The organism is Stutzerimonas stutzeri, assembly GCF_024448955.1.
GTDB classification, from domain to species: Bacteria; Pseudomonadota; Gammaproteobacteria; order Pseudomonadales; family Pseudomonadaceae; genus Stutzerimonas; species Stutzerimonas stutzeri_AQ.
The window spans coordinates 1-57,671 of record NZ_JAMOIH010000008.1 but is presented as its reverse complement, the minus strand read 5'-3'; the positions used below and the strand labels follow the sequence as shown (position 1 = coordinate 57,671).

Below are 57,671 nucleotides of genomic sequence, written 5' to 3'. Positions count from 1 at the left end.
CGTCTGGGCGATTGATGCTTTTCATTTGCCGTAGCGCTGCGAAGTGCAACTTTTCAGCATCCCGACCGGTCCATGTAACGAGTGCAACGCTGGCTCTGATTGTTTTTCAGCCAATCTGGCTAGCATATGCCGTGAAAGAATGAGCTTGCAGAAAAATTGTGGTAGCCGCTGCTTGCCTCAGTTTACTTAGCGCAACTAATCGGTAGTATGTGCGCGCCAACTTTCCATAACGGAAGTTGCCATGGATTTCATCCTTAAGGGGAACACGATGAACAACGTTCTGAAATTTTCTGCTCTGGCTTTCGCCGCAGTTCTGGCTACTGGGTGCAGCAACAGCATGACTCAGGAAGGCGAAGCCCGTCTGACCGCGACCGAAGACGCCGCTGCTCGTGCCCAGGCTCGTGCTGACGAAGCGTACAGCAAGGCCGACGAGGCTCTGCAGGCTGCTCAGAAGGCTCAGCAAACTGCTGATGAAGCCAATGAGCGTGCACTGCGTATGCTGGAACGCGCCAGCCGCAAGTAAGCTTCAGGCGATAAAAAAAGCCGACCTGCTCCAGGTCGGCTTTTTTATGGGGGACCGATTACCTCTCGGTTCGGTGGCCGCTGTCAGAAGATCGGGTCGTCCTGGCTGGCCAGCGCCTGCCCCTGCTCGGCAATCTGAATCGGCAGGCCGTCTTCACCTGCAATGATCTCCCGCACCATTTCCCAGTCCAACTGCAGCACACCGGCCGCCTCATCACGCTTAAGCAATGTATTGACCACTACGGCGTGCTTATCCATGAGCGTCATGTGCTTGTCTTCGTCCTGTAGCGGCGTATGCGCCTCCAGATAGATCTTGCCTTGGCTCACGCCGAACTTGTAGGGCTCGTCGATGATCCGCACCGCCGTACCGACCTTGACCCGTCCGGCCAGCTCCAGCACGTTGTGATTGAGCATTCGGAAGCAACCGTGGCTAACACGCATGCCGATACCGAACTTCTTGTTCGAACCGTGGATAAGGTAGCCAGGCATGGCCAACGTCATCTTGTACGGGCCAAGCGGGTTGTCCGGCCCCGGCGGCACGACCTTCGGCAGCGGATCGCCCTCGGCGGCGTGCTCGTCTCGAATCGACTGCGGCGGATACCAGGCAGGATTACTGGTCATCGCTGAAATGCGGGTATTGCCTACAGGCGAGCCCCACCCCTCCCGCCCGATTCCGAGGGGAAAGGTGTGTACGACGTTTTCGCCCTTCGGGTAGTAATACAGCCGATACTCAGCCAGGTTGATCACGATGCCTTCGCGCGGACCGGGCGGCAGAATGAAGCGCGTCGGCAGGATGATGTCGGTACCTTCACCCGGTAGCCATGGATCGACGCCCGGATTAGCCGCAACCAGCTCCAGATAGCCCAGATCATGCGTCTCGCCCAGCGCCGCGAAGGTGTCCTCATATTTGGCCTTGATGACCTGGATCTGCCCAACCACGTCCTCGCCTTCCGGGGGCAACGGCAACTCCAGCGCAGCGGAGCGGCCGGCCAACAGCAAAGCAGCGAAGGACAAACAGGAGGCGACTACAGACGCACGCGAGAGCATCAGGGGTTCCTTGGAAAAATTGATCGTGTTGCCGGCGATTGTACTCGAAGCGATGGCGGCAGCCGAGCTACCAGGCACTAACAGCAGACGGGAGGCCTTTGCGCTGTGCGCTCAGCGCGTCGCGGCATGCCGGACAGAGCTGGCGACTCTTGAGAGCAGAGCGCTCGAGATCCTGCCAGTGCGGTCGCGCAGGCAGAAAACCGCCACAGAGCGTACGGTCACCCCGGCCACTCAATTCGAGCTGACGCAACGCCAGATGCAGACGATTCTCGCGACAGGCGAAAAGGTCGAACTGCTCGTCCGGGACGATGAGGCGATAGGCAAATAGGGTCCAGGCTGGGCGCGGCATCTGAGGCTCCAATCGAGGGCCGCGACAGTAGCCGCGCGCGCACCTCAAAGCAAGGGTTCGAGCACTGGCCAAACGTTATCCAGCAACCGTTGCTGCGCACCTGCGGTAGGGTGGATGCGATCGGACTGCATCATGCCTTCGACCCCGCCCACGCCCTCAAGAAGGAATGGCACGTAAGGCAGCTCTTTTTCCTCAGCAAGCGAGTCAAATGCCTGAGCGAACGCCGTCGTGTATCGTTGGCCGAGATTGGGTGGCATCCTCATGCCCAACAGCAGCACGCTGGCTCCCGCTTGCTGCGACATCTCGGTCATCGCCGCAAGATTCTGTTTCAATTGCACCGGAGATTGACCACGCAGCCCATCGTTGCCACCGAGCTCCAGAATCACCACTTCCGGCTCATGCTCATCGAGCAATGCCGGCAGCCTGGAAAGCCCGCCAGCGCTGGTGTCGCCACTGATCGAGGCGTTCACCACCTGATGTTCCAGCGCCTCCGAGTCAAGGCGTTGCTGAAGTAAATGGACCCATCCCTGGTTGGTTTCCAGCCCGAAAGCGGCGCTGATACTATCCCCGACCACCAGCACCGTTCCCGCCACGGCTCCCTGAGCCCAGCACAACAACACCAAAACTCCACATTTCAGCCAATTTCGCATCGGAATCTCCATGAGCGCCAGCATTCTCTACGCCCGGAACCTTAGCAAAGCGGTACCCAGCGCGGAAGGCGAGCTGGTGATACTCGATGATGTCTCCCTGAATCTGAACAAGGGCGACAGCCTGGCCATTGTTGGCACGTCAGGCTCCGGCAAGTCGACCCTGCTCGGTCTGCTTGCCGGCCTGGATCTCCCCAGTTCGGGCGAGGTACGGCTGGTTGATCATTCGCTCGCCGAATTGGACGAAGATCAGCGCGCCAGGGTGCGTGCTGAACATGTCGGCTTCGTTTTTCAGTCGTTCCAGCTGCTCGATAGCCTCAATGCACTGGAAAACGTCATGCTCCCGCTGGAGTTGCATGGCCGCCGCGATGCCCTGACGCAGGCAACCGAGTTGCTCGAACGAGTCGGTTTGGGCGCTCGTTTGCATCACTATCCCAGGCAGTTGTCTGGTGGCGAACAGCAACGTGTCGCGGTCGCCCGCGCCTTCGCCGCGGAACCCAAAATACTGTTTGCCGACGAGCCGACCGGTAATCTGGATAGTCATACCGGCGCGAACATCACCGAGTTGCTTTTCGAACTGAATAGAGAGCGCGGTACGACGCTGGTGCTGGTCACCCATGACGAACGGTTGGCACAGCGCTGCCAGCACCTGCTCCGCCTGGAAGGCGGTCGCGAACTTCGCGACGAGCAGACCCGATGAAGCGCGTGCCCGCCAGCCGACTGGCTGCCCTGGCGCTGCGCCAACTGTTACGGGACGCTCGCGCTGGAGAGCTGCGCGTGTTGTTTTTCGCGCTATTGATTGCAGTCGCGGCCAGCACCGCCATCGGCTATTTCGGCGCACGCCTGAACGATGCGATGCTGCTGCGCGCCACTGAGTTTCTGGGTGCCGATCTGGTCTTGCGAGGCAGCGAACCCGCCGAGCCAGCCCAGGTTGAGGCGGGCCTCCGCCTTCAGCTCGACCATTCTGGTGTGGTGGAGTTTTCCAGCGTTGTCGCGACCGATGACAACCTGCAACTGACTAGCGTCAAGGCCGCCGACAGTAATTACCCACTGCGCGGCGAACTGCGCAGCGCAGCCGCGCCTTATCAACCGGAACAAGCCGGCCCCGGCCCGCAGCCGGGCGAAGCCTGGGCCGAAGCGCGCCTGTTCGCCGCACTCGACCTGCAGATCGGCGACTACATCGAAGTCGGCAACAAGCCATTGCAGCTGACTCGGGTGCTGACTTACGAACCGGACCGAGTCGGAGATTTCTACAGCCTGACCCCTCGCGTCTTGATGCACCTCGACGATCTGAATGCAACCGGCGTCGTGCAGCCTGGTAGCCGCGTACGTTATCGCGAACTCTGGCGCGGCTCGGCGACTCAGCTCAAAGCCTATGAAGAGGCGATTAAACCTGAGCTGCAAGCGCATCAACGCATCGAGACAGCCAAGGACGGCAATCGCCAGATCGGTGGCGCCTTGGGGCGCGCCGAGCGCTACCTGAACCTGGCCAGCTTGGCCGCAGTGCTGCTTGCCGGTGTCGCGGTAGCCTTGTCGGCTGCTCGTTTCGCTGCTCGCCGCTTCGACGCCAGCGCCCTGCTGCGCTGCCTTGGGCTGTCCCGGCGCGAGGCGCTGATGCTCTACACATTGCAGTTGGGTTATCTAGGCCTGGTTGCCAGCGTAGCTGGCGCATTGTTGGGGTGGGCGGCTCAACATGGTCTGTTTTTCCTACTTCGCGATCTTGTAGTCAGCGAAGTGCCGCCGGCCACGCTCTGGCCAGCTCTGGCGGGGATCGCCACCGGCTTGGTCGCCCTGGCTGGTTTCGCCTTGCCGCCGCTGGCTGCGTTAGGCCGCGTGCCGCCACTGCGGGTGCTGCGCCGTGACATGTTGCCGGTCCCGCCTAGTTCCTGGCTGGTGTATGGAGCCGCAGTGTTAGCTCTCGGGCTGATCATGTGGCGCCTGAGCCTGGACTTGCAGATCACCCTGGCATTACTGGGTGGCGGCCTGCTGGCCACTCTCGTACTCGGCGGACTGCTGTTACTGGCGCTGCGCGGATTGCGCCGCACCCTTTCGGGCGCCTCGCTGCGATGGCGTCTGGGTCTTGGACAGCTGCTTCGCCATCCGCTTGCCGCAGCCGGCCAATCACTGGCCTTTGGGCTGATCCTGCTGGCCATGGCGCTGATTGCACTGCTGCGCGGCGAATTGCTCGATACCTGGCAAGACCAGCTACCGGACGACGCACCCAACCACTTCGTGCTTAACATCCTGCCGGCTGACCGCGATGCGTTCGCCGAACGTATCGAGAGCCTGTCGGATCACAGCGCACCCTTGTATCCAGTGGTGCCTGGTCGCCTGGTCGCGATCAACGGTGAACCGGTGCGCCAGCTGGTCAGCAAGGAAAGCCAGGGTGAGCGAGCGATTCGCCGGGACCTGAGCCTGACCTGGGCGGCTGAGCTCCCATCCGACAATCATCTGACCGCAGGCCACTGGTGGGACGGCAAACGCAGCGAGCTGCCGGGCGTCTCTGTCGAAGCCGAGTTGGCCGAAAGTCTGCAAGTGAAGCTAGGCGACCGACTCAGCTTCACGGTCGGCGGGCTGACCCGAGACGTCAGCGTGACCAGCCTGCGCGAGGTCAACTGGGACAGCTTCCAGCCTAACTTCTACATGATCTTCGAACCAGACACCTTGCAGGACGTGCCCGCAACCTACATGACCAGCTTTCATCTGCCCGAAGGCAAGGACCGTGAACTGGTGCAGCTGGCACGAGATTTCCCGTCGGCGACGATATTGCAAGTCGAGGCCTTGCTCAGTCAGCTGCGCAGCATCCTGGCGCAGGTTTCGCTCGCGGTGGAATACGTGCTGATGTTCGTTCTGGCGGCAGGCCTGGCGGTACTGTTCGCTGGGCTGCAGGCGACCCTGGACGAGCGCATCCGCCAAGGGGCCCTTTTGCGCGCACTGGGAGCAGAACGCAAATTGTTGCTCAAAGCCAGGCGTGCTGAGTTCGGCGTGCTCGGCGCCGCCAGCGGCCTGCTTGCGGCATTGGGCTGCGAATTGGTCAGCGCCCTGCTCTACCACTTCGTTTTCGACTTGCGCTGGGAACCCCATCCCTGGCTCTTGTTGCTGCCATTGATCGGCGCGCTGCTGGTCGGTTCGGCTGGCGTAATAGGCACGCGCCGAGCATTGAACGCCAGCCCGCTAAGTGTGCTTCGCGAAAGCTAAGCCAGCGAAGCACAAGTGCTTTTAGAATGTGCCTTTCTTGCCTTACCGGATAACCCATGAGCCGCTATCGTCCTCCCCGCCCCGCCGGCACACCACTGATCACGCCCGAGGGGGAGGCACGGTTGCGTGCCGAGCTGCACGAGCTTTGGCATGTCAGACGCCCGCAGGTCACCCAGGCGGTTAGCGAAGCGGCGGCACAGGGCGACCGCTCCGAAAATGCCGAATATACCTACGGCAAGAAAATGCTGAGGGAGATAGACAGCCGAGTGCGCTTTCTCACCAAACGACTGGAAAAACTCAAGGTCGTCAGCCAGAAGCCGAGCGACCCGGACAAAGTGTACTTTGGCGCCTGGGTGACCATAGAAGATGAAGAGGGTGAACAAGCCCGCTATCGCATCGTCGGACCGGACGAACTGGACCTGCGCCAAGGCTTGATCAGCATTGATTCTCCGTTGGCCCGCGCATTGGTTGGCAAAGCACTGGATGCCGAGGTGCAGGTGCAAACGCCAACCGGCCCGAAGCTTTGGTACATCATCGCCGTCGCCTATCCATGACCAAGCAGTTCATACGTGACTAATGAGTCGCGATCTCTCAAGAACTGCGTCGATATTGCCTTTAACTTTCCAAACCATCACCTTCTTACTCACATCAGCGTTCCGTCCGGTAACAGGCGAATCGGTGCATCGCGATAGCTAAACGACATCAGCGACGCTAGGTGCGCCACGCCAGAGCGGACGCTCTCGATCATTGCGGAACTGGCACGATTGCTGCGCTTGTTCGGCGGCAGTACGCGCAGCGCGCGGTGAATGGCGAGGGACTGCTCAATGCCCGATTCACCTACTGATTGAGTGCATCCATGAATAACAAGAAGACGCTGATCGCTCTATGTCTCGGTGCCGTCATGGCCAGCAGCCAAGTGCATGCAGGCCTGTTCGGCTCGAGCGGCTACACCCAGACGCGTTACCCGATCGTCCTTTCCCACGGCATGCTCGGCTTCGACAGCATTCTGGGGATCGATTATTGGTATGGCATTCCACATGCGCTTCGGCGTGACGGCGCGCAGGTCTATGTGACTGAAGTCAGCCAGCTCAACACCTCGGAACTTCGCGGCGAAGAGTTGCTGGATCAGGTCGAGGAGATCGTCGCGATCAGCGGCAAATCCAAGGTGAACCTGATCGGCCATAGTCACGGCGGACCGACCGTGCGCTACGTCGCCGCCGTACGCCCCGATCTGGTTGCGTCGATCACTACCGTCGGCGCACCTCATAAAGGTTCGGATGTGGCCGATCTGATTCGCAAAATTCCAGAGGGCTCTGGTGGCGAAGCCATTGTGGCCGGCCTGGTCAATACCATGGGCAGCTTGATTCATTTCCTTTCCGGCAGCCCAAGCACCCACCCACAAAACTCGCTCGGAACACTCGAATCGCTTCATAGCGAGGGCGCCGCGCGTTTCAACGCGAAATATCCGCAGGGTATTCCAACCAGTAAATGCGGCGAGGGCGCACACAAAGTCAACGGTGTTCGCTACTACTCCTGGAGCGGCACCAGCCCGGTGACCAACCCACTGGATATTAGCGACGCGATGATGGGCGCCGGTTCGCTCGCGTTCGATGGTCCCAATGACGGCCTGGTCGGACGCTGCAGCTCTCACCTCGGCATGGTGATCCGCGACAACTATCGGATGAACCACCTGGATGAGGTCAATCAGGTTCTCGGGCTGACCAGTTTGTTCGAAACCGATCCGTTGACCGTCTACCGTCAGCATGCCAACCGCCTCAAGAACGCGGGTCTCTGAGCTGCGGCCGGGGCCATCGGCCCCGGCTCCGATACAAGGCATCTCGATGAAAAAACTTGCGATCTTGTTTCTGCTCACCGTGGCCATCGGCGTCCTGATCGACTGGCGAGATCCGGATAATCCGGCCTCCACCCAAGAAACGTCCGAGCCACCGCCTTTCACACCATCCACATCTGCTCAAATAGGTAGCCGCCCACCCGCTGTACCGCCGGTGCCGACCCAGGCAACCCGCCGTCTACCAGCCTCCTTCGCCGGTACAGCGGTGGACGGCCAACTTCGAACCGATGCCATGGGCAAGCTGATCATCGACGGTGATATTCGTCGTGTATTCGACTATTTCCTGGCATCGATTGGCGAGGAGCCGATAGACGCCAGCGTTTCTCGCCTGCGTCGTTATGTCGAAGAGCAGCTCCCGCAACCTGCCGAGGGCCAGGCGCTGCGGTTGCTAGGCCAGTATCTCGACTACAAGCGGCAACTGCTGATACTCGAGCAGGACCATACGCAACTGGCCGATCTGAATGCCATGCGAGAACGGCTGAATGCGGTTCGGCAGCTGCGCGCCGGGATATTCGACAGCGAGGCCCATCAGGCTTTCTTTGGGCTGGACGAAGCCCTCGATAGTTTTACGCTGGAACGGCTGGCGATTCGTCATGACCCAGCGCTCGATGCCGCAGCGAAGGGAGCCGCCATCGATCGCCTGCGAGACGGCTTACCAGCCGATCTGCTGGTTACGCTCGTGCCGCAGCTACAGACGGAGCTACGCGAACAGACACAAGCCTTGCAAGCCAGTGGCGCCACCGCAAGGGAGCTGCGTCGGCTGCGCCAGCAGGTGGTGGGCAATGCCGCAACCGAGCGCCTGGAAAAGCTCGATCTCAAAAGAAATCAATGGCAAGAACGAGTGGCAGCCTATCGCGAAGACAAAGCTCGCATAGAAAACAGCCGCGGCCTTGGCGAAGCGGAAAAGCGCACCGCGATCGCACGCATGGCAGCGGAGCGCTTCGATGAAAACGAGCGTCAGCGGCTGCAGGTCGTTGAACGGTTGCTTGTACAGCGAAGTGACTAGCGGTCAGTTGGCCGCGGCGCTTTGCGGTCCACCTTCGAGCAGATAGCGTTCGCGTGTGTAAGCCAGGTAATACTTGTTCACCGCGTTGACATAGCTGACGACGCCCATTCCCATGGTTTCCATGGCAATCCGTTCGACCTGAAAAAACCATTGGTCCGGGTTCAGCCCGCGGCGGCGGGCCTCGGCCCGCATGCTTTGCACCCGCTGAGGCCCCATGTTGTAGGCAGCCAGGATGAACGCCATGCGTTCGCGCTCGTTGAGCTTGGGACTGGCGAAAAATTCGCGTCGTATGTTGGCCAGATACTTCGCGCTGGCCAGTACATTGTTGTCCAGCTTGCCGATATCGCTGACGCCCATGCTGCGGGCAGTGGCCGGGGTTACCTGCATGAGTCCGGTGGCACCCGAAGCGCCACGGGCCGCCGGGTTGAGAGTCGACTCCTTGAACGCGAGTGCAGCCAGATTGAGCCAATCCATATCCTGCTGCTGAGCATGCCGCTGCAACGTCGGACGCACCTTCTCCAGGCGCTGTCGCCCGACGCGATCAAGTGGATACTGCACCCGATAAAGGCGTCGATAGACCCGAACGAAAGCGGCGTCCTGATTATCCGGCGCACTGTAGCCCTTGAGAAAGCGGTCGACGTTCGCGCGCAACGTGCTCGCCTCCTTTCGCATGAACCAGTGCATGTCGGAGCGCTTGCCCAGCACCAGCTGCGATTCGATACGCAGTTTCGGCAGCACCTTCGCCCAGCGTTCGGCGATGGTCTGTTCGACCACGGTCGCTGGATAAACGCCCGCCTGCACCATCTCCAGCACATCTTCCACGGCAAGCGTTGGGTCGACCCACTCGACCGCAATCGGCGCGCGCCCGGCCTGCATCAACGTCTGGTTGATACTTTCCAGCGCAGCGCTTGCAGCGCTGCCCGCCGGCAATGCCAAACTCCGCCCCGACAACTGCTCGAAGCTTTTATAGCGATGGCCGCCTTGTCGACCTACCAGCACCATCGGAACCTCGTCGACAACAGCCCGACTGCGACTTACCCTGCGCAGCGCGCCAAGATCGAGGAGCTCTCCGGGTGCGACTAGATCACCCTCGCCTCTTTGCAGAGCGCCAAGCAATTGGTCTTTGGCTTTCGGAATGATTTCCAGGGTGATCGACGAGCCCTTCGAACCGCGATTGAGAAACTGCTCGAATGCACGCAGACGCACATATTCGACACCGATGGCTTCGCCCTTGACCTCGCCCGAGCTGTTGCGGCTCTGATTGACCAGCACCCGCAACGTCCCGCTGCGGCGAATCTCGGCCAGATCGCGTACCGTCTCCGTCGGTTGCCATGCCTGCGGGCCAACCACGCGCGCAGCGGCTGGCCAGGATGCAAGCATCAGCAGACACAGCAGGGACAATAGACGGATCATTTAGGCTTATGCGCTCGAACGGAACTAAAGCAGGGATGGGCCACCCCCTGCTGAGAGGTGGCGAAGGTTCTCACAGGCGTTGCTGAGCCGCCAGCGATAGCTTTCAACTAGCATTAGATAACGAATCTAATCTATTGATACGTAACGTTATATTTTCATCTTATAAGCGAGACAGTTTCATGCAACTTGTCGACATCGGTGTCAACCTGACCCACCCGAGCCTATCCCGTGACCCACGCGCCATCCTGGATCGCGCCTACGCGGCCGGCGTCGCACAGCTGATACTGACGGGCACCAGCATCGAAGAGAGCGAAGCGGCTTTGGCACTCTGCCGCGAGCTGGATGAAAGCCGACAACGCTTGTTTTGCACGGCGGGCATTCATCCTCATGATGCGAACCAGTGGACCGCGGAAACCGCCAACCAACTGAAAGGTTTACTCGCCGAGCCGGAGGTTCGGGCAGTCGGTGAGTGCGGTCTGGATTTCAACCGCGACTTCTCCCCTCGCGCTCAACAGGAGCGGGTTTTGGAAGAGCATCTGCAGCTGGCGGTGGAGACCGGGCTGCCGGTGTTTCTTCATGAGCGCGACGCCGATCAGCGCCTGGTAGAGATCCTGCGACCTTTTCGCGATCAGCTCAGCGCCGCGGTCGTGCATTGCTTCACCGGGGAGAAACGTGCCCTTTATGCCTATCTGGATCTCGACCTGCACATCGGCATCACCGGCTGGATCTGCGACGAGCGTCGCGGCACCCACTTGCATCCACTGGTTCGCGAGGTTCCTGCAGCACGACTGATGCTCGAAAGCGATGCGCCCTACCTGCTGCCCCGTACGCTGCGCCCCAAACCCAAGGGTGGTCAGAATGAACCCGCCTTTCTGCCGGAGGTTTTGCGTGAGGTCGCCCGCCATCGCCGCGTAAGCGAAGAGGAACTGGCTGCCTCCAGTACCGCGTGCGCCCAGACGTTTTTTGGTATTTCGCGTCTGGCTGAGGCTATACAGCCCTAAAGCCAGACGTTGTCCTGCCGTTATAAGAACTGGTTCTCAACGTTCTGCAAACACCTCCTGCCACTACATATGAAGCGCGCTCATGGTTCTTTGGATTCGCGATCTTTCCCTGAAGTACAAATTCTGGGCCCTGAATATGGTGACCTTCGTCACCACCCTGCTGCTGGTGCTGTTCGCGTTACAGCTCGAGCAGGGGGCACGCAGCCAGGATGCGCAGACCAGCGCCCAAGAAATGGCCAGCGTGCTGCAGAGTTGGCCGCAGGAAGGCGCGCTTGCGCGGCACCCCGATGTGTTGGTGTTTGCGGCAGGTCAGCCGGTAGTCATCGAAGGCCAAAGCTCCGCACCGCGCCAGGGCTGGATGGACATCGATCACGACCGCTTTTTCGCGACCACCCCGGTCATTGGCGCGCAGCTGATTGCCAGGCCAGGCGGCGAAAACCTTGCGGTTCTGGCTCGCACACCCAGCGTCTTGCAGCTGCTGAAGGAGCACTTCTTCAGCTACGCGCTGGCGGTCGCTGTGCTGATGTTGGCGTTGCTGGCGGCTTCGCAGGTGATGATTCGCTTCCTCCTCAGCCATCTCAACACCTTGAAAGACGTCATGCTGCATGTGGAGCGCAGCGGTGATCTTGCCGTGCGAGTACCGCTGGATAGCCGCGATGAAGTCGGACAGATGGCCGCCGCGTTCAATGCCATGCAGGCCGGCTACCAGCGCATCGTCGGTACCGTGACCCAGGCTGCGACACGTTTGGACGAAGGGGCCAGTCGCCTGGCTTCTAGCATGAGCGATGTTCGCCAAGGCATGCTTGGCCAGAAGAGCGAAACCGATCAGGCGGCTACCGCGATCAACGAAATGACCGCGACCGTCCACCACATCGCCGATCACGCGCGGGAAACACGGGACCAATCCCAGCATGCCGACCGCCTCGCAGGCGACGGGCACAGTGTCGTGACCCGCGTCGAACGCTCCATTTCCAGCCTGTCCCAAGGCGTGCAGCAGACGGCCGAGACGATTGGCCAGCTTGCCGCCGACAGTCAGAAGATCAACGGTGTCGTCAGCGTCATTCACAGCATCGCCGAGCAGACCAACCTGCTCGCGCTGAATGCCGCCATCGAAGCGGCTCGTGCCGGCGAGATGGGCCGCGGCTTCGCGGTGGTCGCCGATGAAGTGCGCAATCTGGCCAAACGCGTACAAGTCTCGACTGACGAAATCACCCAGATGATTGCCGGGCTGCAGGCCATGACCCGCGATGCGGTGGAATTCATGCAGGAAAGCTCGTTGAAGGCCGATGATTGCGTGGCCGAAGCCCGTGAGGCGGGACTGGCGCTGGAAGCGATCACCGCAGCAGTGGCGCAGATGCGTGAGAGCAACACGCAGATCGCGGACGCGGCCGAACAGCAGAGCGAGGTGGCAGAAGAGCTCAATCGTTCGGTGACCGGCATTCGTGACGTCACCGAACAGACCGTCACACAGACCGCCGCGTCGGCTACTACCAGTTCAGAGCTGGCGGCTCTCTCCGGAGAGCTGAGCAAGGCGATTCAGCAATTCAAGCTGTGATAAATCCTCGCCGGCGCAAGATCAGCTCGACCTTGCGCCGGTAATGGGCCGCCAGCTGACAGCTCTCAATAACGCCCTAGACGGCTCGAGCCTGACCGCCTAGAAGCGTGTCAGCCAAATACCGTTACCGTCTGGCGACTTAGCGCCACCAGTTCACCCTCGGCTGTCCAGAGTGCCGCGGCACAATGACCGTAACCATCCTGGGCATGCTCGATCACCGCGCGATAGCGACACCATTCGTGGGTGTCGAACTGCGGTACCGGCTGGATGAACTCGATGGTCCAGGTCAGCGAACTGCCAGGTGCGAAGCGCTTCAAATGCGACAGTGGCGCTGGCGGCCAGGCGTCCACCAATGCCAGCAGTTGCGCGACGGTTACAGGTTCGCGTTCGACCTCACCGCGCAGCCGCACCCAGCCGCCCATCTCGCGTGAAGGATTGCCACTGAACGGCAACCCGCCGATGCCCCAGCGCATCGCCAGATAACGGGTGAACTCCGGTGCCACACCCGGAACGAAAGGCAGCTCCACACACTCATCCACCGGCGGCATCGCTGGAGCCGGTTCCGCCGGGACATGGATGGCCGATGCCCGCGCCGCACCGAAACTCCCCTGGATGATGGTCACTACCTGGCCGTCCTGCACAGCCCGCCCAAGAACCTGACTGACAGCCTTACCCTCGCGCAGCACTTCAGCCTCGAAGCTCACCGGGGCATCGACCATCAACGGGCCGACGAAGGTGATGGCCAGCGAGCGTACCGGCCGGCCTTCCGGCACCTGCGCCTGCATAGCCTCATAGACCAGCGCTGCAACCAGCCCGCCAAAGCCCGCACGACCCTGCCCCCATGTGGCGGGTACGATGATGTTGTTCGGGTTTTCACGCACGGCTTGTATCAATTCGGAAAGGGTCATGCCCACCTCGGCTTGTTCTTATCAGTCGGTCATCTTATCGCCGACACGCGAGTAACGGCATGGCATTCGGTGATAACGCACCATCGCGCATCACTATCGTTCGGGCGAGGCTGTTCTTCTGTTTCTGCCGATACCGGAGCGCCACGGGAGCTGACGTCTCACCTTTGCAAGGGCCGCTTTCATCGCGCCTCTGTCAGCCGGACGGCCGGCATAACGAGCCATCTCATAGAGCCGAGAAAAATCGAGGATCGAATCGGCGGCTACCGGAAGCTGACTTGCCGCACGCTCGGCGAAATCCCGCGCCCCCTCGCCCGCCTGCCGCTCGACGCCCTGACGAGCCAGCAGCCGTTCGAAGCGGCGGAACAGGCGCAGCTGCGGGTCGCGCTCACGCCGCCAGGGTTTCAGCAGCATCAAGGCCAGGATGATCATCAACACAGCGGTAGTGATGACCGACAGCAGCCCGAGCTTGCGTTCGTCGAGTTTGCCGAACAGACCTTTCAGAACGTCTAGCTGGCGCTCGCCCTGATAGCCGAGCACCCAACGCTGCCAGCCATAGTTGAGGCTGTCCCAGCCGAATCGCAGCTGGTTCAGCCAGCCGATGTCACGATAGCGCCGCAGCGCCAGCGGGGAATCATCGAGAAGCGCGTCTTCCTCGGAGAGCGCTTGCTCCAGCCCCAGCTCGATGCGCTCGGGCGCTACCTGGAACGTCGGATCGACCGCAATCCAGCCACGATCCGCACTCCAGTATTCGACCCAGGCGTGGGCGTCGAGCTGACGAACCGACAGGTAATTGCCCGACGGGTTGATTTCGCCGCCCTGATAACCCGCCACGACCCGGGCCGGTATGCCAGCGGCGCGCAGGACGAAGGTCATCGCGCCGGCATAGTGAATGCAAAAGCCATTCAGCGTATCGAACAGAAAGCCGTCGACGATATCGGCGCCGACCGATGAAGGCTGCAACGTGTAATGGTAAGGCTGTCGATTGAAATGCTGAAGGAGCGCCTGCACGACGGCTTCGGGGTCCGAATGCTCACGGCGCAACGCCGCGGCCCAAGCACGACTGCGCGGATTGCCTTGCGCGGGAAGCTGTAAGGCGCGCTCCAGCGTGGCGGGCTCGGCGGCGGGTTCGCGCAACGACTCGGGCCATGAGGTCGCCTGATAAAGCAAAGCCTGATGGATCGGGCGCGGGCGCTGCAGGTGGAAATCGGCCATCAGTTGAACGTTGCCAGCATCGACCTGGGCCACGTCCAGCGCGTAGAGCCATGATCGGCCACTGGGCTGCATGACGACGGTGTAACTCACCGCAGTGCCGTCGGGCGTCCACTCAGGCGCCGGCGAAAACTGCGACGCGAGCGACTGGGACCAGCGCCGGCCATCGAAGCGCTCGAAGGTGACGGCCCGCCAGTACAGCTGGTCCCGCTCTGGAATCGGACCTTCGAAGCTGGCCCGGAATGCCAGCTCGGCGGACCGGCTCAGCTCGGCAATATCACCTGGCGACATGCTGTCGGAAAGCCCGGTCACACCACGATCATTGGGCTGCGGCAACGACCAAAGCGGCCCCATGCGTGGGAACAGCACGAACAGCACAAGCATCAGCGGTACGGCTTGCAACAGCAGCGACCCTGCCAGACGCAGCGTCGGCCAGGGGTGAGTATCGGTACTGCTCTGCTGCAGGCCGATCATCGCAGCCAGCAGCGCGGTGACCGGCAGCAGGCTGTAGAGCCCGGCCGGCAGGCTGTCGTTGAACAGGTAACTCGTGGTCACGGCAAAGAACCCGAGGAAGATCAGCACCCAGGCATCGCGCCGGCTGCGCATTTCTAACAGCTTGAGTATGAACGCGGCGATCAGCAGCACGACGCCAGCGTCGAGCCCGATCAGGCCGCCGCGAGAAAGGTACACACCGCCGCCCACGCCGATCATCATCAGCGCTTTTATCCAGCCTCGCGGGTAACGAGCGCGCATACGGAATATTTGCACTCGCCAACTGGCGCAGGCCAGCCAGAGGCCGATGATCCACAACGGCAGATGACCGAGATGCGGCAGGATCACCAGCACCTGAGCGACCAGCAGCCAGATCAGCCCGTTTCGTGGAATCGTCTGGAGCCTGCTCATCGGCGGCCCTCCCGCTCCAGGCCGAACAGCGCCAGCTCGCGCAGGCAATGGTTGCGGTGATCGACGCCGGCGTCCGGGCCGATGGTTGTCGCAGCGATGCGCAAGGCGAAGGGTTGCTGACGTGCCGACAACTCGACGACCCAATGGCAGAGCAGCGACAGCCGTGCCTCGATATCACCGTCGAGCGCATCCAGATCGAGTAACGGCTCCTCCCCGAGCAAGGCAGTGAAATCCTTGACTAGCAAGCCCTGCCCGCGAGAGTAGGCCTTCCAGTTGAGACGTCGCCGCGAGTCGCCCGGCTGCCAGGGTTTGAGCCCTTGGTAGTCGTCGATACCGGGGCCCGATGCGCGGACGCCCTCGCGCTCCTCTTCGGCCGCCCCGCCAGTTTCCGGCAATTTGCCTGCAGCAGGGCGCGGATACACCAGCGCGGCCAGCTGCAGATCGACCCAGCTCCATGCCACCAGGATGCCCAGTGGAAAGCGACTCTCGACACGCAGGCGCCCGGGACGCAGCCAGCCACGGCGTTCGGTCGTCAGGTTCAAGTCGACCTCGCAAGTTCCGCCCGCCGGCACGTCGACCACTTGCAGACCGCTTTTCGGCCATCCCAGCGCGACCGCCTGATAGAGACGCCCACGACTTTCCAGCCTGACCTGCAGGCGCGCCTGTTCACCGAGAAAAACGGCCTGCGAGCCGCCAGCATGCAGCGTGAGCCCGGCCAGATTGCGCCAGGTATGCAGGATCGCGACCATGTAGACCGAGCCGAGCAGGAACGTCAGCGCATAGGCGAGGCTGTTCTGATAATTGATCGCCGCTACCAGCATCAGCAGCAACGCAATCAGAAAGGTTATCCCCACCGGCGTCGGCATGATGAATATTCGCCGCTGGTCGAGGCGCATGCTCGGGCCCGGCGGAATGCGCTTCAACAGCCAGCGATCACGTAGCCGCGGTAGTAGTCGCATGTTGATCCTTTGCGCAATTGCTGCGATTGCCCATCAGAGCGCCGGCACTTCGCGCAACAGCCACTGCACCAGCGCGCCGCCGCCGTGGCCGGTGGCATCGGCGCGCTCACGCAGACGATGGCCGACGACGGACGGCAGCACGGCTTGCACATCTTCAGGTATGGCGTAGTCGCGACCATCGAGAAAGGCCCAGGCGCGTGCCGCGGCCAGCATCGCGAGACTGCCGCGCGGCGACAAGCCCCAGGCGAACTGTGGCTGCGTACGGGTGGCCTCGACCAATCGCAGAACGTAATCGACCAATGCATCGCTGACCCGAACCTGCGCCACTGCACTCTGAATCTCCACCAACGCAGTGCGGTCGAGCAGAGGCTCCAGCCGAACGAGCAGATCGCGGCGCGAATCGCCCAATAACAATGCCTTTTCTGCGGCTTTAGCCGGATAACCCAGCGACAACCGCATGAGGAAGCGATCCAGCTGCGATTCGGGCAAAGAGAACGTACCGCCAGAACTGACCGGGTTCTGCGTAGCGACGACGAAGAAAGGATCGGGCAAAGGCCGCGTGGCGCCCTCGATAGTTACCTGCCCTTCTTCCATGGCTTCGAGCAATGCGCTCTGGCTTTTTGGAGTGGCCCGGTTGATTTCGTCCGCCAGGATCAGCTCGGAGAAGATCGGCCCCGGATGAAACGCAAATTGGCCGCTGTCCTTGTCGAATACTGAGGTGCCGAGGATGTCGCCTGGTAGCAGGTCCGAGGTGAACTGAATCCGCTGGAACTCCAGCCCCATTACCTTGGCGAGAGCGTGGCTGAGGGTCGTCTTGCCCATGCCTGGCAGATCCTCAATCAGCAGATGCCCTCTCGCCAGCAGACAGGCCATGGCCAACCGCACCTGTGATTGCTTGCCGAGCAGTACCTCATTCACCGCTCGCAGACAGACGTCCAATCTCGTGCGCATGCCGCTCTCCTTCAGTTCGTCCAGCGATGCTACTGACACCGGGAGCCTCAGGCAAAGGCGCAGGAAACCTGTTGTGACGAGGTTCCAGGTTGTGATCGAAGGCCGGCGTTAACGAAGATGGATCGAACGGACCACTCGGCTCCGAAGCATAAGCTTCCTCGTAGGGCCGAACACGTTCGGCCCTACGACTTTCTTCCAGCGAGACGGTAACGGCACTAACGTCCCGCGCGCGACTCACGCAAGTAGAAACGAGCCTTCTTGGCCTTTTCAACGCAGCCCTGGAACGCCTCGAATTGCTGCTGGGTCTTGGCGCCAGTCAGCAGCGCCATTGCTTTGGAATAGCTCACGGTGCCGGCGAAACCTTCCGCTTCCGCTAGGCTCTGCTCTTCCCAGGCAGCGTTCAGCTGAGAGGCACAGTTATCTCGATAGGCGGTTTTCGCGGCGCAGCCTGTCAGGGCCAGCGCCAGTACGGTCAAACAGATCAGATTTTTCATCGTTGCATCTCTCCATTGTGCTTATCTGCGGCGCGTTCGCGCAGGAACTCGACCACGGCGTCCTGCTCGCCCGCAAACTCGATTCGGGAAGCCTTGCTCTCGCGCTGGTAGGCATACATGGGATCGTAATATTGCGTTAGCAATGCCTCGATCCAGCCGCGATGCAAATCGACCGAGCCGGTAGCGGCCTGCTCGGCAAGCGCCTGCGCCATAATCTCAGCCAGTTGCTTGTAGCTCTCGCCCCCGAGCCGCTTACTGATATTGACCAGACTTTGCCGTAAACGCTCGGCGAATGCTGTGAAGCCTTCCTCGCCTTCCTCAGCGATGAATTCGGCGCAGAGATCGATCACGTAGTCCTTGAGGATTCGCTCGACCCGCCCCTCGATACTGTCTTCCAGCCACACCAGAGGATAACGCTGCATGCCTTGGAACAGCGGCAAGGGGATCGAGCAGCGCCCTACCAGCCGCGCCTCGTCTTCGAGTACGAACTGCCTGACACCGGCGTGCTGCAGCTTCAGCAAGCGAATCGCCAAGGCGTTCTCGAAATCGATCTGCGCCGGTTGCGGCGTGGCGCGCTTGCCGAAACTCGAGCCTCGGTGATTGGCGATGTTTTCCAGGTCGACGCTGTGTTCCAGGCGTGCCAGCACTTCGGTCTTGCCGGTGCCGGTCATGCCACCCACCAGCACGAAGTCGTCGTGCGCCGCCGCGTGCTCAAGCGTATCGAGCAGAAAGTGGCGCATCGCCTTGTAGCCGCCGGTCACACGCGGATAGTCGATTCCCGCCTCGGTCTTGAGCCATTGCTGGACCAATTGCGAACGCAGCCCGCCACGGAAACAGTAGATGTAGCCCTGCGGATTGTTACGTGCGAAGTCGGCCCACGCCTGGATGCGCTCGGCCTTGATCGTCCCACTGACCAGGCGGTGACCGAGTTCGAGCGCCGCCTGCTGGCCGTGTTGCTTGTAGCAGGTGCCGACCTTCTGCCGCTCGACGTCGTCCATCAGCGGCAAATTGACCACGCCCGGGAAAGCACCCTTGGCAAACTCCACGGGCGCACGGGCATCCATCATCGGAACATCGTTGAGAAACAGTTCACGAAAGTTGTTGGTATCGCTGCGCATCAACAAACCTCGACCGCAAAGGCGCCGGCATCGACCAACTCGCCGATCGGTTCCAATGCCAGACCGAGCTCGGCCGCCACCGTGAGAAATTCCGCCTCGCCTTCGGGCGCCACCGCCACTAGCAGCCCACCACTGGTTTGAGGGTCGCAGAGCAGTTGCTTGTGCGCTTCATCGAGCGTGGCGATGCGGTCGCCATAACTTTCGAAGTTGCGCCCGGTGCCACCGGGAACGCAGCCCTGCTCCAGATAATACTCGACGCCCTCCAGACGCGGTACGCGGGCGTAATCGATGCGTGCGGTGACGCCGCTACCATCGGCCATTTCCACCAGATGCCCTAGCAGGCCGAAACCGGTGACGTCAGTCATGGCGCGAACGCCCGCGAGCTTGCCGAAGCGGCTGCCTGGCCTGTTGAGCGTGCACATCAGGTCACGCGCCCTGCCGACGTCTTCATCGCGCAGCTTGGCCTTCTTTTCCGCAGTGGTGAAGATGCCGATGCCCAGCGGCTTGGTCAGATAAAGCTTGCACCCGACCGACGCCGTATCGTTGCGCTTCATCTGGGTTTTGTTCACCAGACCGGTAACCGCCAGGCCGAAGATCGGCTCGGGCGCGTCGATCGAATGGCCGCCAGCCAGCGGAATTCCGGCCGCATCACAGACTGCTCGCCCTCCGGCGATCACTTCGCGGGCCACTTCCGGCGGAAGCAGGTTGACCGGCCAGCCGAGAATCGCAATGGCCATCAAGGGATCACCACCCATGGCATAGATGTCGCTGATGGCATTGGTGGCGGCAATGCGGCCGAAGTCGAACGGATCATCGACGATGGGCATGAAAAAATCGGTGGTCGACACCACACCGCGCTCTTCGTCGATGCCGTACACCGCGGCATCATCACGCGAGGCATTGCCCACCCACAGGCGCGGATCGAGATTCTGCGCGCCACTGCCGGCAAGGATCACATCCAGCACCTTGGGCGAAATCTTGCAGCCGCAGCCGGCACCATGGCTGTACTGAGTAAGGCGGATGGGTTCGCTCATCTGGAAAGTCCCTCATGACGCTGGCAAAACGGGCGCCGATTGTAGCAAAGGCCGGAGCCGCCTTCGCTGCGCCGCGATGGTGATGTTTTCGTTGCCACGCTTGGCTTTAACTTGAAGCTTGCGGCTCGAAGCTTGAAGCTATCGCCCCTGCCATAGGGAGAATTGCATGGGCAACAAGGTCGCACTGGTATTGGGGTCGGGTGGCGCGCGCGGTTATGCGCACATTGGCGTCATCGAGGAGCTCACCGCTCGGGGCTACGAAATCAGCTGTATCGCCGGCTGCTCGATGGGCGCGGTGGTTGGCGGGATCTACGCAGCGGGCAAGCTGGACGAGTACCGCAGCTGGGTCGAAAGCCTGGATTACCTGGACATGCTGCGCCTGGTCGATCCAAGTTTCAGTCTCGGGGCGATACGAGGTGAAAAGATCTTCGGACGTATTCGCGACATGCTGGGCTCGATCAACATCGAGGATCTGCCGATCCCCTTCACAGCCGTCGCCGCCGACCTGACCAACCAGCAGGAAATTTGGTTTCAGGAAGGCAACCTGGAGCAGGCGATGCGCGCCTCGGCAGCAATCCCGAGCCTGTTCACGCCGGTCATGCAGGGCAACCGGATGCTGGTCGACGGTGGCATCCTCAATCCGTTGCCGATCGTGCCGGTCGTTTCCGCCCACTGCGACATCATCATCGCGGTCAACCTCAACGCCAACAACCATCGGCAATACCCACTGCCGGAGGTAATCCGTCCGGGTCGCTTCGATGCGATGGTCAACTCTATCAGCTCGCACATTCCGTTCTGGCGCAGCAAGGGACTGGAAGAGCAACTTGCCGATCTTCAGGCTGCGGAAGAAGGCGATGGCACTCAGCCGCCGGCAGCGCCCGCCGGGCAGAGCGCACCGAAATCGGCAGAAGGATCGATGGTCGTGGATGTGGGTAGCCCAGCGTCCTTGCTGGAGCTTATCAACCAGAGCTTCGAGGTCATGCAATCCTCGTTGACGCAGTACAAGATCGCTGGTTATCCGCCGAACGTGCTGGTCAACATTCCCAAGCGCGCGTGCCGTTTCTATGAGTTCTACAAGGCGCCGGAGCTGATCAAGCTGGGCCAGATCGTCGCGCGAGACACGCTCGACAAGTACGAGGAGGAACAGCTTTAGTCGCCGCTGATCGTCCTTTCAGCGAGAGTGCGTCTGATCGAACCCACTGCCCGGCAGCTTTTCAGGGCTAGCGGCTTCCGGCACTTCCTTGATCAGCCAGTCACCCAACAGGCTGTAGGCAACCGCCAGCAGCGTCGGGCCTAGGAACAGGCCCATGAAACCGAACGCCAGTACGCCGCCAAACACTCCAAGCAGCACGACTACCAACGGCAGATTACCGCCCCGGCTGATCAGATAGGGCTTCAGCACGTTGTCTACGCCGCTGATGATGAACATGCCCCAGACACCGAGAAACACTGCCATACCGTACTGACCCTGCCAGATCAGCCAGGCCACCGCTGGCCCCCATACCAGTGGCGGGACCATCAGAAAGCTGAACGCGAACGTCAGCAGGCCGAGAATCAACGCGCCCGGTATGCCGGCAATGCTGAACCCCACATAAGCGAGAATCGCCTGGGCAGCGGCCGTACCGATCACACCGTTGACGACACGCTGTACCGTACCGGCTACCAACTCTAGGTAATGATCGGCACGGTCGCCAATCAACCGATGCAGCAGGCTGTGAATGAATGCCGCGAGTTTCGGTCCGTCGCGATAGAAGAAAAACACCAGCACCAGGCTGAGCGCCAGTTCCAGCATCCCACCGCCAATGCGTGCACTGCGCACCAGCAGCCAGTTGCCGACCTGGCCGATGTAGGGGCGAATGGTGGCAAAAAAGGCTGTGCCCTGTTCATCCAGGGTGTTCCATAGCCCTAACAAACGATCGCCTATCAGTGGGAATTCACCGAGCCATTCGGGTGGCGGTGGCAGGCCTTGCACCTGAAGGTTATGCACCAGAACGTTGGCCTCTCGAATGTGGTCGGCGATGTTAAAGCCCAACCACACCAGCGGCACCGCTACCAACACCATCCAGCCAAACGTCAGCAGCGTTGCGGCGAGAGTGGAGTTGCCCTTCAACCAGCGCGTCAGTACGCGCATGACTGGCCAACTCGCGAACGCCAGTACCGCAGCCCAGAACAGCGCGGAAGCAAACGGAGCCAGCACCCACACACAGGCACCGAGCAGTACCAGGAGCAGAATCTGCACCAGCAGACGATCGTTATTGAGCATCGGGTTACCTATCGAAAAAACGTGGCGCGAGCAAAGCGCACCGGGCAGTGCGCCATTGCAGTCTGAAACGCCCTTCAGCGCAACAGTTTGATTCGCAAGCCACTCTCTTCGGACACTTCGGCCTCCAGGCGTCGCGCCCGGATTCGCTCCTGCGTCAAGGCTTCATGCCACGCTGCCGCTCCCTCGCCTTCCAGTGCCACTCGCACGGTGCTGTCGAGCCGTAGCACATTGGCCAGCAGGGCGCCCCACTCCGCCGTGGGTTCTTGCGGCAACCGCGGCAGCCAGAGCTCGCCGTTACTCTTCAGTTGGCGCAACAACGTCGCCGGATTCGGCAGAATGACGGCAAGCGTCTCATCGGGACTGAACTGCTCCACTTGCAGATAAGGGCGGCCATTGCCACGGGTGATGCCATAAAGCGCCATGAAGCGATCGGAATCGCCAGGCAGGCGCGCCAGCAGATAGGCCTGTCGGGCATCAGGACCATAGAGCGTCGAGCGCTCGAATATCTCATTGGCCCATAGACTGCTCGATCCACACTCGCGCCCTTCGCACCAGAAGAGCAATTCGGCACCGCTCTCCAAAAGGCTATTGCGCGCCCGCTCGAATGCTTCGATACCGGTATGGACCGCCGGTAACAGGTACGTCACCGCCGTCAGATGGCCACTCGCCATAACCTGCTCACTCATCCGCAGGCGACCGCTGATGCGCCGAATCGAATCCAACGGGTAGGTCCGCTCCAGCACCGGCTGTTCCTTGAACGCCACGATCTGCGCCTGCGGATAGCGTGGCAGCGAATCGAAATCCCGGCTGCCAGGAAGGTCGGCAGCGCTCACCACACCGGCAAAAGCTCCCAACGTGAAAATCCATGCAGCTCGCATACCGGCCCTCAACGGATCGCACCGCCGGCTTCTAGACATTCGGGCGCGCTTCCGACAGCTGCGTGCAAAAAGACAGGCCGAGTTCATCGAGCACAACGGATACCGTGTGGCCTTGGGCTTGGTGTGTATGGAAGGCAATCATGGGTGGTCCCTGCTGAGGCGATTGCCCAGCCTCACCAGTTGGCAAAAGCAAGTCAAGCAAGGCTTTGCGACAGATTCTTGCGTAACTGCGCTACCGTCTGAGTCAAGACGCAAAGAAGGGATTGAAAACAGCCGAAACCGCTTCCGCACCGCCCTGATCATCCAGGTGCAGATGGTGCCCGCCCGGCAATCGATGCAGCGTGAACGGCAAGGATTCGCACAACTCAAGCGTTTCGGGCCGGGTCATCAGCCCCTGCTCCGCCAGGATCAGGCTGGCGGGACAGGTCACCCGCTGAGCGAATGCCAGCGCGTGCGCACGCGTCAGGCGCATTGGGGATGGCAACATGAGTCGGGCATCGGTGCGCCAGGTATAGCCACCCGGAACCGGCATCAACCCCCGCTGGGCAAGGCGCTCGGCCGCCTCCCGGCTGACCGCTCCGACACCTTTCATGCGTGCCGCGACAGCCTGTTCGAAAGTGGCATAGACCGGTTTGCGTTTCTCATTGACGGCGAGCAGCGCCTGCAACGATTCGCCGAGCTTCTGCGGCGCGGTGTCGGCCTCGCCGGTATAGGGAATCACCCCATCGATCAATGCCAGACGCTCGATTCGATCAGGCATGGCGCCAGCTAATAGCACCGACACGATCGCCCCCATCGAATGGCCCAGCAGGGAGAACTGCTGCCAGCCGAATTGCTCGGCAGTCTGCAGCACGTCGTGAGCGTAATCCCAGATGTTGTAGGCGGCGCCGACCGGACGATGATCGGAATGACCATGTCCCGGTAGGTCCAACGCGACGATACGGACGCCGTTCAGCAACGGCGCCAGACGGGAAAAGGTGGCGGCGTTGTCCAGCCAGCCGTGCAATGCAATGACGGGCCGGCCATCCTCTGGACCGTAGAGATGCGCCGCAACTTCGGTATGCGGCAGGCTCAGGCGAATCTCTTCGAACACAACAGTCATGCGGCACCTCTTCTATCCAGATCGCTCCAGCGGCTGAACAATTGTTTGAGTAAAGCGGCCGTGGCGCGAGGGTGCTCGAGCGGAAACATGTGTCCACCGGGCAGAGTATGCGACTCGCCGTGTGCAACCAGCCGAAGCAGATACGCATGATGCGGCAGCACCACCCGGCTTTGGCTGCCGCGCACCACGGCAAGCGGAATCTTCAGAGCATGCGGCCAGCCGGGCGTAACATGCGGCACGCTGCGGTAGATACGGATTTCCGTTTCGGGATCGAAGCGCAAACGCAACCCCTCGGCGGTTGGCTCCAGTCCATGTTCGACGTAGGCGTCCAGGCACTCGGGATCGAATGCACGAAACAACGTCTTGCTGGCGAAATATTCCCGCGCCTCATTCACGCAACTGAACGCCTCGCGGCGACCGACGGTACGACCCGCTGGAGTGAGCCGATCGATGAAGCCGAAACGCTTCGCCACCCAGATCAGGGTCTGATCGAACCAGGTCGTCATCGGCGAATCGAGCATGACAACCCCGCGGTAAAGCTCGGGACGTTGCAAGGCAGCGTGATAATGCAACATGCCTCCCAGCGAATGGCCGACACCCCAGACCGGCTCGTTCAGAGCTGTGAGCTGTTCGATGAGTTCCTGCACCAGGTTTTGCCAATTGTCATCCACCGGAAAGCGCGGATCATGGCCGTGCTGGTCAAGATGAGTAACGGTGTACTCCGGCGCCAAGGCGCCGAACAGCTTGCGATAGGTGCCCGAAGGAAAACCGTTGGCGTGCGCGAAGAAGATGCGTTGCGTCATGGGCTCGCTGCAATAAGTGAAAGACAGCTATTTTCTGGTCACCTTCCCCTTACGGCAAACGGCCTGAGCGGCAGAACCCAAGGCGGTCCTGCCAAACAAGGCATTTATGACGCTTCTGAGGGCCGAGGGCTCTTCTCACCCACCGGCACGACAGCTACGGTCAGCCGGGAAATGCAGCTGAGCTTGCCGTCATCGCCACTCAGACGGATATCCCAGACGTGGCTGGAGCGCCCCAGGTGAACAGGACGGCAGACCGCCGTGACGCGACCGCTGCGCAGCGCGCGGATGTGGTTGGCATTGACTTCGAGCCCAACGCAATAGAATCGGCTCGGATCGATACACTGGAAGCTGGCCATGGAGCCCACGGTTTCGGCGAGTACTACCGAGGCGCCGCCATGCAGCAAACCAAAGGGCTGATGGGTTCGTGAATCGACCACCATGCTCGCGGTAAGGGACTGGTCATCGACCGCTTCGAAACGAATGTCGAGCAGTTCGACGATGGTGTTCTGGCGGTTTGCATTGAATTGATCGAGGTCCGGGGGACGATGCCAAATGCTCAAGTGACGCTCTCCGTGGTTTTTATTCGAGGTATTCAGGGGTGACGTAGCGTGTAAACGCCTTGGTTCATTCGGGATGCCGCAGCCCGGCAAGGCGCATCGAGCCCGTCGCAAGATGATCACCTTCCAACTCGGCCAGACTGGCCGTGGCCATGGACAGCGGCGCATCGCGATGGCCACTGACCAGCCAACCGCCCAACACACCGACGAAGGGTTGGTGAGTCACGAGCAATAAATGCTGCTCGATGCGACGGTCGAGATAGAGCATGGCATCCTTCGGGTCGGACTCCGGCGTCAGCCAGGGCACCGTCTCGACCGCTCCGGTAAAGCCAAGCGTCTGACGGACGATCTCGGCGGTTTGCTGAGCTCGCTGGTACGGACTGACGAGGATGGCCTGAAGAGGTTGTCCCTGCAAATGACTGGCAGCATGCTCCACTTCAAGTTGGCCGGCCGCCGTCAGGTTGCGCTCCGCATCGGTACGGGCTCTGGGCTCGGCCTCGCCGTGGCGCAGTAGCCACAGCTTCATGGCTGCGGCTCCTGCTTCGGAGCCTCGGGCGCGACAGGCGATGCCGTTTCAATGTCAGCGGGACGCGGCTTGGGCCAATCCGACATCGGCCACGGCTTGCGATCGGTGTTGAACGTGCCGAAGCGACCTATTTGCGCCACGTACTGGCTGAGGCTGTCACCCAGCTCTTGCAGGCTCACGTTGACCTTACCGTTCAGCGCCCGCAGGACCATCTGCGCCACCACGACGACCAGCAGCACCAGCTCGGCCACTTGCCAGACAAAAAAGAAAAGCAGCATCCAGATTGCGCGCAAGATCAGCGACTCACGTTCCGCGCTACGTTGTGATGTGTTCATCCATACCTCCGGTGTCGTTCAGAAGCCATCGGTGGAGATGAAATCCACGTCTGTCTTCGGCTCGCCGCGCATCAGCAGCTCGATTACCTGTTCCAGCGTACGCCCCTCGAACAGAATGGCATGTAGCCCCGTGACCAGCGGCATATAGACCTGCAGCTCTTCGGCCTTGGTTTTCAATACCTTGATGGTGTTGACGCCCTCGGCAACCTCACCCAGGCGTGACACGGCCTGTTCGAGGCTCAGGCCCTCGCCAAGCGCATGGCCCACCTGAAAATTGCGGCTTTTCGACGAAGTGCAGGTGACGATCAGATCTCCGACGCCCGCCAGTCCAAGAAACGTCATGGGATTGGCTCCCAGCCGGACGGCAAAGCGCGTCATCTCGGCGAGCGCACGCGTGATCAGCATGCTACGTGTGTTTTCACCCATGCCGAGCGCGGCGGCCATACCGGCCATGATCGCGTAAACGTTCTTCAGCGCACCCCCGAGCTCCACCCCGAACCGATCGGCACTGGCATAGACGCGGAAGGTCCGCCCGTGCAAAGCCTGCTGCACGCATCGGCAGAGTTCCTCGTCGTGGCTGGCCACCACGGTCGCGGTCAGCGCATGCTCGGCCACTTCGCGAGCGAGATTCGGACCCGAGATCACACCGATTCGAGCCTGCGGTGAGATTTCCTCCAAGATCTGGCTCATCAGCATGAAGCCATTCGTCTCGATGCCCTTGGTCGTGCTGACCAGCATCTTGCCCGACAGCTGAGCGGCGAACGGCGTTAGCGCCTGGCGTAGCGCGCTGGACGGGAGCGCCACGAAGACCAGCGAGCAGTCCGCCAGCGTCTGTCCCAGATCAGTGACCGGACAGACCTGAGGAAGGATCGTCACGCCCTTGAGGTATCGAGGGTTCTGGCGCTGCGTGCGAATGCACTCGGCCTGTTCGGCATCGCGCATCCACAGGCGCACGCCGTGACCATTCTCGGCCAATAGATTCGCAATGGCGGTACCGAAGCTACCGCCGCCAAGCACCGCAATGGGTTGCTGTTCAGTCATGGGGTATCCGTTCTGAGCCACTCGGTGGCAGTGTCGGCATTATACGTAGCCGTCAGTGCGCAGCCAGTGCAAAGCCCAACGTCATTGGAATCATCAGGTTACAGTTTCCAGCGCTATATTGACCCGGCAAAAGCCGCCTTCTTCGGCCAGCCGAGACTATCGTCACGGCACATTGTTCATTGTCCAATCACGGACAGGACGTCACATGGTCGTTGTCATAGATCAGGAGTGTTAAAGTATCGGCCCGTTTCTACCATGGTCGTCTCATGAGTTGGTCGAAACGAGCGGTATCCTTGAGCTGTGACTTTCAGCGCAGGGTGACAGTCTATGACTAGTCTTTATGATCGGACTCTTCAATCTTGGGTCAGATAAAAAGCAGCAAGCCCTCCATAAAGGGACCATTGAGGAATACGCATGACCAAACAACAGGCCTTTACTCGGGAAGATTTGCTTCGTTGCAGCCGCGGCGAGCTTTTCGGGCCCGGTAATGCGCAACTGCCCGCGCCGAACATGCTGATGGTCGATCGCATCGTTCATATCAGCGAAGTGGGCGGCAAGTACGGCAAGGGCGAGTTGGTCGCCGAACTGGATATCAACCCTGAGCTCTGGTTCTTTGCCTGTCATTTCGAAGGCGATCCGGTCATGCCCGGCTGCCTGGGCCTTGACGCCATGTGGCAATTGGTCGGTTTTTACCTTGGATGGCAGGGCAACCCCGGCCGTGGTCGTGCGCTAGGTTCCGGCGAAGTGAAGTTCTTCGGCCAGGTCCTGCCGACCGCCAAGAAGGTCACCTATAACATTCATATCAAGCGCACCATCAGTCGCTCGTTGATCCTCGGCATCGCCGACGGCACCGTCAGCGTCGATGGCCGCGAGATCTACAGTGCCGAAGGTTTGCGCGTCGGCCTGTTTACCTCTACCGATAGCTTTTGAAGGACTTCCGCATGCGTCGCGTCGTGATCACCGGCCTGGGTATCGTTTCCTGCCTCGGCAATGACAAAGACACCGTTTCCGCCAACCTGCGCGCCAGCCGCCCTGGCATTCGATTCAACCAGGCCTATGCGGACATGGGTCTGCGCAGCCAGGTCTCGGGCTCAGTCGATCTGAACCTCGAAGAGCTGATCGACCGCAAGGTCCTGCGCTTCATGGGTGATGCGGCGGCTTATGCCTATCTGGCCATGCAGCAGGCATTGGAAGATTCTGGCCTCAGCGCCGATGACATTTCCAATCCGCGCATTGGCCTGATCGCCGGTTCCGGTGGCGCTTCGACCATCAACCAGATGGAAGCCATCGACATCCTGCGCGACAAGGGCGTCAAGCGCATCGGCCCATACCGCGTGCCGCGCACCATGAGCAGCACCGTGTCGGCCTGTCTGGCCACACCGTTCCGCATCAAGGGCATCAACTACTCCATCGCTTCGGCCTGCGCCACCAGCGCGCATTGCATCGGCGCGGCGATGGAACAGATCCAGATGGGCAAGCAGGACGTGATCTTCGCCGGCGGCGGTGAAGAAGAACACTACAGCCAGAGCTGCCTGTTCGACGCCATGGGCGCCCTCTCCAGCCAGTACAACGCCACACCGGAAAAAGCCTCGCGCGCCTACGACTCCAAGCGTGACGGCTTCGTGATCGCTGGCGGTGGCGGCATGGTGGTGGTCGAAGAACTGGAGCATGCGCTCAAGCGCGGCGCCAAGATCTACGCGGAAATCGTCGGTTACGGCGCCACGTCCGACGGCTATGACATGGTCGCCCCGAGCGGCGAAGGCGCGCTGCGCTGCATGCAGCAGGCGATGGCCACCGTCGAAGGCCCGATCGACTACCTCAACACCCATGGCACTTCCACGCCGGTGGGCGACGTGGCCGAGGCCAAGGCCGTGCGCAACATGTTCGGTGACAAGCTCCCGGCCATCAGCTCGACCAAGAGCCTGTCCGGCCACTCGCTGGGCGCCGCCGGCGTTCACGAAGCGATCTACTGCATGCTGATGATGCAGGGCAACTTCATCGCCGGCTCGGCGAATATCGACGAGCTGGACCCGGAAGTCGCCGATTTGCCGATCGTTCGCGAAACCCGCGAGAACGCACAGTTCGACACCGTGATGAGCAACAGCTTCGGCTTCGGCGGCACCAACGCCACCCTGGTGCTCAAGCGCTGGAAAGGCTGATCGTCCGAACAGCCGCAGTAACGAAAACGCCCCGATCAGCGAGCTGATCGGGGCGTTTTCGTTTGAGCTTCAAAGCTTCAAGCTGAGGTAAATCGCAGGAAGTCGGTTTAGCTCAAGCCTTCGTCCGTCACTGCGACTGTATCGCCATGAGCCATACAGGACGCCGCTGTAAACAGCACATCAGTGGATGAATTCAGCGCGGTTTCAGCCGAGTCCTGCACCACACCGATGATGAATCCAACCGCAACCACCTGCATGGCCATATCGTTGGATATTCCGAACAGACTGCAAGCTAGCGGAATCAACAACAGCGAGCCGCCAGCCACGCCGGAAGCACCGCAAGCGCAGATGGAGGCGAGCAGACTGAGCAGAATGGCGGTAGGAATATCTACAACGACACCCAGTGTATTGACTGCGGCGAGGGTCAGCACCGTGATGGTGATGGCTGCCCCGCCCATGTTGATGGTCGCGCCCAGCGGAATCGACACCGAGTAGGTGTCCTTATGCAACCCGAGACGCTCGCACAGCTGCATGTTGACTGGGATGTTCGCCGCAGAACTGCGCGTGAAGAACGCAGTGATGCCACTTTCACGCAGACAGGTGAAGACCAGCGGATAGGGATTCTTGCGAATCTGCCAGAATACGATCAACGGATTCACTACCAGCGCCATGAACAGCATGCTGCCAACGAGAACCAGTAGCAGTTTCAGGTAGCCAGTCAGCGTCGAGAACCCGGACTCGGCAAGCGTTCCGGCTACCAGACCGAAGATGCCCAACGGCGCAAAGCGGATCACCACCTTGACGATCAGCGTCACACCTTCCGATATATCGGTTATCAGGTCACGCGTGCTGTCACGCGCATGGCGGAAGGCAAATCCGAGACCTATGGCCCATGCCAGAATGCCGATGAAGTTCCCTTCGATAAGTGCCCGTACCGGGTTGTCCACTACGTTGAACATCAGCGTTTGCAGCACCGCGCCAACGCCCGAGGGCGGCACCACATCGTTCGCCTGGCTGGTCAATATCAGAGTCGTTGGAAACAATGCACTGGCTGTCACCGCTACCACAGCGGCGCTCAAGGTACCCAAGGCATAGAGAATCAGAATCGGCCGAATATGCGTCGGCTGACCGCGTTTATGGTTGGCCAGCGATGCTGTCACCAGCACAAACACCAAGATCGGGGCGACAGCCTTCAACCCAGACACGAACAGATCACCCAGCAAGCTGACCGACTTTGCCGCTTGCGGAAACAACCAGGCCAGCAGACAACCGGCGATAAGCCCGACAACGATCTGCGTCACCAGACTGACGCGGTTATAAGCTCTGAAAAGGCGGGTTGATAGGTTGGACATCACAGAGTCTCGGCGTAAGAGGCTGGAGCGAACCCAAGGCTTTCCCGGCAATGGAGCAGGCGAAGGTTCGAATAAAAACGCCGAATAGTACGCATCCTACGCCCATATGCCCAGCATTGAGACGAACCGAGGGCTGCCACGGAAGCGGCTGCGATACAGCGACGCCCCGGCGGACCGGGGCGTCGCAACTCCGTCAAATCCGGAAACGCGCAACCATCTCGTTCAATCGGATAGCCAGCTGCGACAGCTCCTGGCTCGCTGCGCTGGTCTGATTGGCGCCCGCCGAGGACTGCAATGACAGGTCACGGATGTTGATCAGATTGCGGTCGACCTCACGCGCCACCTGGGCCTGTTCCTCCGAAGCGCTGGCGATGACTAGATTGCGCTCGCTGATCTGGCTGATGGCCCTGGTGATGTCCTCAAGCGCCTCACCTGCAGTGCGAGCGACGTCGAGCGTGCTGCGTGCCCGTTCGTTACTGGCCTGCATGGCTTGAACGGCCTTATCGGTGCCCTGATGCACGTCACCGATCATTTGCTCGATCTCTTGAGTGGACTGCTGAGTACGATGCGCCAGCGCCCTCACTTCATCCGCAACGACGGCAAACCCGCGCCCGGCCTCGCCAGCGCGCGCCGCTTCGATGGCTGCGTTGAGCGCCAGCAAATTGGTCTGCTCGGCGATCGAACGGATCACATCCAGCACCTTGCTGATGTCTCGAACCTGGCCTGCCAGTTGCTCGACCTGGCTGGCCGTGGTGGTGACATCAGCCGCCAGCAAACCGATGGATTCAACTGTTTTGATCACCTGTCCACGGCCATGCTGCGCAGTCTTGTCCGACTCATGCGAAGCTTCTGACGTTGCCACCGCATTGCGGGCGACCTCGTCCACTGCCGCAGTCATTTCATTCACAGCAGTAGCGGCCTGCTCGATCTCGTGATTCTGCTGATGCAGACCGCGAGTTGAGTCTTCGGTCACGGTGTTGAGCTCTTCCGCCGCTGAAGCGAGCTGATTGGACGAATCGGAAATGCCCTGAATGGTGTTACGCAAGCTTGCCTGCATCGCCTTGAGTGCAGCCAGCAGGCGCGCCGGCTCGTCGTTGCCCTCGATAAGGAAATCTCGAGTGAGATCACCCGAGGCGACGGCTTCAGCCACCTCGACAGCTTGCCTCAAAGGCCGAACGATACTTCGGGTAAACAGAACAGCCAGCGCCACGGTGACCAGCGCAGCCATGACAATGGTGATGATCACCCAGTTGAAGGCCGTTTCGTACGCAGCAAGCGCGCGGCCTGCAGCGCGCCCCGCCTCTTTCTCATTGATCTGCTGAAGGTCGGTCAACGCCTTGGTCATTGCATCGGCGTGGGCATTGATAGAGCCGTTCATGACCTGCAGGGCTTGTTCCCGCTCGCGCTTGCTTGCGTAATCGACCACCTTTGCCTGCTCAACCATATAAAGGCTTCGAGCCGCCTTGAACCGTTCATAAGCGGATTTCTCTTCCGCTGTGGTCAACAGCCGCTCATAGTCGGCCTGCATCGAACGAACATCACCGGAGAGCTTGTCGAGTGTCTGCCGTGTCGCGCTAAGCGCTTCGCTGCTGTCTAGCGTGACCATGCGGATAGTGAGCGCCCGCGTGCGCTGCATGCCGATATCAAGACCACCCAAACTGATGAGGCTCGGCAGCCAGACCTGATCCACTTGGCTGGATTCCTTGCGCATATCAGCCATCTGCTTCAATGCAAACAGGCCAAGCGCCAAAACCATGAAACCAATCAGGCCGAAGCCAATGGCCGAGCGGATGGAGATATTCAAACGTCGAATAGACATGGGGCTCACTACTCCAAAAGGAAGCGCTGCAGCATCGCAGCGGACATCTCAATATCGGAGCCCGATCGATAAGCTTGAAAAATTGACGTCAGAAAAACACCTGAAGAGAACAGAACACGACCAGCGGTTGCTAGCGCCAGCGTTCTGCGACCATTGGTGCTCGGATTCACTCGCGGCTCAGCGAATTTCAGCCTGTCGCTTGCGAGGCAGAACATCGAGAAAGTTGTCACGCGCAACCTTGCGAGCGACCGACTCGGGCAAAGCATCCAGAAACGAGTCGAAAGCACGCATCCCCTCACCCAATTTGTCAAACCGACCGACTACATCGGAACCCAGCATGAAGCGCGTGGGATGGCGTTCGAGCAAGTCCAGCCAGTCCCTGTCTGGCTGACCAGACTCATTCATGAGATAGGGATTGAGCATCGTCCAGGAGAGATCGATGTAAAGGTTTGGATAGTCATTCAGCAACCGCGTGACCGTCTCCAAAAGAAAATCGAGCTTTTCCTGATGACGGTGCAGCTCCATGCTCGTCCCCGCGTGCGCCCAAATAAAGCGGGTATGAGGGTGATTACGCAGCGCCTCTTCCAGCTCACCCAGATACAGCGGGTTACGCTCACGTTTGGAGGTGATATTGGAGTGCAGCATCACGGGCAGATCGTATTCGGCGGCCAAATGATAGACACGCGTCAGCGCTTCATTGTTGGCGCGAGGTGTATCGCCTTCGGTCAAGGCAGTGACGTCGTCGTGCCGCGTGAATATTTCTCCCAGCCCCTGCCAGAGGCCCGGATCGAGTTCGAGCATCCGCCGTATATGCGCATCGGCATTCTTGTCGTTGGGATTGAAGCCCGAGAGAAACGGATGGAAACGGCGTCGCTGCTCGTCGCTCAGCTCTTTCAGGGCCGCGGCAACCACCACATCGGTCGCGCTGTACCAATAAACCGGCGCATCGTCGCCAGCATAGTAACGAGGCCGCTTGGGTTCGTTTTCGTGCCACTTTTTGGCAACAGGGATGCCGCTGATCATCACATGGTCGATATCACCGGCGTCCATGGCCTTGAGCAACTTTGCCATGCCGTCGCTTTCCTGGAAGAAATCAACGAAATGCAGATGCGAGTCGCTGTAGCGATAGTCCCGCGCTTGAACCGGTGCGATCGAGGCGACCAGACACATCGCGACAAAACAGTTTCGTAAGTTGAACAACCAATGACCTCCTGACAGCCAAGCGGATAGACCGCCTTACCACGTGGCGGTTCAGTAGCAGAATGCGGTTTGGCTCGGGTGTCGGTCATGCCCTAGGGATCGGCCAGCCCGCTTATGACAGAGAGCGTCCGAAAAAGCAGGCACAGGCCTGAACGCAAAAGGCCCGTCAATGACGGGCCTTCCAGACGCCTATGTGTAACTTAGGCTGAAAGCTCAACCAGCAGCTTATTCAACCGTTGCACGTAGCTGGCTGGGTCCTTGAGGCTGTCACCGGCGGCCAGCGCGGCTTGATCGAAGAGAATATGCGACAGGTCGGCGAAGCGATCCTCGTCCGGCTCTGCGTCCAGCTTCTCGATCAATGGATGCTGCGGATTGATCTCGAAGATCGGCTTGGACTCCGGCACTTTCTGCCCGCTGGCCTCGAGAATCTGGCGCATCTGCAGCCCCAGATCCTGCTCGCCAATCGCGAGAATCGCTGGCGAGTCGGTCAGACGGTGCGATACACGTACCTCAGCGACGGCATCACCTAGCGCGCCCTTGAGACGTTCGACCAGCCCCTCCTTCGCTTTGGCGACTTCTTCCTGAGCCTTCTTGTCCTCCTCCGAGTCCAGCTTGCCCAAATCGAGATCGCCACGCGCGACATCTACGAACTGCTTGCCATCGAATTCGGTGAGGTAGCTCATCAGCCACTCATCGATACGATCGGTGAGCAGCAGCACTTCGATGCCCTTCTTGCGGAAGACTTCCAGATGCGGGCTGCTCTTGACCTGGGCGTAGGATTCACCGGTCAGGAAGTAGACCTTGTCCTGCCCTTCCTTCACGCGGCCCAGGTAATCGGCCAACGACACGCTCTGCTCACCAGAAGCGTCATGGGTCGAAGCGAAACGCAGGAGACCGGCGATCTTCTCCTTGTTGGCGAAGTCTTCCGCTGGTCCTTCCTTGAGCACCTGGCCGAACTGCTTCCAGAAGTTCTTGTAGTCCTCTGGCTTGTCCTTGGCCAACTTATCGAGCATGTCCAGGACGCGCTTGGTCAGTGCCGATTTCATCGAGTCGATAACCGGATCTTTCTGCAAAATTTCCCGCGAAACGTTCAGCGACAGATCGTTGGAGTCGACCACGCCCTTGATGAAACGCAGGTACAGCGGCAGGAATTCATCGGCCTGATCCATGATGAATACACGCTGCACATAAAGCTTGAGCCCCTTGGGCGCTTCGCGCTGGTACAGGTCAAAGGGTGCTCGGCCCGGCACGTAGAGCAGCGAGGTGTATTCCAGCTTGCCCTCGACCTTGTTGTGACTCCAGGCCAGCGGGTTCTCGAAATCGTGGCCGACGTGCTTGTAGAACTCCTGGTATTCCTCGTCCTTCACCTCGGTGCGTGGACGAGTCCAGAGCGCGCTGGCGCGGTTGACGGTTTCCCACTCGGGCTCGGCCGGTTTGTCCTTCTCCTCGCCATGGAATTCTTTGGGTAATTCGATCGGCAGCGCAATGTGGTCGGAGTACTTCTTGATGATGTTGCGCAGACGCCAGCCATCGGCGAACTCTTCGTCGCCCGACTTGAGGTGCAGAACGATACGGGTTCCGCGCTCGGCTTTCTCGATGGTGGCGACCTCGAAATCACCCTCACCCTTTGACGACCAGTACACGCCCTCTTCGGCCGGTGTGCCGGCACGACGGCTGAACACTTCGACCTGATCAGCAACGATGAATGCAGAATAGAAACCCACCCCGAACTGACCGATCAGATGCGAATCCTTTTTCTGATCGCCCGTGAGGCGCTTCATGAAATCTGCGGTACCGGACTTGGCAATGGTACCCAGATGGGTGATGACGTCATCGCGATTCATGCCGATGCCGTTATCCTCGAGGGTAACGGTCTTGGCGTCCTTGTCGAACGTGACGCGGATCTTCAGCTCGGCACCGCCTTCGAGCAGCTCCGGCTTGGCCAGCGCTTCGAAACGCAATTTGTCGGCGGCATCGGACGCGTTGGAAATCAGCTCGCGGAGGAAGATTTCCTTGTTCGAATACAGTGAATGGATCATCAGGTGAAGCAGTTGCTTCACCTCGGTCTGGAAGCCCAGGGTTTCTTTGTTTTGAGTTTCCACACTCATCGTCTTGCAAACTCCACATCGTCAATGGCAGGGACCGCAATTGCGGCAATGACAAGCAGATGGGGGCTGGGTGCGGAAAATCAAGTGCGTCGAGCGGCAGGCGCTACTTCAGTTCGAAGCCGAACCGCCAGACAGATGCAGGCAATCCGATCCTACGGCTCAAGCAGTTCGAGCAGGACGATATCGTTCGGCGCCAGATTGTAGATAGCCTCTCCAGGCCCTTCCAGAATCCGCCGAATTGCCAGGTTTCCGTCTCGATCGACACCGACGAACCGCCCTTCCGCCACCCCGCCGCGTTCCGTATGTGCCCGCATCTGAAGATGTTCATAGCGCGCTGGGTTACGCAGTAACCGCTCGAGGGAAAACCGCTGCCGGCGATCGGTGCGAGGCAATGGTGTGCTGTCCGTAAGCACTTCCGACTGGATTGCCGCCACCTTGGGTTGTGTTTCGACTTCTAAGGGTAGAGGTGGATAATCGTCGTTTTCGACCGCCCAGCCTCGTTCATCCTTACGAACATTCAGCTCGAAACGGTCGGTCGTCCCCTTCACCTCTGCTTGCACAGAGATAACCAGGGCCGAGGCCGGAAAGCTGACGGGCGCAAGCGATTCGATGGTTACGGTGGGCGTCTGGAAACGTCTCTGCAGGTAATCCTTGGCCAGATAAGTGAGCGTATCGGCCGAGTCGTGAGTCAGATCGACCTGACCCGAGCGATAACGAAGCTCGTCCGTGAAAAGCTCGACATGGCCGCTGATACTGGTGCGGTAGTACGCTGGCAGAACCAGGTGAAAGCCGCCGGCCAGCCTGTTCGGTGGTACCGGTTGCAGATCGAGATGCAGGGTGTAGCCGCTCTTGATCGTGCGCGCTTCCGGTAGCGCCTGCTCCGGACGCATCCAGTTGATCTCGATTTCGGGCATCGGATTGGCATCCTGGGGCAGCACATCGACCTGCAACGCGCCCGTCGGAACGGCACCCAGGCGAATGATGATCTCCTGCAACGCGAACAGACCATCGCCCTCCCGCAGCGTCAGCACACCATCCATGAGCGTGCCGGAGCGGGGATTGAACGGGCGCCCATCAAGCTGGCCACGCAGTTGGATGGCCAGGTCATGGCTCTGCGCGTGTTCATCCGGCTCAAGCCATTTGAGGCTGACAATTGCCGCGATTCGTTCCGGCTCATGATTGGCGAGCAGTGTGAACCCGACAACCAGAGGTATGAATCCCAACCCTGAGAGGCCGATGGCCTTTCGAGCGACCCTCCAGTGTCGAATCACGTAGAGCAGAGTGATCGGCGGAAGCAGGCTTCCAACACCCCACAGCAAGCCCGTGCCAAAGGCCAGAACGATCAACCAGACGATACCCGCTACTATCAGCAGCAGCCCGCCCAGTATTAGCAGCGCATCCATTCAACACCCTTCATACATCTATAGTGGCAACCGCCAGACGTATCAGGGCTCGTTGACCTTGAAGTGACAACGTGCAGTGGCTATTGGCTCGGCCTGATTCGTTTGCCAGGCTGTCACGGCGACGTTGGCTACCCGACGCCCCTGACGCCAGACCTGGCATGCGGCAAAGGTGTCACGATAGTGACCGGCCCGAAGATAATCTATCGAGAAGTCGATGATTTTGGGCAAATGTGGGGCGCCCATGAACATCAACAGATGAAGCATCGCAGCATGCTCCATGAAGCCGGCAATCACGCCGCCGTGGATGGCCGGAAGCGTGGGATTACCGATGTTGTCCAGGTTCTTTGGCAGCCGGAACACCATCTCATCGCCCAACCGCAAACACTCGATGCCGATGAGCTTGGCATACGGCACCATTTGCAGCAGCGCATCGTAATTGTTGCTGGCGTGAGCTTCGCTGACCAACGCATCAAGATCCAGACGGCTCATCGAGGCACCTCCGGCGCAGGAACCGGGGCGTTCGTACCCATGCGCATGAATGCCCCGACGACGTGTGCGATCGGCTCGTTGATATTGCGTTGGTAGGCCACACCGCGCGTGAAGATTACCGTCGGCGTAACCCGATAGCATTCCGCAAAGCCGAACACATCGTGATTCGGTTCCGCCGGGTGCATGTAATCGATGCGCAGATCAAGCGTCGGACAGATTTCCAGTTCGGGTAGCGCACATGCCGTCGAGATACCGCAGGTCGTGTCCATGAGTGTAGTAATCGCCCCGCCGTGAACGCGCCCGCTTTCAGGGTCGCTAACGATCTTCTCGCTGTACGGAAGCCGCAGCGTGAGCCCTTTGGCATCGGCGTGCTCGACGCTCATGCCGAGGACTTGGCAGTGACGTAAAAAGGAAAGGAAGCGCTGGGTGCGCTCCAGTATCAGACTATCGCTCATGCGAACTCTCGAATGGAAAAAAGCCGAGCATATTAACCGGCTCGGTCGTGACGCTCTATTCCTTGGGAAGCTCGGCAGGCAAGGTTGGCGTAAATACCATCACCTTCAGCACGTCGGAATGGAATTCGCGCCGATAGAGGATCAACACGACGCCAGCCGTTACACCCATAAAGAACCAGGGATGGATGAACCACGCCAGCGTGGCCATGCCGAAATAATACGCACGCAGCCCGAAGTTGAATTGGTTGGCCGCCATCGAAATAACCCGGGCGGAGCGCTCGGCAAATGACTTGCGCTCCTGGTCGCTGACGTTGCGCTCACCGGCCATGGGCGCCGAGGCGACTAGCACAGCGGCGAAGTTGTACTGCCGCATGCACCAGCTGAAGGTAAAAAAGGCGTAGACGAAGACGACACCCAGTGAGAGCAGTTTGATTTCCGAAAGCCCTCGGCTCACTGGTTGCGCGAACGGCAAATCAGCCAGCAGCGAAACCGCTCTGTCCGAAGCGCCCAGCGCGGTGAGAATGCCCGCCAGGATAATCAGCGTACTGGATGCGAAGAAGCTGGCATTGCGCTCCAGATTGCCGATCACGTTCGCATCGGCGATTCGGTTGTCACGCATAAGCATGCGCTGCATCCAATCCTGACGGTAAAGATGCAGTACCGAGGCCAGGCAAGCCGTATCCCTGGCTCGCCAACTGGCGTACCGGGTATACCCGGCCCAACAGAGGATGAACCAGACCACAGCAATCAGGTGCGGCAGCAGATGACTCGGAATAGACATAACGCCTCCAAACACTCGCGCCTGATTATAGTCAGCCAATACCGACGCCTCGGTTCCCAGGTTTGCAGTTCCAGGTGCGCTCGTTAACGCTGGGCAGTCCGAGCGGTACCGAGCAGCCGATCGATCACAAATGCTATCGCCAGAGTGACCAGCACCGGCACCAGCCAACCCATGCTCTGCGCCGCCAGCGGCAACATAGTGAACATATCGGGAACCAGACTCGTGAAGCCGGCAGCCGAAAGACCATCCGCAACGCCGAAAACGAGAGTCACGGCCATCACCGGAACGAAAACACGGCTCGGCGAGACCCAGCAGCGGTCAAGCAGACTCAGCGCAACCAGCATGATCGCAAGCGGATAGAGTCCGACCAGCACCGGTACGGAAACGCTGATCAGCTGGGTCAGCCCCTGGTTCGACACCAACAGGCTAAACAGAGTGAACACGACCACCACCACACGGTAACTGACCGGAAGGAGACCGCTGAAATATTCGCCGCAGGCAGTTGTCAGTCCGACCGCAGTGGTCAGACACGCCAGCGTTATCACCACGGCCAACAACAAGCTGCCCGTAGTACCGAATGTGTGCTGCACGTAACTAGTGAGGATCTGCACACCGTTCTGCGCGTCGCCCGCGATGCCCTGGCTAGTTGCGCCAAGATAGAAAAGCGCCAGATAAACAAGCGAAAGCCCAACCGCTGCAATGGCTCCGGCAATCACTGAATAGCGTGTTATCAGTGCCGGCTCCGTCACACCTCGGTCGCGAATGGCGGTGGCGATAACGATGCCGAACACCAGCGCACCCAACGTATCCATCGTCAGATACCCTTCGAGAAAGCCCTTGAGTAATGGACCGTTGCGGTAGCTCTCAGCTGTGGTGCCGATTTCACCGGCTGGCGCGAAAAGAGCTGCCCCACCGAGAACCAGCAAAGCCGCAAGCAGCACCGGCGTAATGAATTTACCGACCCGATCAACCAGCTGACCGGGATTCAGTACGAGAAACAGCGTCGCAGCAAAAAACAACGCGGTGTAAACGAACAGCGGTATGGCCGAGTTTCCGGTGAACGGCGCCACGCCCATTTCGAAGGACACCACCGCTGTGCGCGGCGTCGCGAACAGCGGGCCGATAGCCAGATATACAGCAACGGCTAGCAGCGTTCCGGCACCCCGCCCCAGTGGCGCGGTTAGCCTGTCCATACCGCCGCCAACGCGCGCCAGTGCAATTACGGTGAGCAGCGGCAAGCCAACACCGGTCAACAAGAAACCCATCGCGGCGGGCCAGATGGAATGCCCGGCAGCCATACCGGCGCTGGGTGGGAAAATGATATTGCCAGCGCCGAGAAAGAGCGCGAATGTCATGAATCCAAGGGCCAGCAGATCCAGGCCTTTCAATCGAGTCATCGTTTATTACCACTGCAGGAGGTTCTGGTTTGAAGGACGCACCCAGGCGCATCCTTCCCGGCAAGCGGACAGTATCCGCCGAGCCACGCGAGAAAAAAGGACGCACCTTAATGGAATTCCCGCTCTAGAGCGACACTTTGCCAATTTTCGACGATGTTGCGCTGACAAAGCCAACCACTTCGCCCCGAGGCGACGGCACATAAACAGCCGAGCATTCGAAATCGGGAAAGCGCCCCGGCGAGTTCACGCCAGAAAACGGTTTCCGCTGAAAACCGCTAATGCCGTTGAGTTAATCGCTGCAGCTGACGCTACATGCTGTGCTTTGTTAGCCAGCTGACTAAGAGAGTCAGCTGCAACCAGCTGCAATTGCAGGACTCTGGAAACAAAAATGCCAGTCAGACAGCCTGACTGGCATCTCGTGTCGCGGCTCAAGGATCAGCCTTGCTTGACTGCCCAACCGGTTAGTTCTGCAAGCGCTTTGCCAATATCGGCAAGCGAGCGGACGGTCTTGACACCGGCATCCTGCAGCGCAGCGAACTTCTCGTCAGCGGTACCCTTGCCACCGGAGATGATCGCACCGGCATGCCCCATACGCTTGCCAGCAGGAGCAGTCACACCGGCAATGTAGGAAACGACCGGCTTGGTGACGTTGGCCTTGATGTAGGCTGCGGCTTCTTCCTCGGCGGAGCCACCGATTTCACCGATCATCACGATCGCTTCGGTCTGTGGATCTTCCTGGAACAGCTTGAGGATGTCGATGAAGGTCGAGCCTGGAATCGGGTCGCCACCGATGCCGACGCAGGTGGACTGACCGAAACCAGCGTCAGTGGTCTGCTTGACCGCTTCGTAAGTCAGGGTGCCGGAACGTGAAACGATACCGACCTTGCCTGGTAGGTGGATGTGGCCAGGCTGGATGCCGATCTTGCATTCGCCGGGAGTGATCACGCCCGGGCAGTTCGGGCCGATCAGGCGCACACCCAGCTCATCACACTTGATCTTCACTTCAAGCATGTCGAGGGTCGGGATGCCCTCGGTAATGCAGACGATCAGCTTGATACCACCGAATGCCGCTTCGAGGATGGAATCCTTGCAGAATGGCGCCGGTACGTAGATAACGGATGCCTCGGCACCAGTCGCCTGCACCGCTTCCTTGACGGTGTTGAATACCGGGAGGCCGAGGTGAGTAGTGCCCCCTTTGCCCGGCGTGACGCCGCCAACCATCTTGGTGCCGTATTCGATAGCCTGTTCGGAGTGGAAGGTGCCCTGCGAACCGGTAAAGCCCTGGCAGATGACCTTGGTGTCTTTATTGATCAGGACGCTCATTATTTGCCCTCCGCGGCTTTGACGACTTGAATGGCCGCATCGGTCAGGCTGGTCGCGCCGATGATGTTCAGACCACTTTCACCCAGCATCTTGGCGCCAAGTGCGGCATTGTTGCCTTCCAGGCGAACGACCACCGGCACCTTCACGCCGACTTCCTTGACCGCACCGATGATGCCTTCAGCGATCATGTCGCAGCGGACGATGCCACCGAAGATGTTGACCAGAACAGCGGCAACGTTTTCGTCGGAAAGAATGATCTTGAATGCCTCGGTAACGCGCTCTTCGGTAGCGCCGCCGCCCACGTCGAGGAAGTTGGCTGGCTTGCCGCCGTGCAGGTTGACAATGTCCATGGTTCCCATGGCCAGGCCAGCACCGTTGACCATGCAGCCAATGTTGCCATCGAGCGCCACGTAGTTCAGCTCCCACTTGGCCGCGTGGGCTTCGCGTGGATCATCCTGGGAAGGATCCTGCATGCCGCGCAGCTTCGGCTGGCGGTAGATGGCGTTGCTGTCGATGTTCAGCTTGGCGTCCAGGCAGTGCAGGTTACCGTCTTTTTTGATGACCAGCGGGTTGACTTCCAGCAGCGCCAGGTCGTAATCGACGAAAAGCTTGCCCAGGCCTACGAAGATATGCACGAACTGCTTGACCTGATCGCCTTTCAAGCCCAGCTGGAACGCCAGCTCGCGGCCCTGGAACGGCTGAGCGCCGACCAGCGGATCGATCGTGGCCTTGAGGATTTTTTCAGGGGTATCGTGAGCGACCTTTTCGATGTCCACGCCACCTTCGGTGGACGCCATGAACACGATGCGGCGGGTGGCGCGATCGACCACGGCGCCCAGATACAGCTCCTTGTCGATGTCAGTGCAGGCTTCGACGAGAATCTTGCTGACCGGCTGGCCGTTGGCGTCGGTCTGGTAAGTCACCAGACGCTTGTCCAGCCACTGTTCGGCGAATGCACGGGCTTCGTCCTTGCTGCGTACCAGCTTGACACCACCCGCTTTGCCGCGACCACCAGCATGGACCTGGGCTTTGACTACCCACTCGGTGCCACCGATCTGGTCACAGGCTTCCGCCGCTTCCTTCGGGCTATCGACTGCGTAACCTTTGGAAACTGGCAATCCGTACTCAGCAAACAGTTGCTTACCCTGATATTCGTGAAGATTCATCTTAGCTACCGTTCGGTTTGATGTGCATCAGACGTTGCATGTATGCCGCGTCGCCTCAAGTCGCTGAAAACTATCGAGAACACCTTTCAGAGACCTGTCATACCTTGCGTGAAGGTATCGACGGATTGCGTTGTGCCGATGGAACAATGCAATCCGTCTTTTTACCGCGGCGCTATCAGCGCTTCTTGCGGTTGGCAATGTGGATGGCGTGGCCATTCACCGCCAATGCTGCTTCGTGCAGCGCTTCGGACATGGTCGGGTGCGAGAACACCATCATGCCTAGGTCCTCGGCACTGGTGCCGAACTCCATACCGATTGCGCCCTGCTGAACCAGTTCCGCCGCAGCCGGCCCCATCACATGCACACCGAGAACACGGTCGGTCTTGGCATCAGCGATCACCTTGACCAGACCAGCGGTGTCGTTGGCGGCCATTGCACGGCCGCTCGCGGCGAACGGGAAAGTACCGACATTGATTTCCACGCCCTCGCCTTTCAGCGCCTGCTCGGTCTTACCGACCCACGCGATTTCCGGATGGGTATAGATGACCGAGGGAACCAGGTCGTAGTTCATTTGCGACTTGTGTCCGGCGATACGCTCGGCAACCATCACGCCCTCTTCCGAGGCCTTGTGGGCGAGCATGGCGCCACGTACCACGTCACCGATGGCGTAAACGCCGGGAACGCTGGTAGCGCAATAGTCGTCGACGAAGATGAAGCCACGCTCGTCCATGTCGACGCCGGCATCGGCAGCCAGCAGATCGGTGGTGACCGGACGACGCCCAACCGCAACGATCAGCTTGTCGAAGGTCTGCTGCTGCTCACCTTCGGCGTTAGTGAAGTTGACGGTAACCTGGTCGCCCTTGACTTCGGAACCAGTGACGCGTGCGCCCAACAGGATTTTCAGACCCTGCTTGCTCAGAACCTTGAAAGCTTCCTTGGAAATCTGCTCGTCAGCGGCTGGCAGGAACTTGTCCATCGCTTCGAGCACGGTGACTTCAGCGCCCAAACGAGCCCATACCGAGCCCAGTTCCAGACCGATCACGCCGGCGCCGATGACGCCCAGCTTGGCTGGAACGCTCTGGAAATCCAGCGCGCCGGTGGAATCGACAATGGTGTTCTGGTCGACAGGTGCGGGCGGAATGTCCACCGGCTTGGAGCCCGAGGCCAAAATGACGTTCTCGGCCGCCAGCGTTTCGGTACTACCGTCGAGTTTGGTGACTTCGACCTGCTTGCCGCTGAGCAGCTTGCCATGGCCTTCAAAAACGGTGACGCCATTGGCTTTCAACAGCCCCGCAACGCCGCCGGTGAGGTTCTTAACGATCTGGTCCTTGCGGGCCACCATGGTCGGAACGTCCATCTTGACGTCGCCAGTGCTGATACCGTGAACCTTGAAGCTCTCGTGGGCCTCATGGAACTTGTAGGAACTGTCCAGCAGCGCCTTGGAAGGAATGCAACCCACGTTCAGGCAGGTGCCGCCCAGTGCGGTTTTGCCTTCCTTGCCCTGATATTTTTCGATGCAGGCGGTTTTCAGACCCAACTGAGCGGCGCGAATCGCTGCTACATAACCGCCGGGGCCGGCCCCGATGACGACGACGTCGAATTTCTGGCTCATTACGAATCCTCTTTAAGCAAAGCTACAAGCTGCAAGCTACAGATCGAACGGGCTGCTATCACGTAGCAGCTCGCGACCTGCAGCTGCGGCTGCTATTAGATGTCCAGCAGCAGACGGGCCGGATCTTCCAGCAGGTTCTTGATGGTCACCAGGAAGCTGACCGCTTCCTTACCGTCGATCAAGCGATGATCGTAGGACAGCGCCAGATACATCATCGGACGGATGACTACCTGACCATTGATGGCCATCGGGCGCTGCAGGATGTTGTGCATACCCAGGATCGCGGCCTGCGGCGGATTGACGATAGGCGTCGACATCATCGAACCGAACGTACCACCGTTGGTGATGGTGAAGGTGCCGCCAGTCATTTCGTCGATCGACAGCTTGCCGTCGCGGGCCTTCTTGCCGAACGTGGCGATGCCGCTTTCGACTTCAGCCAGGTTCATCAGTTCGGCATTACGCAGGACCGGCACGACTAAACCACGGTCGCTGGAGACGGCCACGCCAATGTCCTGATAGCCGTGGTAAACGATGTCGGTGCCGTCGATCGATGCGTTGACTGCCGGGAAGCGCTTCAGCGCCTCGACAGACGCCTTGACGAAGAAGGACATGAAGCCCAGGCGCACTCCATTGTGGGTCTTCTCGAACAGATCCTTGTACTTCGAACGCAGGGCCATGATTTCGGTCATGTCGACTTCGTTGAAGGTAGTCAGCATCGCCATGTTCGACTGTGCTTCGACCAGACGCTCGGCAACCTTGGCGCGCAGGCGAGTCATCGGGACGCGCTTCTCGGTGCGATCACCGGCGGCAGTAACGACGGGCGCGGTAGCAGCTGCAGCGGGCTTGGCGGCAGCGGCGGGTGCGGACTTCTTGGCTTCGATGGCAGCAACCAGATCTTCCTTGGTGACGCGACCGTCTTTGCCAGTGCCCTTGACGCTGTTGGGATCAATGCCATTTTCTTCGGCGAGCTTGCGCGCGGCCGGAGCGAGGATGGCATCTTCACCGCCCGCGGCAGGTGCCGGCGCAGCAGCAGGGGCAGCGGCCTGAGCCGGGGCTGCAGCAGGCGAAGACGCGGCGGCGGTAGCGCCAGCATCCAGCTTGCCGAGCAGCTCGCCGCTCAGTACGGTGTCGCCCTCATTCTTGACGATTTCGCTCAGTACGCCATCCGCCTCGGCCAGTACTTCCATCACGACCTTGTCGGTCTCGATGTCGACGATCAGTTCGTCGCGCTTGACTGCATCGCCCGGCTGCTTGTGCCAGGTAGCAACGGTGCCGTCAGCAACCGATTCAGGAAATTGAGGGGCTTTGATCTCGATAGCCATTAGCTGGGGTCCTATTTGATTCGGTTTCTACATCGAGGCCGCGGTTTTCGCGGCCTCTTGCAAGAATGATTAAACGGTGAAGGCGTCCTGCAGCAGTTTCTCCTGCTGTTCGGCGTGCATGGATGCATAGCCGACCGCAGGCGCAGCAGAAGCTTCACGACCCGCGTACTGCAGGAAGAGCTCCTTCTTGTGCGCGACGGCAACACGACGCATGTGGTGCTGGCTGCAATACCATGCGCCCTGGTTCATCGGTTCTTCCTGACACCAGACGATGCTCTTGAGGTTCTGGTACGGCGCAAGCACTTCGGCCAGATCCTCTTCCGGGAACGGGTACAGCTGCTCGAGACGAACGATCGCGATATCCTCGCGGCCTTCGTTACGACGCTTGTCCAGCAAATCGTAGTAGACCTTGCCGCTGCACATGATCAGTCGTTCGACCTTGCTCGGCTCGATCTGATCGATTTCCGGGATCACGGTCAGGAACGAGCCCTGGGTCAGTTCCTCCAGCGTAGAGGTCGCCAGCTTGTGACGCAGCAACGACTTCGGCGTCAGGGCCACCAGCGGCTTGCGCAGCGGGCGGATCGCCTGACGACGCAGCATGTGGTAGACCTGTGCCGGCGTAGTCGGTACGCACACCTGGATGTTGTGCTCGGCGCACAGCTGCAGATAGCGTTCCAGACGTGCTGACGAATGCTCAGGCCCCTGCCCTTCATAGCCGTGCGGCAACAACATGGTCAGGCCGCAAAGACGGCCCCATTTGTGCTCGCCGCTGGTGATGAATTGGTCGATGACGACCTGCGCACCGTTGGCGAAGTCGCCGAACTGAGCTTCCCAAACCACCAGCGCGTTGGGCATGGTCGTGGCGTAACCGTATTCGAACGCAAGCACCGCTTCTTCGGACAGGAAGGAGTCGTACAGGTCGAAGCGCGGCTGTCCTTCATAGAGATGCTGCAACGGAATATAGGTGCTGCCATCCTTCTGGTTGTGCAGCGCCGCATGGCGGTGCGAGAAGGTACCGCGACCGACGTCCTGACCGCTGATGCGCACCGGATGGCCTTCGAACAACAAGGTCGCATAAGCCAGTGTCTCAGCGTAGCCCCAGTTAATCGCCAGCGCGCCAGCACCCATCTTCTGACGGTCTTCGAGAATCTTCGAAACCTGGCGTTGAACAACAAAACCTTCGGGAGTAGCCAGCATTTTGCTGGACAGTTCCTGCAGGGCTTTCAGGTCGAAACGGGTATCGTGGCGCGCGGTCCAGGCATGACCCAAATATGGGCGCCAGTCGACGAAGAGCTCCTTGTTGGGCTCTTTGACCAAGCTCTTGACCACATGCAAGCCATTGTCTAGCGCGGTGCGATATTCATCGACCTTTGCCTGCACCTGCGCATCTTCCAGCACCTTCGACTGCATCAGCGAATCGGCATACAGCTCACGGGTGGTGCGCTGCTTGGCGATCTTCTGATACATCAGCGGCTGAGTACCGCTCGGCTCGTCGGCCTCGTTGTGACCACGACGACGGTAGCAGATCAAGTCGATGACGATGTCCCGCTTGAACTGCATGCGGTAATCGACAGCCAACTGCGTAACGAACAGAACAGCCTCTGGATCATCCGCGTTCACATGGAAGATCGGCGCCTGGATCATCTTCGCAACGTCGGTCGCGTACTCGGTGGAGCGCGCGTCTTCCTGCTTGTTCGTCGTGAAGCCGACCTGGTTGTTGATCACGATGCGGATGGTGCCGCCGGTCCGATAGGCTCGGGTCTGCGACATCTGGAAGGTTTCCATGACCACGCCCTGGCCAGCGACCGCCGCATCACCATGGATGGTTACCGGAAGCACCTTGTCGCCTACCGAATCAGAACGACGGTCCTGACGCGCACGAACGGAACCTTCGACTACCGGGGAAACGATTTCCAGGTGAGACGGGTTGAAAGCCATCGCCAGATGGATTTCGCCACCTGGCGTCATCACGTTCGAGGAAAAGCCCTGGTGGTACTTAACGTCGCCTGAGCTGAGACCTTCGACCTTCTTGCCTTCGAATTCATCGAACAGGTCGCGCGGGTTCTTGCCGAAGGTATTGACCAGCACGTTAAGACGGCCGCGGTGGGCCATGCCGATGACGATTTCCTTTGTGCCGTACGAACCGGAACGCTGAATGATCTCGTCGAGCAGCGGAATCAGACTCTCGCCGCCTTCCAAGCCGAAGCGTTTAGTGCCCGGATACTTGGTGCCCAGGTACTTTTCAAGGCCCTCGGCAGCAGTCAGACGCTCGAGCAGATGGCTTTTGATTTCCGACGAGAAGACGGGACGCCCACGGACGCTTTCCAGGCGCTGGATGAACCAGTTGCGCTGATCGGAATCGACGATATGGGTAAATTCGGCACCGATGGTGCGGCAATAAGTCTCTTGCAACGCCTGCTGAATTTCCCGCAATGTCGCCTGATCCCTGCCCATGGCAAGGTCACCAGTGCGGAAAACCGTATCCAGGTCGGCATCGGTCAAAGCGTAGTTGTTGATGGCAAGATCAGCCGGAGCCGGGCGCTGCTGCAAGCCGAGCGGATCGAGCTGTGCAGCCTGATGCCCACGCATCCGGTATGCCTGTATCAGACGCAGGACTTCGACCTGCTTCTTCTCATGCTCGCTACTGACGCTGCCTGCCGAAACAGGCTGTGCGCGACGCTGGTTCTTGGCCAGCAGGACGAAGTGATCGCGAATCGTCGAATGCGACACATCGGCCGTAGCGCCGCCACTGATGGGCAACTTCTGGAAGTAAGTGCGCCACTCTTCGGGCACAGCGTTGGGATCGTGCAGGTAGAGCTCATAAAGCTCTTCCACATAGGCAGCGTTACCACCGGATAGGTGGGCACTGTCCCACATGCGCTGCATTACGCTTTCTTGCATGTCTGGTCACCTTCGATAAGGAGACACCACCAGCGTGGAGACCGCAGCATGACTTCCCAAGTTCTGAAGCAGCGACCCAGGTAAAGCCACTACGGACCGCGCAGATAGTTTCCGAGAACCACCCCGGATGCTCCTGCTGGTCATCAAATTTTCAGAGCGAAATCCCGGCTTTGTGGGCTGAGATTCCTACTAAGACTACGGCGCCGTCGTTGGAACTTCGGCGCCGTAGGTGTCGCGGTAAAGCATTAGGGGCCTACGGTCACGCAAGTAACCGTGGCCACCCTTGGCACGTCAGGTTGCACTCTGCAACAGCATGTTCCGCACATGACCAATCGCCTTGGTCGGGTTCAACCCTTTAGGGCAAACACTTACGCAGTTCATGATGCCGCGGCAGCGGAACACACTGAACGGATCGTCCAGCGCAGTCAGACGGTTCTCAGTCTCGGTGTCGCGGCTATCGGCCAGGAAGCGGTAGGCCTGAAGCAGCGCAGCCGGGCCAAGGAACTTGTCCGGATTCCACCAGAAGGACGGGCAGCTGGTCGAGCAGCAAGCGCACAGAATGCACTCGTACAGACCGTCAAGCTTTTCCCGATCTTCCGGACTCTGCAGACGTTCGATAGCCGGAGCAGGCGTATCGTTCATCAGATAAGGACGAACCTTCTCGTACTGCTTATAGAAGATGCCCATATCGACGGCCAAGTCACGAATAACTGGCAAACCAGGCAGCGGGCGAACCACCAGCTTGTTGCCCTTGACCACGGCCGACAGCGGAGTGATGCAGGCCAGGCCATTCTTGCCGTTCATGTTCATGCCATCGGAGCCACAGACTCCTTCGCGGCAGGAACGACGATAGGAGAAACCTTCGTCCTGTTCCTTGACGAGTGCCAAGACGTCGAGAACCATCAGATCTTTACCATCGGTATTGATCTGGAAGTCCTGCATGTATGGCTTTTCGTCTTTATCCGGGTTGTAGCGATAAACGCTCACTTGCAACATATCGGCGACCTCAGTAAGTCCGGACCTTGGGTTCGAAAGTCGGAACTGTCTTCGGAGAGAAGTTCACGGCACGCTTGGCTACACGCTTCTCACCTGGGAAGTACAGGGTGTGGCACAGCCAGTTTTCATCGTCACGCTCTTCGTAATCTTCACGAGCATGCGCACCGCGGGATTCTTTGCGGTTTTCAGCAGCAATGGCAGTCGCTTCGGCAACTTCCAGCAGATTCTGAAGTTCCAGCGCCTCGATACGCGCGGTATTGAACGCCTGGCTCTTGTCAGAAATCTTGACAGTAGCGATACGCTGACGCAGATCAGCCAACTGGGCGATGCCCTTCTGCATATATTCGCCAGTACGGAACACACCGAAGTAGTTTTGCATGCAGCTTTGCAGTTCTTTACGCAGCGAAGCGACATCCTCACCAGCAGTCCGCTCGTTCAGACTGGCCAGGCGATTCAGCGCCACGTCCAAATCGGTTTCCGTAGCACCGCGATGCTCGATACCGTCCTTCAGCGCCTTTTCCAAATGCAGACCAGCCGCACGGCCGAATACGACCAGATCCAGCAGCGAGTTGCCGCCCAGACGGTTGGCGCCATGCACGGATACGCACGCCACTTCGCCTACGGCAAACAAGCCATCGATAATCTTGTCATTGCCGTTGGCATCCTGAGTTATTGCCTGACCGTGGATATTGGTGGCGATACCGCCCATCATGTAATGGCAGGTCGGAACAACAGGAACCGGAGCTGTAACAGGATCAACGTGAGCGAAGGTCTTGGATAGCTCGCAGATGCCCGGCAGGCGGCTGTGCAGCACTTCTTCGCCGAGGTGATCAAGCTTGAGCATCACATGATCGCCGTCCGGGCCACAGCCGTTGCCAGCCAGGATTTCCTTGACCATCGAGCGAGCAACCACGTCACGACCTGCAAGATCCTTGGCGTTCGGAGCATAACGCTCCATGAAGCGCTCGCCGTGCTTATTGATCAGGTAACCACCCTCACCTCGGCAACCTTCGGTCACCAGCACGCCAGCACCGGCGATACCGGTCGGGTGGAACTGCCACATTTCGATGTCCTGAACCGGCACACCGGCACGCAGCGCCATACCGATACCGTCACCGGTATTGATCAGGGCGTTGGTGGTGGACGCATAGATACGACCCGCACCACCGGTAGCCAGAACCACGGCCTTGGAGCGAATGTAGACGGTTTCGCCGTTCTCGATGCAAATCGCGATGATGCCGACGATGGCACCATCCTGGTTTTTCACCAGGTCGACGCCGTACCACTCGTTAAGGAAGGAGGTGCCGGCTTTCAGGTTGGCCTGATAGAGCGTATGCAGCAGCGCGTGACCGGTACGGTCGGCCGCAGCACAGGTCCGAGCAGCCTGACCGCCCTTGCCGTAGTCCTTGGACTGGCCACCAAACGGACGCTGGTAGATACGACCCTGCTCGGTACGAGAGAACGGCAGCCCCATGTGCTCCAGCTCGAACACCGCTTCAGGGCCAACGGAACACATGTATTCGATAGCGTCCTGGTCGCCGATGTAATCGGAACCCTTGACGGTATCGTACATATGCCAACGCCAATCATCGTTCGGGTCGGCCGAAGCGATAGCGCAGGTGATGCCACCCTGAGCGGAAACGGTATGCGAGCGAGTCGGGAATACCTTGGTCACCACCGCAGTTTTGTGGCCGCCTTGGGCCAGCTGCAGCGCGGCGCGCATGCCCGCGCCACCGCCACCAATAATGATGGCGTCATAAGAAAGAGTACGAATGCTAGCCATGGATCAGATACCCCAAAGAATCTGCACACCCCAGACGAAGAATGTGAACATGGCGATGCCACACACTGCCTGGAAGAGGAAACGCACACCGGTAGCCCACTTACCGATTGCCATGTTGGTCAGGTAGTCAGTGGAAATGGTCCACATACCAACCCATGCATGCACACTCAGGGCGACCAGCGCCAGCAGACTGAAGATACGCATCCAGCTGGACGAGAAGAGTCCCTGCCACTGAGCGTATTCCAGCCCCGGATTCACAAGCAGATATCCGATCAGAAAAATGAAATAAGCCGCGAGAACCACCGCAGAGACGCGCTGAGCCATCCAGTCGTACAGGCCCGAACGCGAGAAGTTCGTGACGTTAGTTACCATATCCAGACTCCCGCCAGAACGATCAGCACCGCGGAAACGGCCAGAACGATTTTCGAGCCCAGCTTGCCGCCTTCCAGCGTCTCACCATGCCCGGTGTCCATGATCAGGTGACGCACACCAGCCACCAGGTGATATAGCAATGCAGAAAGCAGCGCCCAGATCACCAGCTTGGCTAGCGGACTGCTGATATACGCTTTCACTTCTTCGAAGCCTTCGGCAGAAGAAAGCGAGACATCCAGCGCAAGCAGCAGAATGGCCACACCAACAAACAGTATCACGCCGGAAATGCGGTGAAGGATTGAGGTGTAGGCAGTGATTGGGAGCTTTATTGTCCTAAGATCTAGGTTTACAGGTCGTTGGCTTTTCACGGCTTTTTTTCACACTTGAGAGCCCCCGAAAACGCAGGGCAGTTGTTGGGAAGAGCACGCAGCGGTACCCGCCACCCACGAGTGACAACCCACAGGAAACTGCCTGTTAGGCCCCTGCCGGTCGGTCGCCGATTATAAACAGTTAGGTCGCTAATGACAATGTGGTGAAGTGCCACTAAAGGCGGATGGCGCCCCTGATTACTAATGCCGTAAATAGCATCTTCTGGTTGCGAATTCACCCGTAAAAGCCCTCTGTAACAGGGAGCCCGCGCAAATTGACTTTGAGATTTATCTCACTATAGTGATGCGGGCCCTGCGTGGGGGGCCATGATGATTCCAAGCATAAAACAGGAGGCCATACATGGCTGACAACAAAGCGCAGTTGATCATCGAAGGCGCAGACGCCATCGAACTGCCCGTTCTAACCGGCACCGTAGGGCCTGACGTAATCGATGTTCGAGGCTTGACCTCCACGGGTCGTTTCACCTTCGATCCCGGCTTCATGTCCACCGCCTCTTGCGAATCCAAGATCACCTACATCGACGGTGACAAAGGCGTTCTGCTGCATCGCGGCTACCCGATCGAACAACTGGCCGAAAAAGCAGATTATCTCGAGACCTGCTACCTCCTGCTGAATGGCGAATTGCCTACCGCCGAGGAAAAGGCGAAGTTCATCAGCACCGTGCAAAACCATACGATGGTTCACGAGCAGCTCAAGTCTTTCCTTAATGGCTTCCGTCGCGATGCACACCCCATGGCCATCATGTGTGGCGTTGTCGGTGCGCTGTCGGCTTTCTATCACGACTCGCTGGACATCAACGACCCGAAGCATCGCGAAATTTCAGCGGTGCGCCTGGTCGCCAAGATGCCGACACTGGCCGCCATGGTTTACAAATACTCCATGGGTCAGCCGATGATGTATCCGCGCAACGACCTGAACTACGCTGAAAACTTCCTTCACATGATGTTCAACACACCTTGTGAAGTGAAGCCGATCAGCCCGGTGCTGGCTAAGGCCATGGATCGCATCTTTATTCTGCACGCCGATCACGAGCAGAACGCTTCTACCTCTACCGTCCGCCTTGCAGGCTCCACCGGCGCCAACCCATTCGCCTGTATTGCGGCTGGCATTGCAGCGCTCTGGGGCCCGGCACACGGCGGCGCCAACGAAGCCGTGCTCACCATGCTGGACGAAATCGGCGACGTATCGAACATCGAGAAGTTCCTGGCCAAGGCCAAGGACAAGAATGATCCATTCAAGCTGATGGGCTTCGGCCACCGCGTCTACAAGAACTTCGACCCGCGCGCCAAGGTCATGAAGCAGACCTGCGACGAAGTGCTGGGTGAGCTGGGCATCAACGATCCGCAACTCGAACTGGCTATGAAGCTGGAAGAGATCGCGCTGAACGATCCCTACTTCGCCGAGCGCAACCTGTACCCGAACGTCGACTTCTACTCCGGCATCATCCTCAAGGCGATCGGCATTCCGACCAGCATGTTCACGGTGATCTTCGCCCTGGCACGCACTGTCGGCTGGATTTCGCATTGGAAAGAAATGATCGCATCCGGCCAGAAGATCGGACGCCCGCGTCAGCTGTACACCGGCCACCCGCAGCGCGATCTACCTCGCTGAGTTGTTAGCTGGAAATACAGTCCAAGACTGCTAACGAACCCCGCCAAATCGGCGGGGTTTCGTTTTTCTGGGCAATAAATTGTTGTCTCCCCCAGCCTGGTCTGCACGCTAGACCACTCGCCGCTGCTTCAGAGCGCCAATTAGGTAGCGGCCTCACACGGGATCTAATGGCAAGCGCTGTGGCCAAGGGCTGCACCGAATTGTAGGAGGCGCGCCCTCGCGGCGAATCCGGACCAAATGGCCAAACAAGGCCAAGGGAAGACACTCCAAGCATCGGTATCGGCGTAACCAGGCGGGAGCGCAAGAACGATCAAGCCGGTCAACAGATCAGGCGGTCGCCTGCTCCAGCCAGCCAAGCAATCGAATCGCATCATCCCGATCATCGCCACAGACACTACGATCGGCCTTGAAAGCAGCACAAACAGCCGGCCGTGCAGGATGACCAAACAGCCCGCACAGATTCGAATCGGAAAGATGCAAACAACGCGCTCCAGCCGGCTTACCGAAAGGCATGCCAGGAATAGGCGAACTGATCGAAGGGGCAATACAGCAGGCACCACAACCGGGGCGGCAATTCATTCCAATGTTCCGAAATGAAAAAAACGGGCGGCGATAATAATCGTTGCCTGGGCAGAAGCACCAGAGGTGCCGGAAGCTTGCTCGGCGAACTGCATCCAATAGGGCTTCCTGCCACCCGCTAGGCGGGAACCGATTGCTCTTGGCACCGCACCGCCGGACAGTCCGGACTGCAAGACAGACTGTCCATTCACGCAGACATTTACAGCTCGTCATGTCGCTTCCGCTGGACAGCGATCCGCACTGACGAGCACCCGAACCAATTTCATCATCATCGAGCTAGAGCGGCGCGACACCAGACGATCGACCGGCTATCGGGAGCTGAGCCTCAGCGCCTGCGCCTGGCACGCGTTTGGCTCCGCCTGATGCGCCTGGCCGCTGCCGTATTCTTTCGCCCGGGCGCACTCGCCTCGTGGCGTCTGCCGCGGGCACGACAACAACAAGAAGAAGGAAGCCCCATGAAAGCACTCCGTGCAACCTACGCACGCCGCTCGGCGGCGTCGCGTCTGCTGCTTGCCGCACCCGCCCTGCTGGCAGCGGCGATTGCCCAACCCACGCTCGCCGCCAGTTGCAACGAACTGGCCGGCGCCAAGATTCCCAGCGCGGCGATCGCATTGCCTACCTCCGGTGCCAAGGTCACCTCCGCCACCCTGATGCCGGGCGGTGGCAGCGCGCCGCAGACATTCGGCGCGCATTGCGACCTGAACGTGGAAATCGCCCCGATCGATCCGAGCGCACCGACAATCAAGATGCGCATCGTCCTGCCGGAGCAATGGAACAACAAAGCGATGATGTACGGCGGTGGCGGCTACAACGGTACCGTCCCCAACGTGGCGGGCAACGTCCCGGCCGGGCCGGTCGACCAGCCGACGCCGCTGGGCCGTGGCTATGCCGTATTTGCCAGCGACTCGGGGCACGTTGCCAATCCGGTCAATCCTGGCGATTTCGCCTGGAACGACGAAGCGTTGGCCAATTACGCCCACGATGCGCTGAAGAAAACCCGCGACACCGCGATGTACCTGATCGAACAGCGTTACAGTCGCCAGCCGCTGCACAGCTATTTTGCCGGCGGCTCGACCGGCGGCCGCGAGGCCTTGGCCGTGGTGCAGCAGTGGCCGAAGGATTTCCAGGGCGCCATCGTCCTTTACCCGGCCTACAACGCGGCAGCGCTGGATCTGCAGTTCGGCCGTATCACCAGAGCCTTAGCCGCTCCCGGTGCCTTTCCCAACCTGGAGAAACGCGCGGCATTGCTGGAAGCGTCGATGCAGGCCTGCGACGAGCTGGACGGCGCACGTGACCGGGTGATCAGCAATCAGGCGGCCTGCAACGCCCGGTTCGATCCCGCCAAGGCCAAGCTCAACGGCCGTCCGCTGCGCTGCCGTGGCGGAGCCGATACCGGCAACGACTGCCTGTCAGATGCGCAGATCAAGGCGCTCAGGGTGTTCGACACGCCCATCCGCTTCAGCCGGCCGCTGGCCAGCGGCGAGCGCGGCTACCCCGGCTTCAATACCTGGGGCACCGATCTCGGACGTCCGGGTGAAGGGTTGCAACTGGTGGTCAATCGGCTGGGCTTGAACACCCTGCAGCCGGACTATCCGATGCCCGTGCACGGCACCGGTTTCGTCGAGGGAGCGCCTTATCATTCGGGATTCTGGGATGAGTGGGTGCGCTACTTCGTCACCCGCAATCCGGCGTTCAACTCGCTAACGCTGGACCCAACCAACCTGGGGCCCTGGCAGGCAAGAGTCGATGCACTGTCGCTGCGCCAGGACGTCAACCAGACCGATCTCTCGGCCTTCTCCGCCAATGGCGGCAAGATTCTCATGGCCCACGGCACCTCGGATCAGCTGGTCAGCACCCGCGCGACAGCCGAGTACTACCAGCGCGTGCAGCGGGACATGGGCGTCGGAAAGACACGGCGATTCATGCGGTACTACGAAATCCCCGGCTATGCCCATGCGGCCAGCACGGTATTCAACGCCGCCTGGGATTCCCTGACGACGCTTGAGAATTGGGTCGAACGAGGCATCGTGCCCAAACGGCAGATCGTCACCGACACCGCCGCGGTGCCACGTCGTACCCGTCCTCTGTGCGAATACCCGGCCTGGCCGAAATACGTTAGCAAGCGCGACGTGAACAAGGCCTCGAGCTTCGTCTGCGTGAAAAGCCGGAAAGGCTGGTAAATGACGCGTGGGATGGGTGCAAGCCCATCCCACTGTTGATGTCGCGATGTCCTGCTGACATTGCAGACGTCCGGTCCGCTGGACATGAACGGCCCGCCATTCAGTACATGTCCAGCGTGGCGGACAACGTGGTTCGCCTCTGACCCTCGCGGCATCTGCCGGACTAAACCGCCCGCCGCCTCTGGCTCGCTTGTTTCGGATTCTTTTTGCCTGGTTCGTCAGGACTGGCACGGCATTCGCTCAACAAGCTTCATCGTTCGCCAGACAGGCGCAGACCTGGAACGAACGAATTCACCCTCTGATTCATCCGCAACGCTGCACCCATAACAACAAGAGGAAGCACCATGCAACATGACCGCAAGACCATCTGCCAACTGCTATGCGCAGGCGCCGCACTGAGCATCGCCGGACCGGCCAGCGCGGCTTTCTTCGACGACAGCAAGGCAGCTGTCGAGCTGCGCAACTTCTACATGAACCGAGACTTTCGCACCGGCACTGCGCCATCTAAGGCCGAGGAGTGGGCTCAGGGCTTCATTCTGAAATTCGAGTCCGGCTACACCGAAGGTCCGATCGGTTTTGGTGTCGATGCCCTCGGCCTGCTT

General features: G+C 59.9%; 52 protein-coding genes. 14 read left to right on the top strand and 38 right to left on the bottom strand.

The genetic code is table 11. The annotated features are described in order from the left end of the window. The first annotated feature begins 268 nt into the window (after positions 1-268). Positions 269-523: an Lpp/OprI family alanine-zipper lipoprotein gene (locus tag NA645_RS10415; RefSeq protein ID WP_131648997.1), complete on the top strand. Its 255-nt coding sequence runs from the start codon at positions 269-271 to the stop codon at positions 521-523. 83 nt (positions 524-606) lie between these two features. Here NA645_RS10415 and NA645_RS10410 read toward each other — a convergent pair whose 3' ends face one another. From NA645_RS10410 to NA645_RS10400, 3 genes are all read right to left on the bottom strand, one after another. Next, positions 607-1,569: a L,D-transpeptidase family protein gene (locus NA645_RS10410; protein WP_256048732.1), complete on the bottom strand. Its 963-nt coding sequence runs from the start codon at positions 1,567-1,569 to the stop codon at positions 607-609. Between the two features lie 67 nt (positions 1,570-1,636). Beyond that, complete coding sequence (locus NA645_RS10405; protein ID WP_256048731.1) at positions 1,637-1,918, bottom strand: hypothetical protein; 282 nt, start codon at positions 1,916-1,918, stop codon at positions 1,637-1,639. Positions 1,919-1,962: 44 nt separating this feature from the next. Beyond that, complete coding sequence (locus NA645_RS10400; RefSeq protein WP_256048730.1) at positions 1,963-2,568, bottom strand: arylesterase; 606 nt, start codon at positions 2,566-2,568, stop codon at positions 1,963-1,965. A 10-nt stretch (positions 2,569-2,578) separates the two neighbouring features. Between NA645_RS10400 and NA645_RS10395 the strand changes: the two genes are divergently transcribed. The 5 genes from NA645_RS10395 to NA645_RS10375 all read left to right on the top strand — a co-directional run bounded on the left by NA645_RS10395 (position 2,579) and on the right by NA645_RS10375 (position 8,621). Then, positions 2,579-3,265 (top strand): ABC transporter ATP-binding protein, encoded by a 687-nt coding sequence (locus tag NA645_RS10395; RefSeq protein WP_256048729.1) that lies wholly within the window; start codon positions 2,579-2,581, stop codon positions 3,263-3,265. Further along, the gene (locus NA645_RS10390; protein ID WP_256048728.1) at positions 3,262-5,763 is read left to right on the top strand and encodes an ABC transporter permease; all 2,502 of its coding nucleotides are present in this window, start codon (positions 3,262-3,264) and stop codon (positions 5,761-5,763) included. The genes NA645_RS10395 and NA645_RS10390 overlap by 4 nt, the downstream gene beginning before the upstream one ends. Before the next feature lie 56 nt (positions 5,764-5,819). Next, positions 5,820-6,317: a transcription elongation factor GreB gene (greB, locus tag NA645_RS10385; protein ID WP_256048727.1), complete on the top strand. Its 498-nt coding sequence runs from the start codon at positions 5,820-5,822 to the stop codon at positions 6,315-6,317. A 302-nt stretch (positions 6,318-6,619) separates the two neighbouring features. Then, a complete protein-coding gene (locus tag NA645_RS10380; protein WP_256048726.1) occupies positions 6,620-7,558 on the top strand; it encodes a lipase family alpha/beta hydrolase in 939 nt (312 codons plus the stop codon). Between the two features lie 46 nt (positions 7,559-7,604). Further along, entirely contained in the window at positions 7,605-8,621 is a 1,017-nt protein-coding gene (locus tag NA645_RS10375) for a lipase secretion chaperone (RefSeq protein WP_256048725.1), read from the top strand. A gap of 3 nt (positions 8,622-8,624) precedes the next feature. On the opposite strand, the gene NA645_RS10370 is transcribed toward NA645_RS10375, so the two are convergent. Next, positions 8,625-10,034 (bottom strand): transglycosylase SLT domain-containing protein, encoded by a 1,410-nt coding sequence (locus NA645_RS10370; RefSeq protein ID WP_256048724.1) that lies wholly within the window; start codon positions 10,032-10,034, stop codon positions 8,625-8,627. 179 nt (positions 10,035-10,213) lie between these two features. Here NA645_RS10370 and NA645_RS10365 point away from each other — a divergent pair, with 179 nt between their 5' ends. Together NA645_RS10365 and NA645_RS10360 are read left to right on the top strand one after the other, a co-directional pair. Then, the gene (locus NA645_RS10365; RefSeq protein ID WP_256048723.1) at positions 10,214-11,035 is read left to right on the top strand and encodes a TatD family hydrolase; all 822 of its coding nucleotides are present in this window, start codon (positions 10,214-10,216) and stop codon (positions 11,033-11,035) included. Positions 11,036-11,117: 82 nt separating this feature from the next. Then, positions 11,118-12,590: a methyl-accepting chemotaxis protein gene (locus NA645_RS10360; RefSeq protein WP_256048722.1), complete on the top strand. Its 1,473-nt coding sequence runs from the start codon at positions 11,118-11,120 to the stop codon at positions 12,588-12,590. Between the two features lie 110 nt (positions 12,591-12,700). Here the strand turns inward: NA645_RS10360 and NA645_RS10355 are convergent, their stop codons facing one another. From NA645_RS10355 to selD, 7 genes are all read right to left on the bottom strand, one after another. After that, positions 12,701-13,498: an acyl-CoA thioesterase gene (locus NA645_RS10355; RefSeq protein ID WP_256048721.1), complete on the bottom strand. Its 798-nt coding sequence runs from the start codon at positions 13,496-13,498 to the stop codon at positions 12,701-12,703. Positions 13,499-13,591: 93 nt separating this feature from the next. Beyond that, positions 13,592-15,610: a transglutaminase TgpA family protein gene (locus NA645_RS10350; protein WP_256048720.1), complete on the bottom strand. Its 2,019-nt coding sequence runs from the start codon at positions 15,608-15,610 to the stop codon at positions 13,592-13,594. Next, positions 15,607-16,569 carry a DUF58 domain-containing protein gene (locus NA645_RS10345; protein ID WP_256048719.1) on the bottom strand — a complete coding sequence of 321 codons (963 nt, stop codon included), beginning with the start codon at positions 16,567-16,569 and terminating at the stop codon, positions 15,607-15,609. The genes NA645_RS10350 and NA645_RS10345 overlap by 4 nt, the downstream gene beginning before the upstream one ends. Positions 16,570-16,602: 33 nt before the next feature. After that, positions 16,603-17,520 carry an AAA family ATPase gene (locus NA645_RS10340; RefSeq protein ID WP_256048718.1) on the bottom strand — a complete coding sequence of 306 codons (918 nt, stop codon included), beginning with the start codon at positions 17,518-17,520 and terminating at the stop codon, positions 16,603-16,605. A 215-nt stretch (positions 17,521-17,735) separates the two neighbouring features. Further along, positions 17,736-18,014, bottom strand: coding sequence for a hypothetical protein (locus NA645_RS10335; RefSeq protein WP_256048717.1), 279 nt, complete (start codon positions 18,012-18,014; stop codon positions 17,736-17,738). Beyond that, complete coding sequence (gene mnmH, locus NA645_RS10330; RefSeq protein WP_256048716.1) at positions 18,011-19,132, bottom strand: tRNA 2-selenouridine(34) synthase MnmH; 1,122 nt, start codon at positions 19,130-19,132, stop codon at positions 18,011-18,013. Before mnmH ends, NA645_RS10335 begins: the two co-directional genes overlap by 4 nt. Next, positions 19,132-20,166, bottom strand: a complete 1,035-nt coding sequence (selD, locus tag NA645_RS10325; RefSeq protein WP_256048715.1) for a selenide, water dikinase SelD — start codon at positions 20,164-20,166, stop codon at positions 19,132-19,134. The genes mnmH and selD overlap by 1 nt, the downstream gene beginning before the upstream one ends. A 166-nt stretch (positions 20,167-20,332) precedes the next feature. Here selD and NA645_RS10320 point away from each other — a divergent pair, with 166 nt between their 5' ends. Further along, positions 20,333-21,319, top strand: coding sequence for a patatin-like phospholipase family protein (locus tag NA645_RS10320; protein ID WP_256048714.1), 987 nt, complete (start codon positions 20,333-20,335; stop codon positions 21,317-21,319). 18 nt (positions 21,320-21,337) lie between these two features. Here the strand turns inward: NA645_RS10320 and NA645_RS10315 are convergent, their stop codons facing one another. The 8 genes from NA645_RS10315 to NA645_RS10280 form a co-directional block, all read right to left on the bottom strand. Further along, positions 21,338-22,429, bottom strand: a complete 1,092-nt coding sequence (locus tag NA645_RS10315; protein WP_256048713.1) for an AI-2E family transporter — start codon at positions 22,427-22,429, stop codon at positions 21,338-21,340. 74 nt (positions 22,430-22,503) lie between these two features. After that, positions 22,504-23,307 carry a DUF4892 domain-containing protein gene (locus NA645_RS10310; protein ID WP_256048712.1) on the bottom strand — a complete coding sequence of 268 codons (804 nt, stop codon included), beginning with the start codon at positions 23,305-23,307 and terminating at the stop codon, positions 22,504-22,506. Between the two features lie 244 nt (positions 23,308-23,551). Next, a complete protein-coding gene (locus tag NA645_RS10305) occupies positions 23,552-24,409 on the bottom strand; it encodes an alpha/beta hydrolase (RefSeq protein WP_256048711.1) in 858 nt (285 codons plus the stop codon). Further along, positions 24,406-25,212: an alpha/beta fold hydrolase gene (locus NA645_RS10300; RefSeq protein ID WP_256048710.1), complete on the bottom strand. Its 807-nt coding sequence runs from the start codon at positions 25,210-25,212 to the stop codon at positions 24,406-24,408. Before NA645_RS10300 ends, NA645_RS10305 begins: the two co-directional genes overlap by 4 nt. Before the next feature lie 104 nt (positions 25,213-25,316). After that, a complete protein-coding gene (locus NA645_RS10295) occupies positions 25,317-25,772 on the bottom strand; it encodes a hotdog fold thioesterase (protein ID WP_131651529.1) in 456 nt (151 codons plus the stop codon). Positions 25,773-25,836: 64 nt separating this feature from the next. Further along, a complete protein-coding gene (sixA, locus tag NA645_RS10290) occupies positions 25,837-26,295 on the bottom strand; it encodes a phosphohistidine phosphatase SixA (protein WP_256048709.1) in 459 nt (152 codons plus the stop codon). Continuing rightward, the gene (locus NA645_RS10285; protein WP_256048708.1) at positions 26,292-26,630 is read right to left on the bottom strand and encodes a DUF4389 domain-containing protein; all 339 of its coding nucleotides are present in this window, start codon (positions 26,628-26,630) and stop codon (positions 26,292-26,294) included. The genes sixA and NA645_RS10285 overlap by 4 nt, the downstream gene beginning before the upstream one ends. Before the next feature lie 18 nt (positions 26,631-26,648). Next, positions 26,649-27,671, bottom strand: coding sequence for an NAD(P)H-dependent glycerol-3-phosphate dehydrogenase (locus NA645_RS10280; RefSeq protein ID WP_256048707.1), 1,023 nt, complete (start codon positions 27,669-27,671; stop codon positions 26,649-26,651). Between the two features lie 414 nt (positions 27,672-28,085). Here NA645_RS10280 and fabA point away from each other — a divergent pair, with 414 nt between their 5' ends. Further along, positions 28,086-28,601 carry a 3-hydroxyacyl-[acyl-carrier-protein] dehydratase FabA gene (fabA, locus tag NA645_RS10275; RefSeq protein WP_256048706.1) on the top strand — a complete coding sequence of 172 codons (516 nt, stop codon included), beginning with the start codon at positions 28,086-28,088 and terminating at the stop codon, positions 28,599-28,601. 11 nt (positions 28,602-28,612) lie between these two features. Further along, positions 28,613-29,830 carry a beta-ketoacyl-ACP synthase I gene (gene fabB / locus NA645_RS10270; RefSeq protein WP_256048705.1) on the top strand — a complete coding sequence of 406 codons (1,218 nt, stop codon included), beginning with the start codon at positions 28,613-28,615 and terminating at the stop codon, positions 29,828-29,830. A 107-nt stretch (positions 29,831-29,937) separates the two neighbouring features. On the opposite strand, the gene sstT is transcribed toward fabB, so the two are convergent. From sstT to sdhC, 18 genes are all read right to left on the bottom strand, one after another. Beyond that, positions 29,938-31,182, bottom strand: coding sequence for a serine/threonine transporter SstT (gene sstT, locus NA645_RS10265; RefSeq protein WP_256048704.1), 1,245 nt, complete (start codon positions 31,180-31,182; stop codon positions 29,938-29,940). A gap of 193 nt (positions 31,183-31,375) precedes the next feature. Continuing rightward, positions 31,376-33,001: a methyl-accepting chemotaxis protein gene (locus NA645_RS10260; RefSeq protein ID WP_256048703.1), complete on the bottom strand. Its 1,626-nt coding sequence runs from the start codon at positions 32,999-33,001 to the stop codon at positions 31,376-31,378. A gap of 177 nt (positions 33,002-33,178) precedes the next feature. Next, a complete protein-coding gene (locus NA645_RS10255; protein WP_256048847.1) occupies positions 33,179-34,171 on the bottom strand; it encodes an amidohydrolase family protein in 993 nt (330 codons plus the stop codon). Between the two features lie 230 nt (positions 34,172-34,401). Next, on the bottom strand, positions 34,402-36,309 hold the full coding sequence (gene htpG / locus NA645_RS10250; protein ID WP_256048702.1) for a molecular chaperone HtpG: 1,908 nt from the start codon (positions 36,307-36,309) through the stop codon (positions 34,402-34,404). 152 nt (positions 36,310-36,461) lie between these two features. Further along, entirely contained in the window at positions 36,462-37,712 is a 1,251-nt protein-coding gene (locus NA645_RS10245; protein WP_256048701.1) for an MFS transporter, read from the bottom strand. 42 nt (positions 37,713-37,754) lie between these two features. Beyond that, complete coding sequence (locus NA645_RS10240; RefSeq protein ID WP_131651538.1) at positions 37,755-38,201, bottom strand: PaaI family thioesterase; 447 nt, start codon at positions 38,199-38,201, stop codon at positions 37,755-37,757. Continuing rightward, entirely contained in the window at positions 38,198-38,656 is a 459-nt protein-coding gene (locus NA645_RS10235; protein WP_256048700.1) for a PaaI family thioesterase, read from the bottom strand. The genes NA645_RS10240 and NA645_RS10235 overlap by 4 nt, the downstream gene beginning before the upstream one ends. 55 nt (positions 38,657-38,711) lie before the next feature. Further along, entirely contained in the window at positions 38,712-39,437 is a 726-nt protein-coding gene (locus NA645_RS10230; RefSeq protein WP_131651540.1) for a DUF599 domain-containing protein, read from the bottom strand. Positions 39,438-39,520: 83 nt separating this feature from the next. Next, complete coding sequence (gene brnQ, locus NA645_RS10225; protein WP_256048699.1) at positions 39,521-40,834, bottom strand: branched-chain amino acid transport system II carrier protein; 1,314 nt, start codon at positions 40,832-40,834, stop codon at positions 39,521-39,523. A 435-nt stretch (positions 40,835-41,269) separates the two neighbouring features. Further along, on the bottom strand, positions 41,270-42,157 hold the full coding sequence (gene sucD, locus NA645_RS10220; RefSeq protein WP_256048698.1) for a succinate--CoA ligase subunit alpha: 888 nt from the start codon (positions 42,155-42,157) through the stop codon (positions 41,270-41,272). Further along, positions 42,157-43,323, bottom strand: a complete 1,167-nt coding sequence (gene sucC, locus NA645_RS10215; RefSeq protein ID WP_256048697.1) for an ADP-forming succinate--CoA ligase subunit beta — start codon at positions 43,321-43,323, stop codon at positions 42,157-42,159. Before sucC ends, sucD begins: the two co-directional genes overlap by 1 nt. Before the next feature lie 175 nt (positions 43,324-43,498). Continuing rightward, positions 43,499-44,935, bottom strand: a complete 1,437-nt coding sequence (gene lpdA, locus NA645_RS10210) for a dihydrolipoyl dehydrogenase (protein ID WP_131651544.1) — start codon at positions 44,933-44,935, stop codon at positions 43,499-43,501. 95 nt (positions 44,936-45,030) lie between these two features. Next, positions 45,031-46,257, bottom strand: a complete 1,227-nt coding sequence (gene odhB, locus NA645_RS10205) for a 2-oxoglutarate dehydrogenase complex dihydrolipoyllysine-residue succinyltransferase (protein ID WP_256048696.1) — start codon at positions 46,255-46,257, stop codon at positions 45,031-45,033. A gap of 69 nt (positions 46,258-46,326) precedes the next feature. Further along, a complete protein-coding gene (locus tag NA645_RS10200) occupies positions 46,327-49,158 on the bottom strand; it encodes a 2-oxoglutarate dehydrogenase E1 component (RefSeq protein ID WP_256048695.1) in 2,832 nt (943 codons plus the stop codon). Positions 49,159-49,449: 291 nt separating this feature from the next. Continuing rightward, positions 49,450-50,154 carry a succinate dehydrogenase iron-sulfur subunit gene (locus NA645_RS10195; protein WP_131651547.1) on the bottom strand — a complete coding sequence of 235 codons (705 nt, stop codon included), beginning with the start codon at positions 50,152-50,154 and terminating at the stop codon, positions 49,450-49,452. A gap of 10 nt (positions 50,155-50,164) precedes the next feature. Next, positions 50,165-51,937, bottom strand: a complete 1,773-nt coding sequence (gene sdhA, locus NA645_RS10190; protein ID WP_256048694.1) for a succinate dehydrogenase flavoprotein subunit — start codon at positions 51,935-51,937, stop codon at positions 50,165-50,167. Between the two features lie 3 nt (positions 51,938-51,940). Further along, positions 51,941-52,309 carry a succinate dehydrogenase, hydrophobic membrane anchor protein gene (sdhD, locus tag NA645_RS10185; protein WP_181104146.1) on the bottom strand — a complete coding sequence of 123 codons (369 nt, stop codon included), beginning with the start codon at positions 52,307-52,309 and terminating at the stop codon, positions 51,941-51,943. Then, a complete protein-coding gene (gene sdhC / locus NA645_RS10180; protein ID WP_131651550.1) occupies positions 52,303-52,677 on the bottom strand; it encodes a succinate dehydrogenase, cytochrome b556 subunit in 375 nt (124 codons plus the stop codon). The genes sdhD and sdhC overlap by 7 nt, the downstream gene beginning before the upstream one ends. A 361-nt stretch (positions 52,678-53,038) precedes the next feature. Between sdhC and gltA the strand changes: the two genes are divergently transcribed. Continuing rightward, on the top strand, positions 53,039-54,310 hold the full coding sequence (gene gltA / locus NA645_RS10175; RefSeq protein WP_131651551.1) for a citrate synthase: 1,272 nt from the start codon (positions 53,039-53,041) through the stop codon (positions 54,308-54,310). Positions 54,311-54,637: 327 nt separating this feature from the next. On the opposite strand, the gene NA645_RS10170 is transcribed toward gltA, so the two are convergent. Next, positions 54,638-54,889 carry a YkgJ family cysteine cluster protein gene (locus NA645_RS10170; RefSeq protein WP_256048846.1) on the bottom strand — a complete coding sequence of 84 codons (252 nt, stop codon included), beginning with the start codon at positions 54,887-54,889 and terminating at the stop codon, positions 54,638-54,640. Between the two features lie 455 nt (positions 54,890-55,344). Between NA645_RS10170 and NA645_RS10165 the strand changes: the two genes are divergently transcribed. Next, a complete protein-coding gene (locus NA645_RS10165) occupies positions 55,345-57,069 on the top strand; it encodes a tannase/feruloyl esterase family alpha/beta hydrolase (protein ID WP_256048693.1) in 1,725 nt (574 codons plus the stop codon). A 344-nt stretch (positions 57,070-57,413) separates the two neighbouring features. Continuing rightward, a partial coding sequence (locus NA645_RS10160) for an OprD family outer membrane porin (protein ID WP_256048692.1) occupies positions 57,414-57,671 on the top strand: 258 nt, incomplete at its 3' end.

Bases quoted from the DNA above. Each gene is read 5' to 3' on its own strand.
- NA645_RS10395 (WP_256048729.1), top strand. From the start codon at position 2,579: ATGAGCGCCAGCATTCTCTACGCCCGGAACCTTAGCAAAGCGGTACCC.
- NA645_RS10345 (WP_256048719.1), bottom strand. From the start codon at position 16,569: ATGCGACTACTACCGCGGCTACGTGATCGCTGGCTGTTGAAGCGCATT.
- lpdA (WP_131651544.1), bottom strand. From the start codon at position 44,935: ATGAGCCAGAAATTCGACGTCGTCGTCATCGGGGCCGGCCCCGGCGGT.
- selD (WP_256048715.1), bottom strand. From the start codon at position 20,166: ATGAGCGAACCCATCCGCCTTACTCAGTACAGCCATGGTGCCGGCTGC.
- NA645_RS10285 (WP_256048708.1), bottom strand. From the start codon at position 26,630: ATGAACACATCACAACGTAGCGCGGAACGTGAGTCGCTGATCTTGCGC.
- NA645_RS10360 (WP_256048722.1), top strand. From the start codon at position 11,118: ATGGTTCTTTGGATTCGCGATCTTTCCCTGAAGTACAAATTCTGGGCC.
- NA645_RS10280 (WP_256048707.1), bottom strand. From the start codon at position 27,671: ATGACTGAACAGCAACCCATTGCGGTGCTTGGCGGCGGTAGCTTCGGT.
- NA645_RS10405 (WP_256048731.1), bottom strand. From the start codon at position 1,918: ATGCCGCGCCCAGCCTGGACCCTATTTGCCTATCGCCTCATCGTCCCG.
- sucD (WP_256048698.1), bottom strand. From the start codon at position 42,157: ATGAGCGTCCTGATCAATAAAGACACCAAGGTCATCTGCCAGGGCTTT.
- sstT (WP_256048704.1), bottom strand. From the start codon at position 31,182: ATGTCCAACCTATCAACCCGCCTTTTCAGAGCTTATAACCGCGTCAGT.
- NA645_RS10170 (WP_256048846.1), bottom strand. From the start codon at position 54,889: ATGAATTGCCGCCCCGGTTGTGGTGCCTGCTGTATTGCCCCTTCGATC.
- fabA (WP_256048706.1), top strand. From the start codon at position 28,086: ATGACCAAACAACAGGCCTTTACTCGGGAAGATTTGCTTCGTTGCAGC.
- NA645_RS10230 (WP_131651540.1), bottom strand. From the start codon at position 39,437: ATGTCTATTCCGAGTCATCTGCTGCCGCACCTGATTGCTGTGGTCTGG.
- NA645_RS10315 (WP_256048713.1), bottom strand. From the start codon at position 22,429: ATGCTCAATAACGATCGTCTGCTGGTGCAGATTCTGCTCCTGGTACTG.
- NA645_RS10240 (WP_131651538.1), bottom strand. From the start codon at position 38,201: ATGAGCCGTCTGGATCTTGATGCGTTGGTCAGCGAAGCTCACGCCAGC.
- NA645_RS10400 (WP_256048730.1), bottom strand. From the start codon at position 2,568: ATGCGAAATTGGCTGAAATGTGGAGTTTTGGTGTTGTTGTGCTGGGCT.
- NA645_RS10260 (WP_256048703.1), bottom strand. From the start codon at position 33,001: ATGTCTATTCGACGTTTGAATATCTCCATCCGCTCGGCCATTGGCTTC.
- NA645_RS10415 (WP_131648997.1), top strand. From the start codon at position 269: ATGAACAACGTTCTGAAATTTTCTGCTCTGGCTTTCGCCGCAGTTCTG.
- sucC (WP_256048697.1), bottom strand. From the start codon at position 43,323: ATGAATCTTCACGAATATCAGGGTAAGCAACTGTTTGCTGAGTACGGA.
- NA645_RS10335 (WP_256048717.1), bottom strand. From the start codon at position 18,014: ATGAAAAATCTGATCTGTTTGACCGTACTGGCGCTGGCCCTGACAGGC.
- NA645_RS10305 (WP_256048711.1), bottom strand. From the start codon at position 24,409: ATGACTGTTGTGTTCGAAGAGATTCGCCTGAGCCTGCCGCATACCGAA.
- sixA (WP_256048709.1), bottom strand. From the start codon at position 26,295: ATGAAGCTGTGGCTACTGCGCCACGGCGAGGCCGAGCCCAGAGCCCGT.
- NA645_RS10370 (WP_256048724.1), bottom strand. From the start codon at position 10,034: ATGATCCGTCTATTGTCCCTGCTGTGTCTGCTGATGCTTGCATCCTGG.
- greB (WP_256048727.1), top strand. From the start codon at position 5,820: ATGAGCCGCTATCGTCCTCCCCGCCCCGCCGGCACACCACTGATCACG.
- htpG (WP_256048702.1), bottom strand. From the start codon at position 36,309: ATGAGTGTGGAAACTCAAAACAAAGAAACCCTGGGCTTCCAGACCGAG.
- NA645_RS10310 (WP_256048712.1), bottom strand. From the start codon at position 23,307: ATGCGAGCTGCATGGATTTTCACGTTGGGAGCTTTTGCCGGTGTGGTG.
- NA645_RS10375 (WP_256048725.1), top strand. From the start codon at position 7,605: ATGAAAAAACTTGCGATCTTGTTTCTGCTCACCGTGGCCATCGGCGTC.
- NA645_RS10165 (WP_256048693.1), top strand. From the start codon at position 55,345: ATGAAAGCACTCCGTGCAACCTACGCACGCCGCTCGGCGGCGTCGCGT.
- sdhD (WP_181104146.1), bottom strand. From the start codon at position 52,309: ATGGTAACTAACGTCACGAACTTCTCGCGTTCGGGCCTGTACGACTGG.
- NA645_RS10200 (WP_256048695.1), bottom strand. From the start codon at position 49,158: ATGCAAGAAAGCGTAATGCAGCGCATGTGGGACAGTGCCCACCTATCC.
- NA645_RS10195 (WP_131651547.1), bottom strand. From the start codon at position 50,154: ATGTTGCAAGTGAGCGTTTATCGCTACAACCCGGATAAAGACGAAAAG.
- mnmH (WP_256048716.1), bottom strand. From the start codon at position 19,132: ATGCGCAGCGATACCAACAACTTTCGTGAACTGTTTCTCAACGATGTT.
- brnQ (WP_256048699.1), bottom strand. From the start codon at position 40,834: ATGACTCGATTGAAAGGCCTGGATCTGCTGGCCCTTGGATTCATGACA.
- NA645_RS10235 (WP_256048700.1), bottom strand. From the start codon at position 38,656: ATGAGCGATAGTCTGATACTGGAGCGCACCCAGCGCTTCCTTTCCTTT.
- fabB (WP_256048705.1), top strand. From the start codon at position 28,613: ATGCGTCGCGTCGTGATCACCGGCCTGGGTATCGTTTCCTGCCTCGGC.
- NA645_RS10355 (WP_256048721.1), bottom strand. From the start codon at position 13,498: ATGACCCTTTCCGAATTGATACAAGCCGTGCGTGAAAACCCGAACAAC.
- NA645_RS10350 (WP_256048720.1), bottom strand. From the start codon at position 15,610: ATGAGCAGGCTCCAGACGATTCCACGAAACGGGCTGATCTGGCTGCTG.
- sdhA (WP_256048694.1), bottom strand. From the start codon at position 51,937: ATGGCTAGCATTCGTACTCTTTCTTATGACGCCATCATTATTGGTGGC.
- NA645_RS10380 (WP_256048726.1), top strand. From the start codon at position 6,620: ATGAATAACAAGAAGACGCTGATCGCTCTATGTCTCGGTGCCGTCATG.
- odhB (WP_256048696.1), bottom strand. From the start codon at position 46,257: ATGGCTATCGAGATCAAAGCCCCTCAATTTCCTGAATCGGTTGCTGAC.
- NA645_RS10340 (WP_256048718.1), bottom strand. From the start codon at position 17,520: ATGCGCACGAGATTGGACGTCTGTCTGCGAGCGGTGAATGAGGTACTG.
- NA645_RS10390 (WP_256048728.1), top strand. From the start codon at position 3,262: ATGAAGCGCGTGCCCGCCAGCCGACTGGCTGCCCTGGCGCTGCGCCAA.
- NA645_RS10245 (WP_256048701.1), bottom strand. From the start codon at position 37,712: ATGGATGCGCTGCTAATACTGGGCGGGCTGCTGCTGATAGTAGCGGGT.
- NA645_RS10320 (WP_256048714.1), top strand. From the start codon at position 20,333: ATGGGCAACAAGGTCGCACTGGTATTGGGGTCGGGTGGCGCGCGCGGT.
- NA645_RS10365 (WP_256048723.1), top strand. From the start codon at position 10,214: ATGCAACTTGTCGACATCGGTGTCAACCTGACCCACCCGAGCCTATCC.
- gltA (WP_131651551.1), top strand. From the start codon at position 53,039: ATGGCTGACAACAAAGCGCAGTTGATCATCGAAGGCGCAGACGCCATC.
- NA645_RS10300 (WP_256048710.1), bottom strand. From the start codon at position 25,212: ATGACGCAACGCATCTTCTTCGCGCACGCCAACGGTTTTCCTTCGGGC.
- NA645_RS10410 (WP_256048732.1), bottom strand. From the start codon at position 1,569: ATGCTCTCGCGTGCGTCTGTAGTCGCCTCCTGTTTGTCCTTCGCTGCT.
- NA645_RS10255 (WP_256048847.1), bottom strand. From the start codon at position 34,171: ATGTGTCTGGTCGCCTCGATCGCACCGGTTCAAGCGCGGGACTATCGC.